This is a genomic window from Vibrio sp. H11, from assembly GCF_004804295.1.
Taxonomy (GTDB): Bacteria; Pseudomonadota; Gammaproteobacteria; order Enterobacterales; family Vibrionaceae; genus Vibrio; species Vibrio ostreae.
On sequence record NZ_SSHN01000007.1, the window covers coordinates 173014 to 230208 of the forward strand.

Below are 57195 nucleotides of genomic sequence, written 5' to 3' on the forward strand. Positions count from 1 at the left end.
TGTTCCGTATCCAAACCGGCTCCTTATTCATGTGCCTTTTGGTGTAATGCTATGTGACAACGGCGCTGGCCAAAGACAACGACCTCAGTTGCCTCAAACAGCGTATGCCTGAATAGCTAAATTAAGTAACGCTTGGCTACCACTTGTCAAGTGCTGCGCGCCAATCCCGCCCTATATCCCTGTTTTAGAACAAATGCACTGCATTAGTACAGTCGGACTGCCCGTCATATCTGGTATCACTTGTCTGTCCAGCATGATTCTGTTCTGCTCTAGAAAACGCACCGACATGGTGCACTTGCATACCGAACAGCACTCATTTGGATCAAAACAGTTCAGCGTCCGGTAAAACCGCGCACAGTATCAACATCCAGAACTTGCCGTTATCCCTTATCATTAAAGGGATGAACTGGAAACGAAAAATAATTTTTCAAAATCCAACCACTTGGTCAGGTTTTTGCTTTATCTCAACTTGGATGAGGTGCACATAGAGCAATCTCGCTCGTGACACTGCGCGTCTGCACCCATACTAAAACCAAAAGAGGATTTATTGCAGATCGTCTCTATCAATCCTAATCTTCCAGAAGAGAGCAATAAAGTGATTGAGAGCACCGAACAGAAGATCAAATCCGGAGAAATCGTTCCGTTTACCGGCCCAATAAAGGACAAACAGGGCAAAGAGGTAATCGCAGCGGGTCATTGGTTGACTGACCAAGAACTGGCCGCAGTCAACTGGTACGTTGAAGGTATCGACGCCAAGATTCCAAATTAATTCAACTCAGGCTCGCGTTTCCGGTGGGATTCGGTTCGCGAGCTGTTTTTTGGTTATTAAGTTGACCATTTGGACAAGTTTTAGCAACACAGAGGAAGTTATGTTAGAGCTCATGATTAACAGCGAAGTCGTCAAAGTAGCGTCGGTACAAGCCGATACCATGCTGCTGAATTACCTGCGCGAAGAAAAGCAAATGACAGGCTCTAAAGAGGGTTGTGCCAGCGGCGATTGCGGCGCTTGCACCGTGGTGATGGTGGATCTCGATGACAATCAGAGAATGCGCTATCGCCAGATCAACGCCTGTATTACCCCCATTCATGCACTGCACGGTAAACAAATCATCACCGTGGAGCACCTGAAACAACACGACCAACTGCATCCGGTTCAGCAAATGGTGGTCGATCGTCACGGCTCACAATGCGGTTTTTGCACGCCTGGTATCGTGATGTCGCTGTATGCGCTCTCTAAACAGGATCAGCCGCCGCACAATCCGAGTGATTATCTCGCCGGTAACCTGTGCCGCTGCACCGGCTACGGCCCGCTGATTGATGCCGCCAACGCCATTGCCGAGTCTCACATTGACGATCCGCTCAGTCATAACGATGCTGCGGTAAGAACCTGGCTCCACTCAGTCGAATCCGGTAGCGAAGCGTTAAAACTGGCCAGTGAAACGGGTTACGCCCGTCCGAAAAACCGGACCGAGCTGGCCGCGGCTATCGCTGCCATGCCGGACGCCAAACTGATTGCCGGTGGCACTGACCTCGCACTGGAAGTCACCCAGCAACACCATCAGCTCAAGCAACTGATCGATCTGTCACAGGTTGATGACCTGCTGACCATCACCCCGACTGACACCGGCTGGCGTATCGGTGCCGCTGTACCGATGAACCAAGTACATGCCTTTTTCAAGCAGCACTACCCGAGTGCCGATGAGGTGATTGAACGTCTCGGCAGCCTGACGATACGTAACCGTGCCACTTTGGGTGGCAGCCTGGGCCACGCGTCCCCGATTGGTGATATCGCCCCGCTGCTGATCAGCCTGCATGGCGAGATTGAAGTCGATGACGGCAAGCACCAAACCCGCTTTGCACCGGAGGCGTACATCACCGGCTATCGTCAGACCGCATTGAAAGCCAACCAATGGATCAGCGCCATTCACCTGCCCCATATGGCCGACAACGAGCGTCATGCGATCTACAAAATCAGCAAACGCTATGAAGACGATATCGCCACCGTCACGCTCGGTCTTAACATGACGTTTGATGAGCAACAAACCGTGACCGGGTGCATCATTTCCGCCGGCGGCGTTGCCGCCAAATCGGTGCGCCTGAGTGAGCTGGAAGCGCTGTTTATTGGTCACCCGCTTTCCCAGTCAGTGGTAAAGAAAGCCCAGGACAAAGTGCCTGAGGTGATTCAACCACTCAGCGACGTGCGCGGCAGCGCGGCGTACCGGGTAAAACTGGTACAAAACCTGCTGCAACGTTTTTATCTCGAGTCCCGACATATCGAAACAAGGCTGGTGCAAGATGCGTAAATTAACTTCTGTTACCACCAACCACACGGCCAGTCCGTCCGTGAAAGCCGATCCGTCAGCGAAAGTCAGTCCAACGGCGACGGTTAGTCAACCGGTAAAACCGGTCAGCCAGGATGCAACTGCCAGCCATTCGGTGGTTGGTCACTCATACAAACACGAGAGCGCGAAGAAACAGGTGGCTGGTGAAGCCCTGTTCGTCGATGACTACGTCATACCGCGTGGCTGTCTGCATGCTGCCGTGGTGACCAGTACCATTGCCAAGGGTAAAGTGAAACAGTTGGATCTCTCCGCCGTCTCAGCCGCACCGGGTGTGGTTAAGGTCTTGACCGATGAGAGTATTCCCGGTGAGAAAGACATCGGCACGATTTTAAAAGGCGATCCGCTGCTGACCATTCATAACGAAGTGCGTTATTTTGGTCAGCCGCTGGCCTTGGTACTGGCCACCAGTCATGAACTGGCGTGGCGGGCGGCGCGTTTAGCGCAAATAGAGTACGAAAAAAGTGACACCGTCACCCTAACCCATGCTCAGGCATGCCAAAACCCACCGCTGTTACCAACCCACCAGATGGGTCAGGTGGTCGCCCAGGATGTGTTTAATCAGGCGCCAGTGCATCTCAGTGGCGATATTCACGTTGGCGGCCAGGAACACTTCTATCTCGAAGGTCAGGTCAGTCTGGCTGAACTGACCGAAGATGGCGGGATTTTCCTGCGCACTTCTACCCAAAATCCCACCGAAGTGCAGAAACTGATCGCCGAAGTACTCGCCATCGATTTTAACCGCGTTACGATCGATATGCGCCGCATGGGCGGCGGTTTTGGCGGTAAAGAGAGCCAGGCGGCGCAATGGGCTTGTCTGGCGGCGCTTGGCGCCCATCACACCAAACGAGCAGTGAAAATTCGTCTGCCGCGCAGCATTGATATGACCGCAACCGGAAAACGCCATCCGTTTTATAACCGCTACCAGTTAGCAGCGGATGCGGAAGGCAGACTCATCGCCGCTAATATGGAAGTGAATGGCCTGTGCGGCCACTCCGCCGATCTCTCGGATGCGATTGTCGACCGGGCGATGTTTCACGCCGATAACGCCTACGCCCTTGGTAAGGCTTGTGTCATTGGCCACCGCCTGCAAACCGACATGGTCTCGCATACGGCTTTTCGTGGCTTTGGCGGCCCGCAAGGTATGATGGTAGTAGAAAAAGCATTGCAGGCGCTGGCGCTCAGAGTCGGCAAAGATGCGCTCGATGTGCGCTATACCAACCTTTACAGTGCCGCTCAGCACACCACACCTTACGGTATGGACGTTGAGCAGCATGCCGAGATGCGTGACATCATGCAGCAGCTGGAAAGCAGCAGTGACTACCGCAAACGCCGTGCGGCGATTACGCAGTGGAACCAGACCCATCCGGTGCTGAAAAAAGGCCTGGCACTGACGCCGGTCAAGTTTGGTATCTCGTTTACCGCAACGCACCTTAACCAGGCCGGTGCGCTGATCCATGTTTACACCGACGGCACGCTGCAGGTTTCTCACGGCGGTACCGAAATGGGTCAGGGTCTGCATACCAAAGTCCAACAAATTGTGGCGCAGACCTTCGGAATTGAGATAGACAACGTACTGGTGACATCGACCCGGACCGATAAAGTACCGAATACTTCACCAACCGCCGCTTCATCAGGAGCCGACCTGAACGGCATGGCCGCGCACAATGCCGCCATGATCATTAAACAGCGTCTGCTCGAGTTTGCCTGTCAGCATTTTCAGGTCGAACATGCCGACATCATCCAAGGCAAACTGATCGGTATCGAATCGTCACCATTATATGAGCACCCTATTGCCTGGGCAGAGCTGATTCAGATGGCGTACCTGAACCGCGTGTCGCTATCTGCGACCGGATTCTATCAGACACCGAAAATCGGCTATGACCGCAAAACTGCCTCCGGCCGACCATTTTTCTATTTCGCGCTCGGCGCCGCCTGCTCTGAAGTGACTATCGATACCTTAACCGGTGAAATGCGCGTTGATCGCGTCGATATCCTGCACGATGTCGGCAACAGCCTTAACCCGGCTATCGATCGTGGCCAGATTGAAGGCGCGTTTATTCAGGGCCTCGGATGGCTGACCACCGAAGAGCTGGTCTGGGGTGAAGACGGCCGTCTGCTCAGCAACAGTCCGATGAATTACAAGATCCCGACCATCGGTGATTACCCGAAACAGATGCACATCGATCTGTATGACAAAGCGAACCCGGAGCACAGTATTTATCGCTCCAAGGCTGTGGGCGAACCGCCGTTTATGCATGCCATCAGTGTGTGGTGCGCGGTTTACGATGCGGTTGCGTCACTGAGCGGCTATCGCTGTGCGCCACTGCTGCACGCTCCGGCAACCGGTGAAGCGATTCTCACTGCCTGTGAGCATCAACTGCAGTGGCTGAATGAACACAGCGCAGCGGAGGACAGTGCCGATGTCGCCAACGAATAACACGTTCTTATCCAGCCCAGACCTCAACTGGCTGAGTGCCTGTCAGCAACTTGAACAGCAGGGCGAAGCGTATTGCATCGCGACCGTAGTCGCCTATGTCGGTTCAGTACCAAGAGCCAGCGGTGCCAAAATGGTGATTACCCGCCACAGCCAGTTTGACACTTTAGGTGGCGGTAATCTGGAATATCAGGTGATTGCGAAAGCGCGTGACAGCCTGAGCACGCATCGCAGCGAACTGATGATCGAGCGCTTTAGCCTTGCCGCGGACCTTAGTCAGTGCTGCGGCGGTGCGGTGCAGGTGATGTTTGAGTTCTTCCACACCTGTACACCGCAAGTGGTGATTTTTGGTGCCGGCCATGTGTGCCAGGCGCTGACCAGCGTACTGGCAGAGTTACCGTGTCACGTAAAAGTGATCGACAGCCGCAGCGAGTGGCTTGAACCACTGCAAAACAAAGGTATTCAAACTGAACTTGCACCGGCTCCGATTGAATGTATCGCGACCCTGCGCGACAACGCTTATGTGCTGATCATGACTCAGGATCACGCACTGGATTATGACCTGACGCTGCGCGCGCTCGAGCAGCAGCGCTTTGCCTATGTCGGCCTGATTGGATCGCAGGGCAAACGTCAGCGTTTTGAATTTCGCCTCAAAGAGAATCTCAGTCACCCGCAGCTGATTGAGCAGCTTACCTGCCCGATTGGTGTTCCGGATGTGCAGGGCAAACTGCCGATGCAGGTCGCGGTCTCGGTGGCGGCGCAGCTGATACAGAAATTTGCACAACACACCGCCACTGAGCCAGCGGGCGAAGCGCAGTGGAAGCAAGTCAATAACGCCCGTCAGCAACTAAAGGAGAAGCATAAATGAGTTCAGAAGTGCCGTCTATCGGTTTAAACGGACCTATCGATCTGGACGACCAGCAACTGGCCAGGATTTGTACCAGCCAACGCTGGCAGCAGTATATGAAACAAGCGATGCCGGTGGCCGGTGGCCAGGATTTACTCCGGGCAGCAGAACACGCCTTCGGGCAACTGGAAGAAGCAGACTGGCTGGAAGCGTTTGCCGGCCACCCGATGATCGGCGATCTCGCCAGCCTGGAGAAGAAATACGCGCAGGGCAAAGCACTGAGCGAACAGGAGCAAGGTCAGGTCAAACAAGCCTCAGCCGAGGTATTGCAGGAATTGCTGACGCTCAATCAGCACTATCGCGACAAGTTTGGCTTTATCTTCATCGTGTGTGCCAGCAACAAGAGCGCCGACGAGATGCTGGGCCTGCTCAAAGCACGCATTGACCGTTCGCGCGCGCAAGAGTTGCAACAGGCAGCCACAGAACAACAAAAAATCAGTCATATCAGAATGGAAGTATATTTATGAAGCAACTCAGTTGTCATGTGCTTGATACCGCTAACGGCAGGCCAGCTGCGGGTATTGCCGTCAAACTTTTTACTTTGCAGAGCCCATCAGGCAACGATTCATTCCACCTGGAGTGTCTTGCTGAAGGTGTCACCGACCAGGATGGTCGCGCCAGATTCGGTGATGTCAGCCTGATAGCACAAAATTACACCCTGCGTTTTATGGTTGCGCCTTACTGCCAAGAACAATTCGGTCAGGCTTTCTTCCCGTTCATCGACGTCAATTTCACGGTCAGTGATGAACGCAACCACCATATCCCTCTGCTGCTGTCACCCTTCTCTTATTCCAGCTATCGAGGAAGTTAATATGTCGATTGCGGTACATCGCGGCCGTTTGCTGCACTTTCCAGAGGTGACATTGTCACCAAAAGATCATTACCATTACTGGGAAGATGGCGTTCTGGTGGTAGAAAACGGCCGGATTCGACATGTCGGTGACGCGGCGCAGTTTTTCTCTGTTTCCGCCAATAAAGCCTTGTTGATTCAGGGCAACGTGACTGAGCATCGCGGCCTGTTAATTCCGGGCATGATCGATGCGCACGTGCATTACCCGCAGGTCGAAATGATTGCCAGTTATGGCAAGCAACTGCTGGACTGGCTCAACAGCTACACTTTCCCGGCAGAGCTGCGCTACAGTGACGCGCTCTATGCCACAGTGCAGGCTGACTTTTTTTTGCAGCAGCTGTTTGCGCACGGCACCACCACAGCCAGCGTATTTGCCACCGTGCACCCACAGTCAGTGGATGCCTTTTTTGATGCGGCACAGAAATATGATGCGCGCATGGTGTGCGGCAAGGTTCTGATGGATCGCTTCAGCCCGGACGAACTGCAGGACACGCCGGACTCAGGCTACCGCGACAGCAAGGCTCTGATTGAACGCTGGCACAAACAAGGCCGCGCTTTATATGCGATTACACCACGTTTTGCACCGACCAGCAGCCCGGAACAACTCGCCAAAGCAGGTCAGCTGGCCAAAGAGCACCCGGACACCTTTATTCAGACGCACCTGAGTGAGAATCTCAATGAGGTCGCCTGGGTCAAAGATCTGTACCCGGACAGTGACGATTATCTCGATGTCTATCAGCGCAATAACTTGGTGCGGGAACGGGCTTTGTTCGGTCATGCAATCCATCTTAGTGCGCGCGAGCAACAAGCCCTGGCCAAAAGCGGCGCAGCGGTAGCGTTCTGCCCGTCATCAAATCTGTTTCTCGGCAGCGGGTTACTGCCTTATGAGCAGCTCAAACAGGCGCATATTCCGGTTGCCATCGCCAGTGATGTCGGCGCAGGCACCAGCCTGAGTCTGCTGAAAAACCAGAGTGATGCTTACAAGATTTGTCAGCTGCAAGGCTATAGCCTGGATGCGTTTGAATCTTTATACCTCTGTACACAGGGAGCCGCCGCGGCCATGGGGCTCGAACACCTGATTGGCAACTTTAATATCGGCACTGAAGCCGATTTTGTCGAACTCGATCTTGCTGCATTCCCGATGCTCAAGCAGCGTTTTCTGCGTTGCAATGATTTAGCCGAGCAGCTTTTCGCCCTGATGACCCTGGGCGACGAGCGTACGATCGAGCGAACTTATGTTCATGGAAAATTAGTCTATCAAAAGGATATATAACTTATGTGGCCTCAACTGTACGAATGGTTAGCACTGTTTATCAAATGGTTTCATGTCATCTGCGGTATCGCATGGATTGGCGCCAGCTTTTATTTCACCTGGCTGGATAACAGCCTGGAAACCCCACCCAAATGGAAAAAAGACAAAGGCATCAAAGGTGACCTGTGGGCCGTACACGGTGGCGGCTTTTATGAAGTAGCTAAGTACCAGGTCGGCCCGGAAAAAATGCCGGAAAAACTGCACTGGTTTAAATGGGAAGCCTATACCACCTGGCTGACCGGCTCAGCCCTGCTTATCTGGATGTATTACTTCAACGCTCAGGCCTATCTGATTGACCCGCGTGTGATGGAGCTGACCTCGCTGCAGGCGGTCGGTCTGGGTGTCGGCGGCGTTATGCTTGGTGTGGTGGTGTATGAAATTCTGATGCGCTCACCACTGAGCCGCAACACCGTCTTGTTTAGTGGCGCAGTTGTACTATTCGGCGCCCTGTTCTTCTATGGCTTTACTCATCTGTTCAGCGGCCGCGGTGCCTTTATTCATATGGGCGCGCTAATTGGCTCGATCATGGTCAACAATGTGTTCCATAAGATCATTCCTGGTCAGCGTAAAATGGTGGCCCAGGTGGCTGCCGGTGAGCCGGTCGATCCGGCGCCGGGCCTGGAAGGCAAGCGCCGCTCGATTCACAACAACTACTTCACCCTGCCGGTGATCTTTCTGATGATCAGTAATCACTACCCGATGATTTACCAGCACGCCAACAGCTGGCTGATCGGTCTGCTGATCATGGTGATCAGTGCCTACATTCGTCACTACTTTAACCTGAAACATACCGGCCAGCAAAAGCCAGCGGTCATGTTTATCGGCGCCGCTGCCATGTTCCTGCTGGCTGTGGCGATCAGCTGGCAAACGACAGCGCAGATGCAAGCCAAGAAAGAGCTGGCGCAGCACAATGCCGCCCAGCCTGCCGCCGCTCAACCAACAGCTCAGTTAGTCGGTCTGAATGAAGATCAGCATATCGCGCAGCAGATCATCAAAGATCGTTGTAGCCAGTGTCATAGTTCCGCACCGACCGACGACGTGTTCAAGGTTGCACCAAGCGGAGCGGTGTTCGATAACTGGCAGGATATTGAACGTTGGAAAGCACGCATTCTGGCCCGCGCGGTGGAAAGTGCCGACATGCCGTTCCTGAATAAAACAGACATGACAGACACCGAACGTCAGTTGTTAAAGCAGGCATTAACTCAAACCCATTAACCGCGGTTAATTAAATCTGAGCTTATAATAAAAGTTGCGTTCCCCCCAACGCACTCAAGCCACCAGTGGCTCCGCTGGTGGCTTTTTTATCTTCAGTCGCCTATTCCGGCATGGTTTTTTTAACCCTTTGTAAAGTAATGTAAAAGCCCGAACCACTTCATGATTAGACGCTCCAATGCTGCGTCAATTCAATCACCAAGAGGTTACCAATGAAATACAGATCACTCTCGCTGGCAGTAAGTTGCACACTGCTTACTTCTTACTCGTTCGCCCAGCCAGGGCCATCCGGCGATCACGATATGGGGCGACCACCTTCCTTTGCAGAACTAGACAACAATGGTGATGGCATACTGACCCAGGATGAACTGCAAGGGCCGATGCAGCGTGATTTCTCACAAATGGACAGTAATGGCGATGGCGAAGTGACTGAACCGGAACTTGACAGCTTTATGCGCAGCCACAAGCCACCGCAAAAACCACAGGACTGATTTAATATCGGCTCTGAGGTATTGATTCTCAGGAGCCTCAAATCACCGCACCTTAAGGCCTAATTTAAGGGGACAGTAAAAAGCCCGGCTCAACGGGCCGGGCTTGAATTACAAAATTGAGTCAGGACAAACCGAAACGCTATCAGACAAAGCTTTTCAGCATCTCGATAAAACAGTGTAAGCCCACTGCGACATCTGACGGGGTCACCTGCTCGCGCGGGTTGTGGCTGATGCCCTTCTCGCAGCGGATAAACAGCATGCCGACATCGGTCATGGTGGCCATTGCCAGTGCATCATGACCGGCGCCACTGGGCAAAAAACGCGGTTTCGTCTGAGTGACCGTTTCCACCACTGAGGCCCACTTTTGCTGCAGTGATTCATGACACGGCACGGCTGCCGCTTGATAGATGTTCTGCGAACTGAATTTCAGGCCGCGTTTATCGGCGATCTTATTCAGCAGAGCCAGAAGCTGGGTGGTACACGCTTCCAGCGTGTCCTGCGATAAGCTGCGAATATCAATGGTAAAGCGGGTTTCACCCGGAATCACATTGACTGCGCCTGGCAGTACTTCACACTTACCGACCGTCGCTACAATGCCTTTATCGGCGGCAAATTTCTCGATGTAAGTGATCATCTCAGCGGTCCCGCACAGGGCATCATTGCGCAGATTGACCGGAACCGTACCGGCATGACCGGCCATCCCTTTGACACCACACTCAAAACGTTTTGCCCCGGCAATACCGGTAACAACACCGACCGCGAGATCTTCGGCTTCCAGCACCGGGCCCTGCTCAATATGCGCTTCCAGGTAAGCCAGCGTCTCTTCAGCGCGGCGCGCATCGCGACCCGCTTGTTCCGGATCCAGACCAAATGTACGCATCGCCTCCGCCATACTGATGCCGTCAGCATCTTTCACATCCAGCCAGGCCGGATTAAAACAGCCCGCTACACCACTTGAACCAATCAGCGTGGTATTAAAACGGGTGCCTTCTTCGTCAGCAAAAGCGACCACATCAATATGAAACGGAAACTCCTGCTCAGACAAAGCCGCCAGGGCTTCAATTGCCATGATGACACCCAGATTGCCATCATACTTACCGGCATTACGCACCGTATCACTGTGCGAACCCAGAATCAGGGTTGGCTGAGTCGGGTTCAACGACACCTTACGTCCCCACTGGTTACCGACACTGTCTTGCCAGGTTTCGAGACCGGCTTGCTGCATCCACACAGCCAGTTGATCATGGGCCAGACGGTGCTCAGGCGTGAGGTAAGCCCGGGTCACTTGCCCGGGCGTTTCGGTAAACGAGCCAAGCACGTCGGCTTGTTCCATCAAGCGCTTTGCACGATCTTCCATTGTGATTCCATTCATCGTAGCCATTGGCGCTCCTTAACCGTTTGCTTAACCAAAGTATTCCATTGCTGCCACCACTGCCTGTCCAGGCACGATTGCTGCTTTGTGCTTGATAAGAACCGCTTCCAGAGCAGCCAGAGTAGACAACACACATTCCTGACGCGCGTTGTAACCCATGGTACCGATACGCCAGATCTTACCGTGCAGCGGACCAAACGAGGTACCGATCTCGATACCAAAACGGTTCAGTAGTTCCATACGGACGGCATCGCCGTTGACGCTGGCCGGGATATAGACACCAACGACGTTATTCATCTTGTAAGCCTGGTTACCAAACAGTTCCAGACCCATCGCACGCAGACCAACCGCCAGTGCATCACCGGCTTGCTTATGACGAGCGACAACATTATCAACCCCTTCTTCCAGGAAGATGCGCGCGCATTCACGTGCTGCATACAGCATGCTGGTCGCTTCGGTGTGGTGGTTAAGCCGTTCCGGTCCCCAGTAATCCATGATCATCGCCAGATCAAAGTAATTCGACTGGATCATCGCATCTTCACCCTGCGTGTGGTGATCGGCGCGGATACCGGCCTCTACGTGTTTGCGACGGTTGATCACTTCTGCACAGCGATCGCTCAGCGTGATGGGTGCCGAACCTGAAGGGCCGCCCAGACATTTCTGCAGACCGGCAGAAACCGCATCCAGATGCCACTCATCAACTTTCAGATCGTTACCTGCGATTGACGCTGTAGCGTCACAATAAAACAACACCCCATAACGCTGACAGATGTCGCCCATCTCAGCCAGAGGCTGATTCATTGTGGTTGAGGTATCGCCCTGTACGGTTGCCAGCATTTTAGGCTGGAAGGATTTGATCGCGGCTTCCACTTTATCCGCCGGGCACACTTCACCCCATTCGATATCGATGGTTTTTACCACAGCACCGACACGCTGCGCGATTTCACACAACAGGTGGCCAAAACGGCCAATCACAGGGATCAGGACTTTGTCACCAGGTTGCAGAACAGAAACCAGTACCGCTTCAATACCGGAACGCGCCGTGCCATCCACCAGCATGGTTTGCTTATTGTCAGTCTGGAATACACCACGGTACAGTGACTGTACCTGGTTCATGTAACCAGTCATCACCGGATCGTACTGACCAATCAGTGACTGAGAGATAGCCTGATGAACACGTGGATAAGCATTGATCGGACCCGGGCCCATCAACAGACGTTGTGGCGGGTTCAGGGTTTCAAATAGTTCGTTTTGGGCTTTCATCTCATTCTCCAAGTATACTGCGTCCATCACTACGAGGATCGCTGGTTGCGCACGCTTTTCCTTCGCTATTCAATACGATAGCGCCAGCATGTCCCATTAATTCGTTCACATCGGCAACGTAAGTCACATCGTGACCGCGTTGCATCAGTTGCTCGCCGTATGCGTCATACAGCGAACGTTCAAGTCGTAAGTTGTTGGTACTGTTTCCCCAGGTACGTCCCAGCAGCCAGCGCGGTTTCGCCACCGCATCAGCCAGCGTGTCACCCTGATAATGGTAACGGCTGAACAGACAAGCCTGAGTCTGTGGCTGCCCTTCTCCGCCCATGGTGCCGTAACTCATGCGGCTGCCATCATTAAGCTCGGCATAGGCCGGGTTAAGGGTATGGAACGGTTTTTTGCCCGCAGCCAGTACGTTGTGATGGCTGGCATCGAGCGAGAAACTCTTACCGCGACAATTCCACAAAATACCGGTCTCAGGCAGGAGCAAACCGGAACCAAACTCCCAGTACACACTCTGGATAAAGCTCACCATGGTGCCGTACTGATCCGAGGCGCCCATCCAGATGGTGTCACCCGGTTTCGCCTGGTGTGGCCAGGGCAGCGCTTTTTGCAACGACACATTGCTAACACATTCATCAATCACAGATTCAGTCAGCCACTCCTGCAGCGGCTGAGTAAGATTCTCTTCGTCGCACACTTCACGGTCACGGATGATGAAGGCCTGTTTGGTGGCTTCAACCAGCAGGTGGATGTGGTCAATTTCACTTTCCGCCTGCGCTGCCAGACGATCATAAATCGCCAGGATCAGCAGTGATGCCACGCCCTGAGTCGGCGCACCAAAGTTATACAAACGCCCTTTAGATGTTTGTACGCTGAGTGGTGCCAACACGCGAGCCTGATGGGCATGAAAATCTTTCAGGCCCAGCGGGCTGCCGGCCTGTTGCAGCTCTTTCGCTGCCAATTCGGCAATCTCACCACGGTAGAAATCATCCAGGCCAGACTCGGCAAGACGGGTCAGGGTGTTGGCCAGCGCTTCGTTAATCAGCGTATCGCCCACCTGCAGTGTTTTGCCCTGTTTAAGGAAACGCTCAGCAAACGCTGGTAAAGAAGCCAGCCGCTGGTAAGTTTTTTCACTGGCATTGACCAGACTTTGTGTCACTTCAATGCCCGAGCGCGCAGCGTCAATCGCAGGTTGTAACAGTTGGATCAGCGGCAGATTGGTGGCATCCATTTCCAGCGCTTTTTGCCAGGCTGCAACCGTACCGGCCATGGTAATTGAGGCATCAGCCCCCGCTTCCGGCAGCTCACTGCCTTTGGCACGGAATGCGTCCACGTCGATATTGAGCGCCGCAGCGCCGCAGCCGTCGATGGCAACCGGAGTCTGGCCTTTCTTGGCAATCAGCCAGAAGCTGTCGCCGCCAATCCCATTCATATGCGGGTACTGCACAGAAATCATCGCTGCCGCAGCCACCATGGCTTCACTGGCGGTACCGCCTGCATCGAGAATTTGCTGGCCTACCTGGGCGGCCTTATAGTGAGGGGCAGTAAACGCCGTTTGATGCTTCATTCACGTTCTCCTTGGCTCAGTTTATCACCCGTTGCCAGCAGATCTTCTTCCTGATCAGGCTGTCCCATCAGGGAAACGCCGCACGGGCCCTCTAATAATTCGTTCATCGGCAGATGAAGCTGAGGCAGACCGGATAAACCGGCAATACTGGTCAGCCCCATTAACTGACTACGGTAGACCGCCAGTTCATCGGCCGGCATGGTCAGAGACGGCGGACCGGATGGTGTGGTCGGAATCGCCCACAGACACTGATTTTGCTGCAGATGGCAGACTAATTTTTGCATCAGTCCGGTTTGTTCTTCTCTGGCGTGATGATATTGCTCACGAGTAATGGTGCGGGCCCACGCCACGCGCTCGCCAATCGCAGGATCGATACTGTTAACGTGTTCACTCAGCCATACATCGTGTTCACGGATAATGTCGAAGCCCTGAATCGTGCGGAACAAAAGGCTCAGTTCGGTCAGACTCCAGCCCAGATCGGCAAGGAAATCGCCTTCCAACAGCGTGAAATCATTTTGCTCACACCACTGTTGCAAACGTACCAGACGCGGCTCAGACATGATCGCCTTACACTGACCATCCAGATAAAGGGTTTTGCACTCTACACCCGACTTGTCGCGACCGGAAAGTATCGACCAAACCTGACGCATCAGCCCGAGATCACGGGTAAAAATACCCGCTGTATCAAAACTTTTTGCCAGTTCAAACGCATGCGACAGATCCAGGCTGCCCAGGGTCGGACGCAGACCGTACAGACCACAGTAACTGGCCGGTACGCGAACCGAACCACCGGTATCCGTGCCGATAGAAAACTCACAGTCACCGTTGGCTACCGCCACGGCACTGCCGCTCGAAGATCCACCCGGAATGCAATCCGCTGCCGCCGGGTTAACCGGTGTACCGTAATGGACGTTCTGGCCGTTGAGGCTATAAGCCAGTTCGTCAGTTTGCACGCGTCCGCTGCACTCGGCACCCGCTTCGAGCAACGCACTAATCAGAGGTGAAGTATCAGTGGCTTTCTCATGGGTGGTCAGCCAGGTCGGGTTGCCCGCTCCGGTCACGAAACCGGCTACATCGAACAGATCTTTGAACACAAAATGTGTACCCGACAGTACACCCTGCGCAGTGGCAGGCAAAAATTGCGGGCCTTGTTGGCAGTAAACTCGAGCATCCCTACTCATAGCATTTCCTTTGTCGCATTCGTTTTAGTTCGTTCAGCGCCACGCTTTCAGAGTGTGGCGGCTTTTATCAGTTGGTTGCCGCTTTTAAGGTTTCATTCTGGCGCGCATAACGGTTAGCCAGCACGGCACAGTAGAAGATCTGAATCGGGTGATACAGCATGATTGGCAACAGAATCATACCCAGGGTCGGATCGGCACCGAAAATAACTTTTGCCATCGGGATACCCGCCGCCAGTGTTTTCTTGGTGCCACAGAACACCGCCGCCACTTCATCCGGCAGTGCAAATTTAACCCGGCGAGCTCCCCACTGAATCAGGTGCACCATGATGACCAGAGTGACCACACAAATCGCGATAGACGTCGCCAGCAGACCAACGGAGAATTCGCTCCACACACCGTTAACCACTGAATCACAGAACGCGTTGTAAACGATCAGCAGGATGACGTATTTGTCTACTTTGTTAACCACTGACTTATGACGGTCCACGAAAGAAACCAGGTAAGGACGCAGCAACTGACCGACTATCATCGGAACCAGTAGCAGCTTAGCAATCGAAGTGACCGAATCCATCAGATCCAGTTGTACTCCTTCAAAGCCCATAAACAGTTGGATCAACAGCGGCGTAATAAATACACCCAGCACGCTTGACAGAGAAGCGTTAAAAATCGCCCCCGGTACGTTACCTTTGCCCACACTGGTCATCGCAACCGAAGAAGAAATCGTACTTGGCAGCACCAGCAGGTAACAGAAACCAAACGCCAGAGCCGATGGCATGTAAGCCAGGAACGCTTCGCCAAAAATCACCCACAGCAGCGGGTAAATCACAAACGTGGCCATTTGAATATAAATATGCAGGCGCCAGTTGGTCACACCCGCTTTAATCGCTTTTGGTGACAGGCCCAGACCGTGCAGGAAGAAGACAATGGCGACACCAATACCCGTGATTTGATCCAGATGAATCACACCACCGGAACGACCGATTTCAGACGTCATGGAAGCCAGCACGATGGCGGCGACCATGCCGACCAAAAACCACTCTTTTTTAAGTTTTGCTAATACATTCATATCGTAAGTTTTGCTCTTGGTTGCTTTATTAATATCGAAGACCAACTCGCAACTATTCCACTTCACTAAGCAGCGAATAGCTGTGAGAAATATTCCGGCTTAATTGAGCCGCATTCTGACCAAGGTGTCGGTACACCTTGTTGACCAGGTATGATATTAAGCTCATAGGCACCGCATAGCTATCTAAAGGTGCCTGATTATTCATATAACACAGCAGAAAATGCGTTACTTCAGACGCGTATTTCTGACCCGATTGATCGGTGATCAATAAACAGGGTTTGCCATTCAAATGCTGAATTATCTTTTCAAACTGGCTGATACGGCGGCGAATACCAATCACAATCACAAAATCGTCGTCACCTATCGAAACCAGATCTTCGCCCAGCGTTTGTCCCGGCAGAGGCAGCAGTTCGACGTCACTGCGGCACTGCATCAGTTGCTGGCGAAAATGCATCGCTAACGGATAACTGTTGCGATAACCGATGATCTTAACGCGTTTTGCCCGCGCTATCGCATCAATCAAACCAGTCACATCAATCGCAGCCAACTGGGCCCAGAGCTGCTCCAGGGCACGCATATCATTCTGAATGCCCGGATCATCGATGTTAGAGGTCAGAACCGGGATACCTTTATCGCGTTCCTGCATCAGCTCCTGACGGAGCGCGAGATGATCGTCATAACCTAACTGTCTGATAAAACGACTCACGCTGGTTTTAGACACCGAACAGGACTCGGCAATTTCAGCGGTCGACAGCATGAGGATCTTCTCCGGATTGAGCTGCAGATAGTCTGCCACCCTGCGGCTGCTCTCCGTTAAACGCGAATACTGCTGCGTAATACGTTCGCTCAGTGAGTTGTGATTGGTCATTCGCACTCCCTAGTTTCGATTAGCCGTTGTTAGCGAACTGCCGACAAAAAGCTTTGCAGCTCTGGCGTCTGTGGCGCAGCAAACACTTCTTCGCTGGGACCGGTTTCCCACACTTTACCCTGGTTCATAAACACCACGCGGTCGCCCACATCGCGGGCAAAGTTCATCTCATGGGTAACCAGAATCAGAGTCATGCCTTCCGCTTTTAACTGCTCCAGCACTTTAAGCACTTCACCCACCAGTTCCGGATCCAGCGCCGAGGTGATTTCATCACACAGCAGGACTTTCGGATTCATCGCCAGTGAGCGGGCAATCGCGACGCGCTGCTGCTGACCACCGGACAGATTGCTCGGATACGCCTCAAACTTATCTGCCAGCCCGACTTTAGCCAGTAGTTCACGCGCCTGGGCTTCACACTCTTTGCTGTCTTTTTTCAGCACCAGTTTGGGTGCCAGCATCACATTCTCGCCTACGGTCATGTGCGGGAACAGGTTAAAGCTCTGAAACACCATACCAACGCTGCGGCTCAGCAGACGCAGTTTGTATTCATCGTTTTCCACCGCCTGACTGTCAACGATGATGGCACCTTCCTGATAATCTTCCAGGCCATTCATACAACGCAGTAAGGTACTTTTCCCTGAACCACTGCGACCGATGATCGAGACAACTTCACCACGTTTGATTTTCAGGTCGACGCCTTTCAGGACGTGGTTTTCACCATAATATTTATGAACTTGTTCAACACTAACGAGTGACATGATTGCGAGTCTCCAGGTATCGGGCTAACACAGAAAGCGGAAAGCAAATAGCAAAGTACAGTACAGCAACCAGCGCAAACACCTTGAACGGCTGGAAGGTCGCGTTGTTTAACATGGTGCCGGCTTTAGTCAGCTCGACAAACCCAATGATGGACGCCAGTGCCGTGCCTTTAACAATCTGCACGGAAAAGCCCACTGTTGGTGCAATGGCCATACGGGCCGCTTGCGGGGCAATAACATGACGCATGGTCTGAAGATAGGTCATCCCCAGCGTGCGACACGCTTCCCACTGCCCTTTTGGCAACGACTCAATACAACCGCGCCAGATATCATGGAAAAATGCACTACTAAATAGTGTCAGAGACAAAATCGCCGCCGTCCACGGGCTGACTTCAATGCCAACCAGCGATAAACCAAAGAAGGCCAGAAATAACTGCATCAGCAGCGGTGTGCCCTGAAACAGTTCCACATACAGTTTGACGATAGCTGTCATCACCGGACTGCGGGTACTGCGTAATAAAGTAATGATAAGACCCAGCAGTCCGCCACCGACAAAAGCAATCAGGGATAAAGCAACCGTCCAGCGCGCGGCCATCAGCAGGCTGCGAAAAATATCCCAATCGGTAAATTGCATCATATTCCGGCTCTCCTACAACGATGGGTTCTTGAACGTTTTGCGTTTGACTAACGCAAACATCTGTCGCATCACAATCGCCAGTACCAGATAAATCGCCGCGGTCAGCATGTACGATTCAAAACTCAGGAAACTGCGTGATTGCACAAAGTTAGCGGCAAAGGTTAAATCTTCGACCGAAATTTGCGAGACCACCGCGGAGCCGAGCATCACAATAATGCACTGGCTGACAATCGCCGGGTAAACGCGCTGATACGCCGGTGGAAGCACGATACGGGTAAAGATCTGCATTCGGGTCAGACCCAGTGTTTTGCCGGCTTCCCACTGTCCTTTCGGTGTGGCTTCAATACCGGCACGAATGATCTCCGCTGAATACGCCCCCAGGTTGATGACCATGGCAATCAAACCGGCTTGCCAGGCACTGAGCTTGATGCCCAGCGCAGGCAGGCCGAAAAAGATAAAAAACAGTTGCACAATAAACGGGGTGTTGCGAATCACCTCGATATAACACGTGCAGACAAACTTAAGCCATTTCACCTGGCTGGTTTTGGCACCGGCGCAAACAGTGCCAAGCAGTAACCCGCCAAGGGTTGAGATGACCGTCAGTTCAACGGTCGTTCCAAGCCCTGCCACAAACTGTGGCAGGTAAGGAGTCAAACCGCTAAAATCCAACTGATAACTCATGCTTCGTCCTTAAAGTTCTTGGTTCGAAACCGCTTATGCGCCCAGGTCCGCAGGAAATGGTGCTTTGAGCCATTTTTGCGAGAAACCTTCCAGGACACCCTCTTCTTTTGCTTGTGAAATCAGACGATTGACTTCTTTCAGCAGAGACTCTTCACCTTTCATCACGCCGACAAAACATGGCGAGTTTTTCAGCAAGAACTTGGTCTTCGGTGCTTTGGCCGGATAGCGGGTTGCAATTTCAGTCACCACCAGGTTGCCGGTTGCGATCAGGCTAACCTGACCCGACAAGAACGACGACAAGGTTGCGTTGTTGTCTTCAAAACGTTTAATCACAGTATCAGCCGGTGCAATCTTGCTCAGCTCAAGATCCTCAACCGAGCCGCGTGTCACACCAATCGTTTTACCGCTCAGATCCTTCGCATCACCGACCGCTTCATCTTCAGAGCCGAATACACCCAGATAGAAAGGTGCATACGCTTCACTGAAATCGATCACTTTGGCACGTTCCGGGTTTTTACCCATGCTGGAAATCACCAGATCCACCTTACCGGTTTGTAAGTAAGGAATACGGTTAGCACTGGTTACCGGCACCAACTCCAGTTTCACGTCCAGTTTGTCCGCCAGATAACCCGCCATATCAATGTCGTAACCTTGCGGTTTCAGGTCGATACCAATTGAACCAAACGGAGGGAAATCCTGAGGAACCGCCACTTTAAGTACACCTTTCTGATGAACCGAATCCAGTTGGTCAGCCTTCGCTGCCGTTGCGCCAACCAGTAAGCTGGCAGATGCGAGTACACTCGCCATAAGGCCAAATAATTTCATCGTTAATCTCCTTTTAAAATGAAACGCTTGAAACATCTGACTTACACTTTGCAACGATCGCGCCAACTTTAATTAAAAATATAATCGCATTAATAACAAGAAGTTAGATATCAATGCGATTTTTACAACTGACTTCATACTGAAACTAGTGGAACTTTTGGTGCACAACCGATCACTTGTGGTGCAATCGTTTCAGCCTTTACTGCCTACGGTTAAAAAACACCGGGTAAATTCGGGTCACCATCCTGATGACCCGTCTAACCACGATTTGCCTATGCCTTTTCATCACGCAGGCGCAACGCTGCAACCGATGATGAGTTGTCCATCATGTAACGGTAAGCAAACGCCGATACCAGACCACCAATGAAAAGTGCATAGTTGGCGAGTTCAGCCACGACGAACGTTGCCACAATCGCAATCAGGCTGGCAAAAACCAGGGCATAAATACTGTTCATGTTGAAACCATTACGGTACCAGTACAGACCCTCTTTTGACTCGGTGTACAGTGACGGTACATCGATATGACCTTTCTTAATGATGTAGTAATCGACGATGATAATGCCGTACAGAGGACCAATCATCGCTGCCAGTACATCCACCGTGTAATGAATGACTTCCGGGTTGTTGAACAGGTTCCAAGGTGTCAGCAGCACTGAACCGAACGCCGCGATAAAACCACCCATTTTGAAGCTGATTTTTTGTGGTGATACGTTAGAGAAGTCAAACGCAGGCGCCACAAAGTTCGCAACAATGTTGATACCAACGGTCGCGAAGATAAACGTCATCGCACCAAGCACGGTAATCATGCCGGAATCAAGACGTTTTACCGTTTCAACCGGGTCAGTAATCATTTCACCAAATACCGGAATTGAAGCTGATACAATCACCACGCTGAACACAGAGAACAACAGGAAATTCAGCGGCAGACCCAGCAGGTTACCCAGTTTCAGTTTTTGGTAACTGCCACAGTAACGTGAGAAGTCACTAAAGTTCAGCGTCGGACCAGCAAAGTAACCCGCAACCAGAGCAATCGCGATCACCATTTGCGTTACGACTTCCCAGCCCTGCAGGTTTTGTGAGCTCAGATTAAAGCTGATGTTATCCCAGCCCGCCAGATCAACCATGTAAACACACAGCGCGAACATCGCCACGTAAATGGCCGGACCAGACCAGTCAATGACCTTACGAATCATATCCATGCCGAACATGAACACGATACCCTGCAGGATCCACATCGAGACAAAGCCAACCCAACCCAGGTAAGACAGGCCCAGGAAGCTTGCATCCGCCAGACTTTCCATGCCCGGAAAAAAGTACAGCAGCAAAATAATAAATGAGCTGGAAGCCAGGTAAGTTTGAATACCGTACCAAACCACCGCAATCAGACCGCGGATCACAGCTGGAATATTGGCACCAAAGACACCAAAAGACATACGCGCGATAACCGGGAATGGTGCACCAGCTTGCTGACCCGGTTTACCCATCAGGTTGGCAAACACCAGCACAATGGAAATCCCCACTAACAAACTGATGAAAACCTGGATACCGTTCAGGCCTAACGCAAACAGACTGGCCGCAAAGACGTAACCTCCGACGCTGTGTACGTCTGACATCCAGAACGCGAAAATGCTGTACCAACCCCACTTCTGTTCTTTCTCAGGGAGCAAATCAGCATTGGCTAATTTGTCGCTAATTGGCAATTCCTTTTTCATAGTATAACTTCCTTGCACTTATATTGTATACAATCACAAATACAAGTAGCGTGCCAATTTGTTAAAACCCCGTTTTTATTGACTTCAGCCTCATTAAGCCGGTGAGAACTTACTAGGTGGCGCACCATCATAGTTCATGGCGCAACAAGATAGTGCACAGTTTGCGGTGATTTTGGTGAATAAAATCACCAAGCCCCGCGGTTTATAACTTGCTTCATTCGATTAACATGGTATACATATTGCAGCCGTAAGTTGTATACAACTATTTAGAGAATGCTCATGTCTAACGACGAAAAAATTTATCAAAAGATGCTTAAAGCCATCGTTGAACATCAACTTCCGCCTGGTGAAAGGTTACCTGAAGATAAACTTTCAGAAGTGTTTGGCGTCAGCCGCACCGGCATTCGTAAAGTACTTCAGCGCCTCGCACTGGAACGTTTCGTGGTGATTCAGCCCAATAAAGGCGCGCAAGTGAATCGTCCCAGCCGCCAGGAAGCAGAGGAAGTACTCGATAGCCGTATTCTCCTTGAACCATTATTAATGCAAGACGTCAGCGAAAACTGGAACCTTAAAGTGTCTAAGCATTTTCGTGACATCGTTGCTCAGGAAAAGCAGGCTGAACGCGACAATAACCTGACCCGTTCCATTCAGTTGACCGCCCAATTCCACTATGAACTGGCCCGAATCGGTAACAATCGGGTGCTGGCAGAATTTATAGAACAACTCTGCTATCGCTCCTCTTTAGTTATCGCTGCCTACGGTACCCGGGAGAGTGTGAGCTGTGACTGTGGTGATCACATCGAACTGATTGATCTGCTCGATCAACGCAAAGTCGCGCAAGCCCAGCAATGGATGCGCCATCACCTGCAACATATTAAGCAGTCGATTTCACTGACAGGAAAACAAGAAGCGCAAATCGATTTCAATTCACTTTTTGCCCAAATGGATTAATGGATGAAAATTCAGTTAATAAACCCAAATACCTGCCAGGGTATGACTGACAAAATTGCCGTGTCAGCCCAAACTATCTGCTTACCTGATACAGAGATTATTGCCCGATCGCCTGCTCATGGCCCGGAAAGTATTGAGTGTGCGGTGGATGAAACCATCGCAGCAGCCGCCATGCTGGATGTGATTGCCCAAGGTGAAGCGGAAGGTGTTAATGCGCATATCGTGGCTTGTTTTGGTGATCCGGCCATCGATGCGGCGCGCGAACTGGCAAAAGCGCCTGTGATTGGTATTGCGGGTGCAGCATTCCAGCTGGCCAGCCTGGTTTCGCATAAATTTGGCGTGGTAACAACTATGTCCCGCACCCTGCCTGCCGCTCATCACCTGTTACACCGTTACGGCTACCACCATCTGTGCACCGGCGTACGTGCAACCGATATTGCAGTACTTGATCTGGAACACATTCAAGCCGACGTATACAAACAACTGGTTGATGAATGCCGCGCCGCTATCGAACAAGATGGCGCTGAAGCGATTGTGCTCGGTTGTGCCGGTATGTCGGATCTGGCCAATGAAATTTCTTCCGAGCTGCAGGTGCCGGTCATTGATGGCGTTGTGGCGGCGGTTAAACTGGCTGAATCTCTGCACGCCCTGAACCTGACTACATCCAAAAGCGGCCAGTACGCGACCCCGTTTGGTAAAGCATTCCACGGCCGTTATCAACACTGGAGCCGTTAATTCTGTTTTAAGGAACCCGATATGGAAGTCTCAAATCCACGCGATTACATTGGCTACGGACGTAACAACGTTCCGGATGCAAAATGGCCGGGCGGCGCGAAAATCGCCCTGCAATTTGTGATGAACTATGAAGAAGGCGGTGAAAACTGTGTTCTGCACGGCGATGAGCACGCTGAAACCTTTTTGTCGGAAATTGCCGGCGCTGCACCGTATCCGACCCGTCATATGAGTATGGAATCCCTGTATGAGTATGGTTCACGAGTGGGTGTCTGGCGTATTCTGAACGAATTTAACAAACGTGACCTACCGCTCACCGTATTTGGCGTTGCGACCGCGTTACAGCGTAACCCTGAAGTCACCAAAGCGATCATCGAACAAGGTCATGAAATTGCCTGTCACGGCCTGAAATGGATCCATTATCAGGATATGTCACCAGAGCAAGAGCGTGCCCATATGGTAGAAGCACTGGATATTATCGAGAACTTAACCGGTAAACGCCCGATTGGCTGGTATACCGGCCGCGATTCTCCCAATACCCGTGAGCTGGTTGCCGAGCAAGACGGTCTGCTGTACGACTCCGATTACTACGGTGACGACCTGCCTTTCTGGATGCCGGTTAACGATGTGAAAAATCCGGGGCAACAGCGCCCTCATCTGGTGATCCCATACACACTGGATACCAATGACATGCGTTTTGCCTCACCTTACGGCTTCAGCCACGGTGAAGAATTCTTCCAGTACCTGAAAGAGAACTTTGACTGCCTGTATGAAGAAGGTCAGGACAAGCCGAAAATGATGAATATCGGCCTGCACTGTCGCATCATAGGTAAACCAAGCCGCTTTATGGCACTGAAAAAGTTCCTTGATTACGTGCAATCGCACGAAGGCGTCTGGATCACAACTCGCGAGCAGATTGCCCGCCACTGGATTGAACATCATCCACCAAAATAGGCGGCTGGCACAATTAAGCCAGCAGCAACGACGCAAAACAGTGACTGATTAACAGCATATTTGCCACTGATTGAACTGACTAGTTACAAGCCGTCGGGGTTCCTTCTAGCCCGGCGGCTTTTTTATGGTTCGCCGCGCAACAAGCAAAGTAGCCTCGCTGCATTGTCAGACACAACACCTCAGAAAAAAGCGCCTTTCCTAACAAAAAACACCGTCTCTCAAGCCAACATCCGTTTTCGCACGCCGATATGTCCTGGTTTGCCTATGCACCAAAGTTAACCTTTTTGCACCATCAGGGGACAGCGTACGCTTTAATTTTTCAGGCGTAGTTTCATAACCCAATGAAATAACTTGACTATTTAGTCAGGAAATTAGTGGCACACTGTTTGCTCTATTGTCTGTATCAGAATGTTAACAATAATGTATACAAGGAAGTCAGTATGTCTCAACCACACAACCATGACCTCGTTTATGGCTTGGACGACAAGCCAGCACCGGGGGCTGCGTTCTATGCGGGACTGCAACACGTGCTCGCCAGTTTCGTTGGCATCATCACGCCAACGCTGATCATTGGCGGTGTGCTCGGATTAGGAGACCATGTGCCTTATCTGATCAGCATGGCATTAATTGTATCCGGTATCGGTACCTTTATTCAGGCACGTCGCATCGGGCCTATCGGTGCCGGTATGGTGTGTGTGCAGGGAACCAGCTTTGCGTTTCTCAGCTCAGTACTGGCTGCCGGATTCATCGCCAAGTCTAATGGCGGCGGTCCTGAAGATATTCTTGCCATGATTTTTGGGGTCTGTTTTGTTGGTGCCTTCATCGAAATTATTCTCTCGCAGTTTATTGGCAAACTAGGCAAAATCATCACCCCAATCGTCACCGGTATTGTCGTCACAACGATTGGTATCTCATTGATTAAAGTCGGTATGACGGACTTAGCCGGTGGCGTTAAAGCTCCCGACTTTGCTCAGTGGCACAACCTGGCGTTGGGCGCTGTCGTCCTCGTGACCATTATTGCCCTGAACCGCTCCCGCAACCTGATGGTACGTCTGTCATCAATTCTGATTGGTATGGTAGTGGGCTACATCGTCGCGGCCGGTATGGGTATGGTGCATATAGAGAATGCGTTTAACCAACCACTGGTGAGCATTCCGGTGCCGTTCAAATATGGGTTTGACTTTGACTGGTACGCCTTTTTGCCAATCGCGGTGATTTACGCTATTACCGCGATTGAATCAACCGGAGACATCACGGCAAACTGCATCATTACCAAGCTGCCTCTTTCCGGGCCTAAGTATCTGAACCGGATTAAATCCGGGATCCTTGGTGATGGAGTGAACTCTATGATTGCCGCCGTGTTCAACACTTTTCCTAATACCACTTTCAGCCAGAACAACAGTGTGATTCACCTGACGGGCATTGCCAGCCGACATGTCGGCTACTTTGTGGCGCTGATTCTGTGCGTGCTGGGATTGTTTCCTATCATCGGCGGGATCCTGACCACCATTCCTAAACCTGTGATTGGCGGTGCGACTCTGGTGATGTTTGGTACTGTGGCCGCAGCTGGTATCAAAATCATTGCCAACGAGCATCTGGATCGTCGTAACCTGATGATTCTGGCCGTCTCTTTTGGTATTGGCCTCGGCGTTATGCTGGTTCCGGAAGTGATGCAAGAGATGCCAAAACTACTGCAAAGCGTGTTTGGTTCACCCGTCACGACCAGTGGTATTGCAGCCATCATCATGACACTGGTGCTGCCGGAGGGCAAAGATCAGACAACCGCCAATCAACATCCAGCGGCGACAGTCAGCACGCCTCATCGGGAAAAACAAAGCATTGCATAAACACAGCAAGACTCGCGCTTATGCTTCCCCTGCCGCAACAAACAAAGGATGACCTCGGGCATCCTTTGTTTCCTATCTGCGCTGATTTTATATCAGCGCTCACTTCGCTTGTAACCGAACATTTTCCTTCTTCAGATTCCGTCACAACCAGGGTGTGCCTTTTTTGCTATTATTCGCTTTGATGCATTATCATCAGCAGGGTTCAGGATAAACCGCCAGGTCGGCCACACTCCCATTGAGCCCTGTCTGAGTACCGCTCAGCCCTGTTGCGCTTTTGCGGCTGGTTATCACTCAGTGACCGCCATATTTAATCCGTTTCTATGTCTTATCCGGTCAGTATTTCATGAAGTTATTCAGACAGTTAAGCTGGTTTTTCCGCCAGCATAAGTTTACTTACTCTATTGCCTTGCTGATGCTCTTTATCGTGGCCGTTCTCAATATGGCCATTCCATGGTTTATCGGCAACGCAATAGACAAACTATTGGCAACCAGAGATTTTTCACAAACAGAATTCTACCTGTTCGCTTTGCTCGGCGTCAGTATCCTGGTCTACCTGCTGCGCTATGGCTGGCGTCGTATGCTGTTTGGTACGTCTTATCAGCTTGGTAATATTTTGCGCGAGCGTTTTTACCAGCGTTTACTGCGCCAGGGACAAGCTTTTTACAACCTGCATTCCACCGGCGATCTGATGGCAAGAGCTACCAATGATATTGATGCGGTTGAAATGGCCGCCGGTGAAGGGATACTTTCAGGGTTCGACGGTCTGATGACTTTCATCCTGGTGCTAATCATGATGTTTGTCTTCATTGACTGGCAACTGGCTATCCTGGCCATTATTCCGTTTCCCTTTATGGGTTACGGTTTTTACCGCTTGTCGAATCGGATCCACCATCAGTTCAAGCAGACTCTCGATTCATTCTCAACCCTGAACGATCAGGCACAGCAGTCGGTTTCCGGCATCCGGATGATCAAATCCATGGGACGCGAATCTATCGAGAACGATAAATTCGCCAGTATTGCCGAGCAGGCCGCACAAACGACCTATAAAGTGCAGCGCTCTGAAGCCCTGTTTGATCCGATTATTCAGCTCAGCCTCGGCTCTGCACTGTTAATTGCGCTGTTGGTCGGCGGCTGGCAAATCAGTCAGGAACGTCTCAGCGTGGGTCAGTTGACCAGCTTTACCCTTTATCTGTCCGAGCTGATTTGGCCGATGTACGCCTTTGGATGGCTGATGAATATTCTACAACGTGGTAACGCCGCCGTCGGCCGACTGGAAGCGTTACTTAATCTGCCTGATTCCATCAGCGATCAGGGCAAGCAGGATGCCGCAGGGTATGATATTCACGTCGATCAGATGACCTTTCAATATCCGGATACGACTCAGCCTGCACTGCACAATATCTGTCTGCAAGTGAAGGAGAATCAGGTACTGGGCATTGCCGGTTCGACCGGGTCAGGCAAATCGACCCTGTTACAGTTGCTGATGCGCTACTGGGAAGCAGGTGAGGGAAGACTGGCAGTCGGACACACAGCGATTCATTCAATTCCCCTCACCCAATTGCGCAGCCTCTATGCTTACGTCCCTCAGGATGCTTTCCTGTTCAGTATGAGCATCATGGAGAATATTCGTATTGGCCGCTCTGACGCCAGCGATGAAGACGTGTATCAGGCCGCGCGCCTGGCCGCCATTCACGATGATATTCTGCAATTTCCCGACGGCTACCAGACTCTGGTCGGCGAACGCGGTGTCACCCTTTCCGGTGGTCAGCGTCAGCGTTTGTCCATCGCACGCGCGCTGATCAGCAACGCGCCGATTCTGGTACTGGATGATGCACTGTCAGCCGTCGATATCAAGACTGAAAAGGTCATTATTGAGCACCTGCAGCAGCGCCGTGAGCAGACGTTAATCATCGTCAGCCATCGCCTTTCTGCTATCGAGCAAGCTGACCAAATTGTCGTTATGGCGCATGGCGAAATTGTCGAACACGGCAATCATCACAGCCTGCTTGAACAGGATGGCTGGTACGCTCGGATGGCGGCCTATCAACAGATGGAACAAGCGCTGGAGAATGATCTGAAATGAGCACAGACAGTAAAAAATCCGTCACCAGTTCCGGCTCTCTGCGTATGCTGATGAGTTATGTTTTTGCAGAAAAAACACTGTTTATCAAAACTTTACTTCTGGTGGTACTCGCTACGGCTTTCGACGTACTCGGCCCGATGCTGAGTAAAGTCTTCATCGATGAATTTGTTATGCCTAACCACTATCCTACCGGACCTGTGGCTGGCGTCATTGCCCTGTTTATTTTCTCGGTTCTGGCCAGCACCTATCTGAAATACAAACAGACGCTGCGTTTTCTCGATATTGCCCTCAATGCGGTACTCGATATTCGCAAACGTCTGTTCAAACATGTGCTGACGCTGCCGGTAGCGTTTTTTGACTATGCCCGCACCGGCCAACTGGTCAGCCGGATCACCAATGACACCGAATCGCTCAAAGATATCTATGTGCAGTTTCTGTCGAGCATTCTCGGTAACTTAATCATGCTGCTCGGCATCCTGACCGCGATGGCGATTCTGGACGTTGACCTGATGCTGGTCGCCCTGACGCTGATACCGGCCGTTGTGACCCTAATTTACTTGTATCAGAAGTTTAGTGTGAAAGCGGTGACCGACAGCCGTCAGCTGCGCTCGGACATCAACGCCAATATGAACGAGTCCATCAGCGGTATGGCGGTGATTCAGTCCACCAACCAGCAAGGGGCGAAATATCAGCAGTTTCATGCCATCAATAATGCGTATTACACCACTCGTCTGAAAACGGTCACCGTCGGCTCACTGCTGTTGCGTCCGGCGATCAACCTGCTGAGCATTCTGATCCTCGGCGGCGTGGTGTGGTTCTTTGGGCTCAAAGTCGTAGAAGGTGTGGCTGAAGTCGGCGTCCTGTACGCCTATCTCAACTATCTTGGCCGTTTTACCGAACCACTGGTGGAAATTACCCAACGTTTCAGCCTCTATCAGCAAGCCATTGTCGCAGGTGATCGGGTCTATGAATTGCTGCAGCAACCGCCACACGCTCATCAACAGGCCCATCTTGATGCAATACCAAAAGGTGACCTGAGTGTAGACCAACTGGTGTTCAGTTATCAGCAGGATAAACCTGTGCTGCATGATGTAAACTTCACGATTAAATCGGGCGAGTTTTATGCCATTGTCGGCCATACCGGCAGCGGTAAATCGACATTGCTCAATTTGCTGCTCAGCTTTTATCAGCCACAATCAGGTTCGATTCGGATTGACGGCCACGAGCTGGAAGAGTATCACCAGCACGCGTTGCGCCAGGGTATCGGCTTCATTCCGCAAGAACCGTTCGTGCTGGCGACGACTGTGTTCGATAACATTGATATGGGTCGCGGTCTGTCTCAGCAGGCCGTCGAGCGCGCGGCACAACAAGCTCACTTACATGATGTAATCATTGAAATGCAGGATGGTTACCAAACTCAGCTCGGTGAGGGCGGATTAAGACTCTCCACCGGTCAGCGTCAGCAGCTGATCATCGCCCGCGCTCTGGCCGGCTCGCCGAAAATCCTGCTGCTGGATGAAGCGACAGCCAACATCGACAGTGAAACCGAGCAAGTAGTACAAAGAGCGCTCAATGAACTGCGCGGACAGGTCAGCATGATTGTGGTCGCGCACCGTCTGTCTACCATTCATCACGCCGACAGCATCATGGTGCTGGATAAAGGTCACCTGATAGAGCAAGGTAATCATCAGCAACTGATGCATATTGAACACGGCCGTTACCGTGCGATGTACCAGTTACAGCAACAGGAACAGCGTGTGGCACAGGCCGAACAAGCGACTTGCCCTGGCTGAATGATGTATGGATGACCGGCAAAACCGAACAGCGGCAACGAACAAATGTCCCGGCTTTACACTGTAAAAGCCGGTCACTCGCAACCCTCAGAGGCTCGGTCAGCCGCAACTCCCTCAGCAAGCCCTTGCCTGTACAATAATACCGCATTCAAGGGCTGTCCCCATTGCGGCCGTGCCAGTTTTTGATACAGTCTGTCGACCAAATCCATGACTCAGTGTATCCAAACAATGGAAGAAATTTATTTCGCAGGCGGCTGTCTGTGGGGCGTGCAGGAATTTATTCGTCACCTGCCGGGCGTCATTCATACCGAAGCCGGTCGTGCTAATGGCACCGCCAGCGATACTGCCGGCGAGTATGACGGTTATTCAGAGTGCGTGCGCACCCAATTCGACCCGTCCCAAGTATCAGTCACGCAGCTGATGGGCTATTTCTTTGAAATCATTGACCCTTATAGTGTCAATAAACAAGGTATCGATGTCGGTGAAAAGTATCGTACCGGCGTATACAGTGTCAATCCGCAGCATTTAGAGCTGGCGGCAGAGTTCATCGCAGCACGGGAGGATGCCGATAAGATTATGGTGGAAATTCTGCCACTGACCAATTTCGTCAAGAGCGATGAGGAACATCAGGATCGTCTCACCTTGCATCCTGGTGACTACTGCCATATTCCGCTCGATCTGCTGCATAAATACCGAAAAGCGGATTAAGCAATAAAAGCTTATTAAATCAGTAACATTTGTGTAAGAGAGCAAGGATAAATTGGAAACCGCTTAAGCATTCGTCTTGTTTACGCATACTCCATTAAAGGTCCATGTCCTTTTCCACACCACTATATTCGGTACACGCCAGTTTTCACTGGCGTTTTTTTTGCCGTTTTCTGTTCGCGGAAAACAGTCCTCTCTGCACACATACCGAACGTATGAAAGGTCAATTGACTGGCAAAAATGACCACAGCAGATAACACGCGCTGAACAGCACCAAAGCAATCCAGGCCGCTGCTTTCATCAAACGAATTGACCGTACAATATCCTCAGCTTCAATGGCCCGTTTGGCATCACCTATCCAAGGTTTAGCGACCCATTCACCAAAATATTGATTCGGGCCACCAAGACGAATACCAAGCGCACCGGCAACCGCTGCTTCCGACCAGGCGCAGTTCGGGCTTTTATGTTGATAACGGTCACGCCAGCCAATGACAAACGCCGCTTTATAATCCTGTTTCTGTAACCAGGCCGCAGCGCTGAACAACAGCCAGGTTAGTCGGGCAGGAATGAAATTGGCCACATCGTCAATCCGGGCCGACACGCAGCCCAATTCACGATAACGCTCATTTCTATACCCGACCATGGAATCCAGCGTATTCACTGCTTTGTAAGCCATTGCCAGCGGTACGCCGCCGATAAACAGGTAAAACAGCGGTGCGATAATACCGTCTACCGTATTTTCCGCGACGGTTTCTACTGTGGCCCGGGTAATTTGTTCGTTATCCAGCGAACGCGTATCACGCCCCACAATATAAGAAAGCTTTATTCTTGCTTCAGCGATATCACCGCGCCGTAACGGTTCGAGCACATCCAGTGCGCAGTCCTGCAAACACTTGCCAGCTAATACCGTAAACGCCAGCCACAATTGCAGCACGCTGCCCGCTAACCAGTGAATTTGAAACACTGCCCAGATGGCGAACCAGGTGACCGCAGCACTGGCTCCGACTACCATAATCCACAGCAGTCCACCCGCTATATAGAGTTGCGCCGGGCTGGTAAACCAACGCCGCAGCATTTTCTCACTGCGACTGATGGTGTTGCCAATCCAGCGGATGGGATGCGGCCAGTTGACAGGATCGCCCAGCAGCACATCCAGAACAAAGGCGCCAATACAGACCGCCAGCGAAATCATTGCTTGCGACCCCGCGCGATCCACTGTTTGAGAATATCGGGCGACTGGGCAAAATGCAGATGCAAATACATGGCTAATGTATTGCCTTGCTGATAACCGCCATGCCATTCAGATAAGATTTCACCCTCGCGACGTTTACTCAGTACAAACGCTGTTGGCAAGTCCGATTCAAAGTCGGAGTAATGAAACTCGTGACCGCGTAACTCCTGCCCGGCTTTACATAGTAAAGTATCCGTTTTCGCCGCAGCGCAGCAGTACCCGAAGCGCTGCAACCTCGCCGTCATATGGCTGTGACCATCCAGTACGCCAGCCATCGCGTGCACGTTGTCTTCTTTGTCACGTAAGCTGCTGCCCAGATACATCAGGCCGCCACATTCGGCATAAATGGCCACGTTGGCCTGATGGGCACGTAAAATAGATTCACGCATCGACACGTTGGCAGCCAGCGTTTCGGCATACAACTCCGGATACCCGCCGCCCAGATAAACCATGTCGCACTCAGGCAATTGCGCATCATGCATCGGGCTGAAATAACACAGCGTGGCCCCGGTTTGTGCCAGCAGATCCAAATTGGATTGATAATAGAAGTTGAACGCCTGATCGCGCGCAATAGCGATAGTCAGCCCCGCACCAATCCCTGCCACACTAGCCAGCACACCGGGCTCTGTGCCCGCCTCATCCGACTGCGCTGTGGCCGCGGTTTGCGCCACTTCCAGCAACGCATCCATGTCGATGTACTCTTCCACCGCCGCTGCCAGCCGGTTCCACATCTCCGTCATGTCCGGTGATTCGTGTACCGTGACCAGGCCAAGGTGACGTGAAGGCAGTTCGACTTCCGCCAGTTTCGGCAAACGGCCCAATACACGCACATTACAATAAGTCTCCACCGCATTTTTCAGCAATTGGTAGTGGTTTTCGGTATTGACCTGGTTAAAGATGACGCCAGCAATATTGATGTCCTCAGCAAACAACTCAAAGCCTTTGACAATCGCCGCAGCCGAAGTCGACATAGCTTTACCGTCCAGCACCAGGATTACCGGACAGCCCAGAGTACGCGCCATACCGGCACTGCTGCAGTAATAAGGATCAGTGCCAAAGCCATCATAAAAGCCCATAACACCTTCGATAACAGCAATGTCTTTATCCACCGTTTGCTGCTGATAAAGAGCCCGCAATTCGCGTGGCGGCAGCATAAATTCATCCAGGTTGTGAGATTGCGTTCCCACCACTTTACTGTGCCACGCAGTATCAATGTAATCGGGTCCGACCTTAAACGGCTGGACTTTCAGTCCGCGCAGACATAACGCTTTGAGGATACCGAGTGTGGTGGTTGTTTTGCCGCTGCCGCTGTTGGTTCCGGCAATTAAAATTGCTGTCATAATTATGTTCCAGGATCATTACTTGTCCGCTAACGCCTTGTCGTATCAGCGATAAAGCCATCAGAAAGTGGCTAAACTACAGAGTTCAGGTAACGAGTTCAATCTTAAATACTGTACCGCAGGCGAAACTGCATCACATCAATACCATTGTTCATCTCTGGTCCGCTATATCACGCTTTAAGCCGATAAATTCTTTTCTTCCGTCAGTGGCAGTTGTACGCTACGCCGCTCAGGATTGAGCCGTTGGTGGAATCCCGGTTGTGCTATCCGGTACAGCTCCACATCCATGACAACGGATAAGATAAAGATTGAAGGTAAGTATGGCGAAAAGCGGACAACATGGTGGTAACGTACTGCAAATGGCAGAACAATTTAATCTCGACCCGACGAAGGTGATTGATTTTAGCGCAAATATCAATCCGCTCGGTATACCGCCGCAGGTTCGTGACGCGATTGTCAGCCAGTTGGATTGCCTGCAGCATTATCCGGACATCGAATACCTCAAGCTACACCAGTCACTCGCAACCCACCATGACTGCCCTGCTCACTGGGTGCTACCCGGTAACGGTGCGACCGAACTGATCTTTCTCTGGGCCCAATATGTCAAGCCTAAAACAGCGCTGCTGATTGAACCCAGCTTCGCCGAATATCGCCGCGCCCTGAGCCGGGTTGGCTGTGCGATCGACAATTATGTCTTACGTGAAGAGGACGGTTTTGCCGTCACTGAGCGCGTGCTGGATGCGCTGCACGGCGAACTGGACTGCCTGTTCATTTGCACGCCGAATAATCCGACCGGGCTGATGCCCGATCGTGAGTTATTAAGCGCGATTGTTGACCGCTGCCGGCAGCTCAATATACGCCTGTTCGTTGACGAGTCGTTTATTGATTTCATGCCAAATCAACCAAGCCTGAGCCAGTGTCTGGCAGATAATCCGCACCTGTACGTGCTGCGCTCGCTAACCAAATTTTATGCGCTGCCAGGCCTGCGGCTTGGCTATCTGCTTTCTGCCGATCAAACTTTGCTGGCTGAAATCAGGGACGAACGCGAACCGTGGACCATAAACGCTTTGGCTGCTCTGGCCGGCGAGATCTTGTTTGAAGATGACACCTATTGCCAGGCTACCTATCAATGGCTGGCACGAGAGCAGAAATACCTGCAAACGGAACTGGCCCGGTTTAAGCCGCTGCAACTGTTTGCGCCCAGTGCCAACTACCTGTTTTTCAAACATCTAAACCCTACTTCGTCACTGCAGCACGACCTGATGCGCCACGGCATTCTGATTCGCAGTTGCGCCAACTATATTGGCCTGAGTGATGCTTTTTATCGCGTTGCGATTAAATCCCATGCAGATAACCAGCGTCTGATTCACGCGCTGCAGAAGGTATTATCCCATGGCTGAAGCCCGTTGCCCGGCGTCGTGCGGTGAATTTATTCAAGGCTGGATTGGTGGCAGCGAAAAACTGATTTCCTGCCCGATTGACTGGTTTAGTACCGTGAGCGTCACTCAAGGCAATGCCGCCAGCAGCCGTCAGCGCCCGCGGATGAGGCAAGCGCTTGAGCTCGCCCTGCAATCTCTTGATATTCCGGCCAGTGAGAGTGATGGCCTTAAAATCGAATTCGACTCCACCATTCCGGTCGCTAAAGGCATGGCAAGCAGTACGGCGGATATTGCCGCCACCATCGCCGCCACCTATCGTCATTATCGCCAAGCCATATCCGAATCCGAACTGGCCGCGCTGTGCGTGCAAATCGAGCCCAGCGACAGCACCATGTTCAGCCGCTTCACCCTGTTTGATCATCACCGCGGAGCCGTGACTGAACAGTTCGATACGGTAAACAATCTTGATGTTCTGGTGCTGGAAAGCACACATCAGTTGTGTACCGCCAGCTATCACCGAATCGCGCGCCAGAACCAGCTGCAACGCTCCGGCGCTCAGCTACAACACTCGGTCGTGCAATTTGCACAAGCACTGCGCTCGCAGGATCTCTATCAACTTGGCCACGCCGCGACCACCAGCGCGATAGAAAGCCAACATATCATTGCCAAACCACAATTTTCTGCGCTATTACAACTGGTGGAAAAACATGATCTGTACGGGATCAACATTGCCCACAGTGGCACCACCGTCGGTCTGCTGTGCCATCGCTCAACGCACAATGTCGAGGCCGTGTGCGCCGAACTGAAAAACATGCCGGTGAACCGCGCCTATCCTCACACCCATTTGTGTAAAGTAATTGCCGGTGGAATCCGCTGATTTGCAGTTCAATACCCCCTCTTTTGCAGCGGTTTATATGAAATTCTGTTCTTTCTTTGCTAGCTTGATTAAGAGTCAACCACCGCAATTCTGCGCTTAAGGATTAAGGTAATATGAATCAGGTAGACATGCAGCAAACCGGGTTTGAAACCGTATTCAGACATTCCAAAGATGGCCTTGCCATCTTTAAAGACGGCGTCTTCGTCGATTGTAATCAATCCATGCTGGAGTTGGTGGGCTTACAAACAAAAGAACAATTTCTTGGCCTGACTCCATTCGACTTCTCACCGGAATATCAATTTGATGGCCGAACTTCGGTAGAAAAAGGCATGGAATACATCAACCGCTGTTACGAGGAAGGTAGTGTACGTTTTGAATGGATACACCAAAAATTAACTGGCGAGCCATTTTGGTGTGAAGTCATAATCACCAAAATGGTATTGAATGGTGATGTGGTTGTCCATGCTAACTGGCGCAATATCACTGAGAAAAAAGATCTTGAATTAAAACTGGCGGAACAGAAAAAAACCTTTGAAACCCTGTTTAATGAATCCTTGGATGGTCTGAGCATTTTCGACGCCAACCAGCACTATATCGACTGTAATCAAGCCATTCTCGACATGCTCGGTTTTACCAGGAAGGAAGAGGTCATTGGCCTGCACCCGACAGACATCTCACCAGAATTTCAGGCCAACGGTCGCTCCTCAAAAACGATGGCAGACGCAAAGATACAAAATTTAATGAACGAAGGCAGCGATAGGTTTGAGTGGATACACCGCAAAGTTGACGGCACGCTGTTTTGGACAGAAGTCATCATCACCAAAGTGAGATTAAATGCCTCAGACGCAGTTTACGCCGTTGTTCGGGATATTTCTGAAAAAAAACAGTTAGAACTGCAGCTTTATGAACGCAATGCCGAACTAGACCAATCCAATAACGAACTTGCACAGATGCTCAAAGACCTGCAGCAAACACAAGATCAACTGATTGAGTCCGAGAAGCTGGCCAGTTTAGGCGTTCTGGTGGCTGGAGTGTCACATGAAATCAATACGCCGGTCAGTGTGGGACTAATGGGAATTACCCAGCTAATGGAAGAAAATGAAGCCATACGCAAGCGGTATCAAAACGGCGAACTGGATGAATCTGTCTTTGAGGAGTTTCTTGCCACCAGTAGCGATCTGTCTAAAATCGTGCATAAAAACCTGGACCGCACCGCACAACTTATTCGCGGATTCAAACAAATTGCCGTTGATCAGACCAGCCAGGAAGAACGTAGCATCAACCTCAAGCAGTATCTGGAAGAAATTGTCTTCAGCCTCAGTTCCGTTACGCGCAAGGCGAATGCGACCATCACTATCGACTGTGATCCGCACTTTAATGTCATTACCCATCCCGGCCTTATTTCTCAGGTACTCACCAACCTGATTGTCAACTCGATACAACATGGGTTTATTGGCAGAGATCACGGCAAGATTGCGATAACGGTCCGTGATAACGGCGACAACACTTTTGTGCTGACATACCAAGACGACGGCAAAGGGATCAGCAAACAAAACTTATCTAAAATTTTTGATCCATTCTTCACGACCAGTGGCGGCACGGGGCTCGGGGCTCGGGCTTAATGTTACCTACAATATCGTCAAAAACGCACTGCATGGCTCTATCGAGTGCTGCAGTCAGGAAAATGAAGGCGTCAAGTTTACCATTCACTTTAAAGTCAAAGAAAGAGTGTAGGGCCGGCCCCAAAGCGTGGTCGGCGAAAGCAAGCAACACTACTAACATCAAACGTATGTAGCAACGTAGACATCCAAATAATCATTGATATCATAGTCACGAATCACTTCTTCTTCCGGTGCTTCACCGGGTTGCCCGGTACGCAACACCAGGCGCGTTGAGGTATTACGCTCTCGAATCCACTTAACCAGCTCCAGTCCGGCATGATCACTCTCCATCACCACATCCACCAGAGCAAGGGCAATATCGGAATGCTGCTCAAACAAATGCTTCGCTTCTTGCGCCGAGCGCGCTTTCAGAAACTCCAGAGGCCGGCTATCGACTAATACCCGCTTTAACACCATTTCAGATACGGTGATAACGTCATCCTCATCATCAATCAACGCCACTTTCCAGGGCAACTGCGTAGCTTCCTGTCTTGCATTACTTATCTGAGTCGATGAATCATCAGCAAGGGCTTTTTTCGAGAACAATGGATTCGGCATAACGTGCACCTGAAACGTCAATTACAACCAGCTAAAACTTCCTAAATTATAGTTTGCCCAAGAAAAAGCGTCTAACTATCGCCACTACACTAAATACGCACCTGTTGTACCAGGCAACGATGCTAGCTCTAGATGAATAGCTTGGTGACATCAGTTCAAGCGACTGATCACGATGTGAAAAAGCCAGAAGTCGTTGATTTCCTGCGCAATGATATCGTAGTAGCAATGAAGGTACGCCCTAGTAATACGTATACTTAATTGGGCCAGGGCGTGACGTCACCGTGGGGTGATCGGTACCGCGTGTCAATCAACAGCATCGGTTTTTATGCCAGTCAGCCAGAACGAAAAACGAACAGATGAGGATACACATAGGAGTGTATATTGTCACAATTGAAAGGTATAAATTGTAAAGAAGGAAAAGCTTGGAGCGGGCAGCGGGAATCGAACCCGCATCATCAGCTTGGAAGGCTGAGGTAATAGCCATTATACGATGCCCGCGCATCGAAGTGATGGAGTTACTATGCCACAACCATGGAAAAAGAAAACCGTTTTTTATCAAATCCAGACTGTTTGCATAGTTAATAATCAATTAAACATCAATTGGTTAGCTTTTAGACGTACCGCACAGTTTTTCTAAGATTACTGATTTAAAGCTTAGTTACCGGTTTAGAACTTAATCACCGCTATACAGATGAGTCGCCACTTTTCTTTGCCACTCCAGAGAGCGGTTCCGTAACGCTGAAGGCAAACGTGTTCGCTCATCGTCACCCTAATATTTCATCTGCATACCCTTCCGGCTTCCTGACTCCCCAGATATTTTCATCGCTAACAAATAGGGCTACTCTAGATTTACCCATTGACTGCCTGACTGATTATGCAACCTTTACCTGTTCTGCCTGACGATTACTATCTGACTAACTTCCATAAGCTGCTCTCACATGCGCTGGAGTGGTATGCGGACTTACTGCGACCGGCAGAGCTTGAATGGTGTCACGACTTTCACCGTCTGAGCCACGACGCACAGTGCATGCTGGTTCGCCTGCTATCTCGAAAGGGGCAGTGGTTTCGCAGCGATAAGCTCAACTATGCAGAAATAAGTCACCAGGCAAATGCACTGAATGAACTTGCCCGGGCAGGTTTTATCAGCCTCAATCCTGAGCTAGATGCCGTGGTGGTCGCCCGGGAGCTCCTCACTAAAGCGGACATTGTGACGCTCTATCCACAGCTGGGCAGATCATTACGCAAGCCGCAGCTTATCGAAGCCTTGAAGGTAGCGCCGATCGAAAATGTACCAGAACTGAGCTTTGACATTATCCATCTCAATCAGAGTGACATTATTGAGCTGTTGTTGATCTTGTTTTTCGCCAATACACGACAAACCTTCGCGCAATTTGTCCTCGATGACCTGGGTTTAAACAACTTTGAGAGTTATCCGCTGAGTAAAGAACGTCGCTTCTTTCAAACCCGTCAGCAGGTAGACCACCTGTTCGTATTGCGCCGTATCCAGGCACATTACGATGCACACCCCAAGCCCGATGAAACGATGTTAGACAAGCTGTTATCGCAACTTCCTCAACCTGGTATACATGCTTATATCGAGCGGCGCAGACAGCACCAGTTAAACCAGATCGCACGCGACTATGAACGTCAGCAATGTCTGGATAAAGCACTCGCCATTTACCAGCAAACCGAAGTGATTCCATCACGTGAGCGTCAGGCTCGTATCTATGAAAAACTTGAGCAAACGCAGCCAATGCGCGACGTTGTTGAAACCATGTTTGCACAACCGCTCAATTACTCTGAATACGAAATCGCTCTAAAACTGCACAAACGCCTGCTGCGCCTCGAAGGCCATAAAGTGGCGCGGGAAAGTAAACCTGTCTACCCTACCCGCCAGTTACAACTCGACCTGACACAGCAACGGGTCGAATTAGCGGTCAAGCAACAATTAGAGAGTGAAGGTTATCAGGTTTATTATCTGGAGAACCAGTTTCTGAATACGCTGTTTGGCCTCACGTTCTGGGACGCGATATTTGCTCCTGTAGAGGGCGCTTTCATCAACCGTTATCAATATCGCCCGCTCGATCTCTATCACAGCGATTTTGTCAGCAAACGTAAATTCTGGATAGAACAGGCCATCACCCGCCTGCGTAATGAAGGCGTCATGCCATTGTGGGCGCTTTGGCAAACTAAATTCTCGCTGGCTAACCCATTTGTGTTTTGGGCCGGATGGGATAAGACCTTGTTTGAACTTACTGATCAGTGTATTGAACCTGACATCCTGGCCGGATTATTCGAGATAATGCTCAGTGATTTAAAACTCTATCGCAATGGCATGCCCGACTTGATTGCCTTTAAAGAAGGTCAGTTTGAATGGATTGAAGTGAAAGGCCCGGGCGACAAATTGCAGGACAATCAATGGCGCTGGATGGCCCGGTTTGAGCAACTCAAAGTGCCGTTTTCTGTCTGCTACGTAAATCACTAAATGCAGAAAAAAATGGTGATCTTTGTCGCTTTTTGCTTTAATTACTGCACGATTAATCAATAAGTTAGCCGAATGAAATTAAGAAAATTATTCGTCGTTGCGTTGGTGCCTTTGTTCTACGGCTGTGCAGTGTTGGCCGGTTTTAACTTCGATCAGATGTTTGGTGATGAAGAGGTCCGCGCTCGACAAGCGCCGATTGAATCAGCCCAGGCGCATTTCTTTCTCGATCAGGTCAAACCGATCATTGATAAACGCTGTGTGGTTTGTCATGCCTGTTACGATGCTCCCTGTCAGCTTAAAATGTCTTCTGTCGAAGGTATCGACCGTGGTGGCAGTAAAGACATGGTTTACCATGGTACCCGTCTGACGGCAGCGACACCGACCCGTTTGTTTGAGGATGCCCAACTGACCGAAGAATGGCGCGACTTCAACTTTCATCCGGTGCTTAATGAGCGCATCCAGTCACCTGAGGCCAACATTCAGGCCGGTCTGATGGCTCGTATGCTCAAGCAAAAAGAGCTGCATCCGTTACCTCAGCAGGATCAATTGGAAGGCTTCGATTTCTCAATTGATCGTGAGCAACAATGTGTCACACTTGAAGAGCACGAGGCTTACCAGAAAGATTATCCGAACTGGGGAATGCCGTTTGGTATGCCAAACCTGGAGTCCTCGGAATACAATACTCTGATGACCTGGCTGAAAAATGGCGGCGTGATGAATGAACATATCCCGCTGACGATGGAACAACAGGCATTGGTCAATCATTACGAAAGTCTGTTTAATCAAGATTTGCTTAAGAACCGTGTTGTCGGTCGTTACATTTACGAACACCTGTTCCTGTCACACCTTTATTTTTCCGACATCACCAAACCAGGCGAAACCCCTCGCTTCTTTAATCTGGTCCGCTCTGCAACACCACCCGGACAACCGGTTAAACGTATCAGTACGCGGCGCCCATATGACGATCCGGGAGTTGACCGTGTTTACTACCGCCTGATCCCAGAGCAAGGCACCACGGTGGATAAAACCCACATGCCGTACGCACTGAACATGGAACGCATGAAACACTGGCGTGAATGGTTTATCGATGCGGATTATAAAGTCACCGCGTTGCCAAGCTACGATCCTTCTGTGGCTGCCAACCCGATGACTTCATTTATCGAATTGCCGGTAAAAGCACGCTTTAAGTTCATGCTCGATAATGCACAGAACACCATTATGTCCTTCATCAAAGGCCCGGTGTGTCGTGGTCAGTTGGCGCTTAACGTGATTAATGATCGTTTCTGGGTCTTCTTCCTTGACCCGGACAAAGCAGACATGCCGGAGGTCAATGAGTTTTACCGCGATCAGGCTGAAAACCTCAAGCTGCCGGCAGAACTGGAAAGTAATACTCTGCCGCTCAGTAACTGGATCCGTTTCTCTAACCAGCAAGCCCATTATCTGGAAGCCAAATCCGAGTTTACCAACCGCTGGTTTAAAGACGGTAAACACCTGACGACCGATGTGATCTGGGATGGTAACGGCACGAACCCGAACGCAGCACTGACCATTATGCGTCATTTTGACAGTGCGTCGGTTGTACAGGGCCTGGTTGGCGAAAAACCCAAAACAGCCTGGGTGATTGACTACGCTCTGCTGGAACGTATCCACTACCTGCTGGTGGCAGGGTTTGACGTTTACGGTAACTTCGGACATCAGTTGATGACCCGTATGTTTATGGACTTCCTGCGTATGGAAGGCGAAAGTAACTTTGTCGCCCTGCTACCGCGCAGCATGCGTCACAAAGAGATGTCGAGCTGGTATGCGGACCAGAGCAAACAATTCTCAAACTTCCTGCTGCGTAACGTGAAACCGTTCGACCAGCCGACTCAGGTACAGTACAAGACCACTGACTACAAATCAGAGCTGTATGACAAGCTAATTGACAAAGTGCAGCCGGTACTGAGCCATCGTTACGATATTGTTGATACCGGATTTACATCTGCGCATGAAAAAGCGCTGGCCAGCATCAGTCATATCAAGGGAGAAGGTCTGCGTTCGATGCCGCAAATCATCATGGCGATGATTGATACTGACAACGGCCCGTCGCAACTTTTCACGATTCTGCACAAAAACGCGCACAGCAATATCTCTAGTTTATTTGACGAAGAGAACAATCGGGACTACAAAAATGATGATCTCACGATCGTACGCGGTGTGATCGGAAGCTATCCGGCTGCGTACCTAAGTCTCAAAGAAAGCGAGATTCCGGAACTTGTGCAGCGCCTACAGACACTAAATAGTGAAGACGACTACATCAAGCTTCTGGATCGGTTTGCAGTTCGTCGTAGTTCGCCACGCTTCTGGCCGTTCAGCGATAGAGTTCATGCCTGGTACAAACAACACCAGCCTATCGAATTCGGCCTGCTGGACTACAATAGATTTGAGAACCGATGATGAATCTCAACTCACGTTTAACTAACAGGAGGTGCGAGATGAACATTCGAGACAGTATTGATGCGCTGGAGCAGCAAATCTACGTGGCATGCTCTGAAGGGGATTTTGATACCGTCAATATGCTGGAACAAAAGCTCGAACGCCTGCGTGGCAAAGTAGAGCATCCATTTGACGAAGATCCCTATTCGCTTGAAGGCCGCACCTTTATGGATGATGACTGGCGTTAACTTTGCTGGGGCTTATTATCTCAATCAGCGGATATTCAGCTCACCAGCCTGTCTGGTAAGCATTCAGAGTAAAAATCCAGGTGTAGCGATACACCTGGATTTTTTTATGCGCCTGAACTGTGCATCCATGGTTTGGATAGACCGGAACTTATGTTTAACTGCTGTCGGCTAACTTATGTTTAACGGCTTTCGGCTATTGGCGGCGTTGGGATGACTAAAGTTATTCGCAGTATAACCCTGCGTTAACCCGCTCCCAGCACAGTCTGAACGTAACGGTTACGGCCCTGGCTTTTGGCCTGATACAGCGCCTGATCCGCTCCTTGATAGACTCCGGTCAGGGTTTCACTGCCATTAGGCGTCACAGTCACTACGCCCTGAGATAAGGTGACATGGCTGGCCACCGGGCTGAAATTATGTGGATAGTGAATATGTTCAATCGCGTCCTGCACCCTTTCCGCCGCAACGCGTGCGCTTTCCTGGTCGGTGTTGCTCAACATGATCACAAACTCTTCCCCGCCATAACGGCCAACGAATTCACCACTGCGACAGAACAGCTTGTTGGCTGCCTGAGCCAACGTGTGTAAACAGCGGTCGCCTTCAATGTGACCGTAGTTGTCATTAAACAATTTGAAGTGATCGACATCGAACAAAATCAACGACAGTGGCATATTATGACGCCCGTGCCAGGTCAGCATTTCACCCAGTTTTTCATCCATAAAACGGCGGTTAAACACTTTGGTCAGGCCATCTTCGTTGGCCTGATGCTGTAATTGCAGGTTCAGCTCTTCGAGCTTGGCTGACGTTCGTTTTAATTCCCGGCGCATACTGGCAATGCGCTGCATCGCCAGTAGTTTGGAGCTTAACACCAATTTATCAACGGGTTTGATAAGATAGTCATCGCCACCGGAGTCGATTCCTTTAGCGATCATGGAGGGTTCGTCATGACTACTGAGGAAAATAATCGGTACCCAATCCTGTTGATAGCGTTTCCGCAGCTCCTGAGCCACTTCAAATCCATCAATGTCCGGCATAGTGACATCGAGTAAGACCAGCTCGGGATCAAAACGCGCAAAAACCTCCATCGCTTCACGGCCGCTGGATGCAACTTCGACAGAGTGGCCCAGTTGCTTGAGGCGAATCGCGAGCTGCATGCGTTCTAACTGCACATCATCTACCAGTAGAATTCTCATCGATGAACCCGTGCTCACCATATTAACCTCTGTGCAATACCATTCAATGCTTAGCTATAACATAACTTTGTCACGCTTTCACTGCTTTATTTAGAGACTTGTATTGACATTTCGCCATAAGTTTTTAGCATTGCGGTTTTCATCAATGAGAACTTTTTCATGTCAGACACTACACAAACAGAAGCCCCACAAGTGGATCTGGATTCCATTTCTCCAGAATTGCGCCAGGTACTGGAATTTGATCAGGTACCAGAAGGTATGTTCCACATGGTGACTTCTATTCACGAAGTTTCCGAAGAAGCGGTGCGTGAAGCTTGGGATAGTCTGCCAGGCAGCGCGCAGAATATTCTCGATAACTTTGAACAGTTCCACGCGCTTATCTCTGTAAGCCAGGCATTTGCCGGCATCAACGTAATGGAAGAGTTCCCGACTCTGAACCTGCCTAAAGATATGACCGAGCAGGACAAGGAAGAGTACCGTGCCCAGTTGCTTGACCAGGTACTGCATAACTGTGTGAAAGACATGGTTAAACAGATCAAAAAAGCACGCCGCGATCCAATCCTGAAACGCGACTTCAAAGAAGTATTCGACAAGTAAATTCAGCGTTTTCAGATGTAAATCGTTCCAAGCCCGCCACTGAGCGGGCTTTTTCATTGCATCGCTCTCTTTTTCATTGCAACACTATTTAGCGCTCGCCCTGCAAAACGGTGTCTGGCAGGCCGGCGAAATTTAGATTGTCAGCTCTCAAAAGCAGATCTGTTTGTTCGATCCAGATCAAAACTCTTTATTCTCAGGCTAGCATTCACCACAGAGCATGCTTTGCTAGCGATAAAGGTGAAAAAGTCGCAACGTACATGGAGAGCACATTGATGGAACCTATCCCGGGCTCAGCTCCTCAATCCCATAATAAGGTCCTCGATCTCATCGTAGTCGGAGGCGGTATTAATGGTGCAGGTATCGCTGCCGATGCTGCGGGGCGCGGGCTGAACGTGGGTCTTTACGATGCACAGGATTTTGCCGGCGCAACCTCATCAGCCAGTTCGAAGCTGATTCACGGCGGTCTGCGTTATCTTGAACAGTATGAGTTTCGCTTAGTGAGTGAGGCCCTTAGCGAGCGTGAAATTCTTTTAAAAAAAGCGCCGCACCTCATTAAGTCGATGCGCTTGCGCTTACCCCTGCGTCCGTCTCTTCGGCCTTCCTGGTTGCTGCGTGCCGGGCTGTTTTTGTATGACAGCCTCAGCCGCCGCAGTTCTTTGCCAGGTAGCCACAAAGTGCGTTTACCGGCCGGTACCGTCACCAAACCGGAACTCACAACCGGATTTGAATATTCCGACTGCTGGGCGGACGATGCGCGCCTGGTACTGGCCAATGTTATGCAAGCCAAAGAAATGGGCAGTGAAGTGATCAACTATTGCCGGGTCGTCGGTGCGAAACGTAACGGCTCCATATGGGAAGTTGAACTGTTCGATGAACGTCATCAGCGTTCATTTAACCGCGAGTGCCGGGTATTGGTGAATGCAACCGGCCCTTGGGTACGCAGCTTTTTTCATGATCACCTGCACCTCAGTTCCCCTTACGGTATCCGACTGGTGAAAGGGTCGCATATTATTGTCCCCAAGATTCACTCCGAACCCTACGCCTACGTGCTGCAAAACCTCGACAAGCGACTGGTTGTGGTGGTCCCTTATCTCGACAAATATTCGATGATTGGCACGACCGACGTGGAATACCAGGGCGATCCGCGTCAGGTCAGGATTTCCGACGATGAGAAGCAGTACCTGATCGACGTCGTGAACCAGCACTTTGTTAAAAGCATCTGCAAAAACGATATCATTCATGAATTTAGCGGTGTGCGTCCCCTGCTGGATGATGAGGCTGTCACACCACAACGCATCACCCGTGACTACACTCTGGCATTTGATAACAAGGACAACCAGGCCCCGCTCTTATCTGTTTTTGGTGGCAAGCTAACCACTTACCGTAAACTGGCCGAAATCGCGATGCATCAACTTCAACCCTGTTTCCCACACATGAAACCGGACTGGACCAGTCAGGCGCCACTGCCTGGTGGAGAAGAGTTTAATTTCCATCGCCTGCTGAGAGAATGCAAACAACGCTATCCGTTTATCGGTGAAAGTTTACTGGAACGTTGGCTCAACGCTTACGGCAGCCGTATCCGTAGTTTACTCGCCGGAGTCTGTCAGCCAGAAGATCTGGGCCAGGCTTTCAGCCCGTCCCTGTATCAGATAGAAGTCGATTATCTGGCGGAACATGAATGGGTGTTCAGCGCAGAAGACCTTTTCTGGCGCCGCACCAAGCTCGGGTTGGATCATGATGAACAAACCATTGAGCTGGTTGAACGTTACCTGAAAAAGCGCCGTCATCGGTTAAGAACCAATCTCAAGGCCGTCAGTTAAATCTGGCTCTGAAGTGTCCCACCTTTAAGCCTTTCCACCAAGCTTCAGAAACAAAAGACCTCACTGTCGAAGAAAACAGTCACTGTTGAAGCAAACAGTCACTGTTGAAGTAAACAAGCAGTGAAGTCTTTCGCTTTTTAGGGCGATACAAATTCAGCCCTCCAGGCCTGCACCGCTATCGTATTACTTTAGCGACACGGCAGCTGGCCACATATCAGGCTTTACTCGCCGCCAGAGTGCGGTTTTGGCACAGTTTGGCCAACTTGCCACACAACACAATAATCACAGCGCCCAGCAGCACAGGTGTAATCAGGAATGACCAACTTTGACCTGTCAGCATGATCAACAGCGGATTCGCTCCAGCAGGCGGATGCGTGGTTTTGGTCACCAGCATCGCAGAGATGGCCAGCCCGGTTGCACACGCCAAGCTCCAGGGCTCAACCGGTACAAAATGCACAAACACTAAGCCAATCGTTGCCGTGATCAGGTGGCCGATAATGACGTTTTTTGGTTGCGCTAACGGACTGTCCGGTACCCCAAATACCAACACTGCCGTTGCACCAAATGGTGCCATTAGCCACAGACCATGACCACTCCATGCATCTGCATAGGATAAGACTCCAATCGCGAATGTCGCCGCGATACCAGCCAATAACGCTGATTTTATATGATTCATTTTTTGCTTCCTTTAGGTAGACCACTCTGTCTGCCAGCAAGAGTAGACAAAGTGGTCTACCTGTGTCAAGATACTTTTATCCACAAATTTGGTGCTGATTAATCAGGACATTAAAAGGAAATCTCCGATGAATGATAAACGAGAGTTGTTAATTGAAACCGCTCTGACCCTGTTTTACCGCCACGGGATCCGCGCGGTAGGCATCAATGAAGTGCTCAAACAGTCCGGTATCGCCAAAAAAACGCTTTATCACCATTTCGCTGGTAAAGAAGAACTGATCGCAGCCGCACTGGAGCATCGTGACACGTTATTTTTTGACTGGTTAAGCGCAGAAATGGCACAGTACTCACCGGGGCTGCCTGCCATCAGAGGATTATTCACTGCCTTGGATCGCTGGTTACATGGCGAGGTTGAGCAGCTGAGTCCCTTCCGTGGCTGCTTTTTTATCAATACCGTAGTGGAGTATGGGCAGGAAGCTGAAGGGCTCAGAGAAACTTGCCAGCAGCATAAACAGAAAGTTCGCACCCTGATTCAATCCTGCCTTACACAACAACAGCAAGCGCAGCCAGGTCTGCTCGATACTCTGTGTCTGTTGAAAGAAGGCGCGATAGTGACTGCTCAGGTCAATAACGACAGCAACGCCGCCCGTGCCTGCCTGCCGTTATTAGAAAGTCTGCTGAGTGAAGCCTGAATCTTGAACAAGCAGTAAAGATCCGCCTTCCAGCAGGCGGTTAAGCCCGGCCTCAGTGACAGATTTCGTAGGTGGTCATCGCTTTGATCGGGACCCGAAAGCTGGAGATGTGCGACAAAACATAAGAGTGGTGATGGCGAATCAGCTCTGCCGAAGCATGCGGTTTATCGTGCGTAGTATGGGCATCGGTGGCCACAATGATCGAGTAACCCAAAGCTGCCGCACGTCTGGCACTGGTATCGACACAAAAATCAGAAGCGTAGCCGCACACAATCAACTCATCCACATCCTGCTCTTCGAGCAGAACCCGCAGATCGGTATGGTGAAATGAATCTGGCGTGGTTTTACGCACAAACAGATCGCCGTCTTCGGTCTGGATATCATGCTGGAGTTGCCAGCCTTCACTGTCATACTTCAACTGGGCATACTCCGGCTCTTCGTGCTGAACAAAGATAACCGGGTAACCTTTCGTTCTGGCCCAGGAACTCAAAGTATTAATATTACGCACCACCTCTTTCGCGGCATACGGCTTGGGCTCCTGCTCAAACAGAGACTCCTGAACATCAATAATCAATAGCGCTTTGTTTTTCATTTTCCACCCCCTGTCACGGGCATTCCCCTCGCCTTCATGTTGGCAAGTAATACAAACTTCCATCTCAAGCATACGCTACGCAGAGGATTTCTTCACGGCTGAGTTTTATTCCAGTCATACTCCATCTGGTGCGCCGTTTGCTCTGCCAGTGCCAGCGATGCCAGTTTCGATACCAGATACAAACTCATATCAATGCCAGCAGATATGCCCCCCGACGTGGTAATCCGCTCATCAGCAACAACCCAGCGGCACTTTTGTTTGACATCCAGTTGCGGAAACCTCGCTTTAAGATCAGCGATGTCTTCCCAATGGGTGGTGACCGGATGGTCAGTCAGAACTCCCGCCTGAGCGAGCAGAAATGCGCCGGTACACACGGAGGCCACCTGGCTGGCCTGTGCAGAGACGCGTCGAATCCAGTCGATCACTGCCGGCTTTTCCAGTTCAAAAGTGTGCACCCCACCGACCACGATCAATAAATCAATCTGCGGATGATCAGCAAAACTGAAATGAGGGTTAACCAGAAAGTTGCCGCGCGCATTCACTAGCGCATCATTCTGAGCCACAAAAAAAATATTCCAGTCATTCCTGGCCAAGCGTTTAGCCGTGCTGAAAACTTCAAACGGGCCGGAGAAGTCCAATACTTCGGCCTCATCATAGATGTAGATACCAATATTCATTCTGACAGCCTGCTTAAAGGAGAATTTCGGTGGTCACTTGCGTTTTGACCGAGTTGGCAATGAAACAGTTCTCGTGAGATTGATGATGCATTTTTTCCAGCATCTCGATACTGGGTTGTGATTGACCGGAAAAGACAATTTTGGGCCTCAGCACCACTTTGGTCAGAGCTTCCCGACCCTGCTCGTTTTTTTCCAGTGTCCCGACTGCATTATCCTGATACGACTCGACCACAAAGCGCTTTTTTGCCGCAATCGACAAAAAGACCAGCATATGACAACTGGATAACGCCGCAATCATCGCTTCTTCCGGGTCAACGTTGGCGGCAACCGAATAAGGCAGCGGCACCACATCCGGTGACGCGGAAGCGGCGACCTTGGCTCCCCCGTCAAACTGCCATTCATGGCCGCGACTGTATTTATTATCACTAAAAATTTCATCAGCTTGACGCTGCCACGTAACCGTAGCGGTGTGTTGAGACATGAATACTCCAAAATAATGATGATATGCAACCTTTCCATCGTCGCACTCTGTTCACCATATACCCATTCCGGTGAAATGTTAAATAAATTCAGGCCGATAAAATACCGGTTTGAAAGAGACGCAGATATTCTGCCAGAGCCAGCTTGTCTGCGCGGGTATCGACCCAATCCGGATTGATCGAGCGCCAGAATACCTCATCCGCTTCATGACAACCTATTTCGCCCTGCCAGGCAGGAATGACATAGTAGTGCAGTAATTGCAGTTCGTTGGTTGGATGGTACAGGGAACAGAGATAGACAGACTCCATTGGCGTTATCGCCAACTCCTCCAGCAACTCTCGGGCCAGCGCCTCTTGCTGGCTTTCCCCCGCCTCAATGTGTCCGCCTGGTATTGCCACCAGGTTAGGGTCACAGGTTTTTTCTGCCGAACGTTTTTCCAGCAGCACCTGATTGTCTTTCACGACCAGAAAAGAGACGCATTGAAACACTTCCATGACTTTGTCCGTCCCATAATCAATAGAGAATATACAGATCTGGCTCACGCCATCCCGGGTTGAAAACGAGTCCATCCAAACAGGAGCATGCCAGCAAATGACGCCCAGACGAATGTCGCCAGACTGAGCGTCCAAAACAGGTTGTAACGATAACTGAAGTAATAAGCCGACAACAAGTATGCGGCGTAAGGGATGAGAGAATATAATCCAAACAGTATAGTAACGCGCAGATCATCCATACTGCGCTCTGTGCCAACAATATAATGGGCAATCAGAGCAAAGGTCGGAAACAGCGGTACCAGGCCGGAAATAAAAAAACTTTTACTTTTCGACAACAGAGCAATCAACAGAACAGCAAATGCTCCCAATAAGCACTTAACGAACAACGCCAACATCCTACATCCTTTTACCCAACTGAGTTACCGTCAATATAAAAGGTACTGACACAATCACCATCCCCAATTCTCATCAGGTGAGAAAATATTGCCTAAATCCGGAGCCGGCGAAGATACGTCAAAACGTCAGTACTTCCACTGTCCGCGCTCATCAACCACGAGTTTGCCCTTGTGCTTCACTCGCAGAACTCCAGAATCAAAAACCTGGTATTCGTACCCTTTATTCTGAAAATGATAGCCCAGGAAACGGCACGGTGTTTTCTTGTCACCACACAGCAGATGCATCGTCTCTCCCGTAAGCTCAATTTCTTCAGCGCTGCGTTTAGAACGGCCATGATAAGTGACATTGTCACAGGTCACTTGTCCTTCTCCACAATGGGAAGTAATCGTCACGACGTAATTTGTCGTGGTCAAAGTACCGGCCAAAGACGGCAATGAGATTGAAAGCAACAGCGCTCCCACCATGCCGGCACACTTACCTAAACGGGCTTTTCGCGCCATATCCGCCACCTAATTCTCACTTAATTTGCCACCGGAGCAATACCACTCTGGCCGGTGGTTATTTCAGCCATTCCAACGCCTGTTGGTAATCTTCAAAAAATTTCACTTCACCGGACATAAACCAGCCCGCCAGTTTGGCAGCTTTTTCCTGCCAGCCAGGCCTGCCGTACAGCGCGATCTTATCAAAATCAGCGCCATGGTTGAGGCCCAGCTTAAAATCATCCCAGGCGGCTCTCAGCTCCCAACCATCCAACTCAGTGGCATCGAGCAATACTCTGACTTTCGGTTCATTGACCTTAATCAGCGCGGCTTCTAACATCGGGGTCATTGCCTGGTAATCACGGTGTGTTAATGTGCCAAACGCTTTGATGGTGACAAAAAATTCGTCATCCACGCGATCCAACCCAATTGAAATACCGTGTCTTTGAACATTCATAACGCCCTCCCGCCGTGAAAAAATCAGCATTATTTGGCCAGCTCCACCCAGGTTCCCTGAGTTAACAGCTCTAAGTCTTTAGAGTGTAGTTCAAACAATGAATTAGGCGTGCCCGCTGCAGCCCAGATGGCTTCGTAACATTGCAGGGAAGGATCCAGAATCGTGGTCACTTTAGCGTGGTGGGCAACAGGCGGTACACCGCCGATGGCATAGCCGACCTTTTCGCGCACAAAATCGGCATCCGCTTTTCCCAGTTTGATACCGGTCGCCTGTTCTACTTTCTTGGTGCACACCATATTGGCGCCTGAAGCAACAATCAGAACCGGATCTCCGGTTTGCTTGTCTTTAAAAATAAGAGATTTGGCGATCTGCCCAATTGAGCAACCAACCGCTTCTGCAGCCTCGGCAGCGGTACGCGTGGAAGCCGGCATCTGTTTCACTACAAACTGCTGCCCGTGCTGAGACAGAAAATCCTGTACTCGCTGTGACGAGGCCTTTAACTCGAGACTCATAACCCTTTCCTTGTTGATATGAACCTACACAACATAACGCGGGAATAAGTCGCGGGCAAGCCGTGAGCCATGTTAGTTTTTCGTCAAACGATACAATGCTTTGTTCCTGATATCAGGAACTTGGCCAACAGATCGTTTCAGTCTATGACGGACAAAGCATGACCGCCATTATGCTAAGGTACAGGAACCCAGGGCTTAAGTTCCACCACATTGCCCTCAGGATCGTGCAGATAGATCGAGCGCCCGTAACCCTGAGCGCCATAGCGCTTGGCAAAATCAGAATGCTGCACACCATGGTTGTCTAAATACGCCACCAGCTCTTTTTCATTACGCGGCGTAATCTGCAGACAAAAATGGTCCATATTGCGTCCGTCTTGTTGCGGTGGTTTACCGCCCTCTTTTCCTAATGGACTGTCGACCGTCACAATGTCAATTAACGCGTTTCCGGCGCGCAGTTGAGTCAGCCCCTCAGGCAACTCACGCTCAACCGGACAACCAAGCACATCACGATAAAAATTCAGCATCTGCTCCAGCTGTGTGGTTCGTAGCACGACATGATCAAGCCCTTGTATCTCTATCATGGTCAATTCTCCGTTCCGTTCTCAGTGTTATTGTACGTATACCTGCGGCACACCTAGCTGTATTGCAATCAAGTATTAGGTCAAAGTGAACAAGCAATCGTTCAAAAAAACAAGCAACAGATTAAGTAAAGCAAAGAAAATTCATTCGCCAAACTGGCCGAAATCACTACAATATCAGCTCACCGAAACAAGCTCCGCCTATCGAGCATTTATTCACGGCTGGTAAGACTCATTAGTCACTTACGATGAAACAAATAATTCACTTACGATGAAATTAAGTAAACGCCTCAAACGACTGGAAAGCCAGGTACACCATCACTACGACCACATCTGGGATTGCTGCTGCGACCATGGTCTACTCGGTGCCGCGCTGCTTGAGCGCCAGGCGGGCGGACAAATACACTTTGTTGATATCGTGCCGGACTTGATGACGTCATTACAGCAGCGCCTGACTACTTATTTTGGTCAAGAGTGGCCTTGTCAATGGCAGACCTACTGTATGGACGTTGCGCGGATTCCGGTAGCCGACATGCCCGGCTCACACCTGGTCATCATTGCCGGTGTCGGCGGTGACCTGATGTCAGATTTGATTGCAGCCATCTGCAGTGCCAATCCAAACACGCCGCTTGAGTTTCTGTTGTGTCCGGTTCACCACACGTACACGCTCAGAGAACAGCTACGCCATCTTAAATGTCATGTCATTAAAGAAACTCTGGTTGAGGACAACCAACGCTTTTACGAAATATTGCACCTGACGACGCACCATCAGCACGGCAATCAACCCCTGGTCAGTCTGACCGGAGACAGCTTATGGCGCACTGAGTGTGAATCCAGCCGACAGCTTGCCCACCGTTATCAACAAAAATTACTGACCCATTACGGGCGCATGCAACAAAGTAATCCGCAAAAAGTCGCGCCTATTTTAACCGCCTATCAATCGGTTGAAATTGCATGAGCGAACTCAACCGACTTGCCTGTATTTGGCTCATTGCTCTAGCACAAGGGTCATAAATTTGCTGTTGGGATCCGGTTGGTAATCGCCGAAAGGCTCACAATCAACAAAGCCATGTTTGGCGTACAAACCATGCGCTGCGCTAAAAAATGCTTGAGTGCCGGTTTCCAGGCTGAGCTGTTTAAAGCCTCTGGATTTCGCATCGGCTATAAGATGATTGAGGAGCTTCGTCGCTACCCCTTTGTTGCGCGCAGCACCGGAAGTACGCATCGATTTAATTTCGCCATGATCACAACTTAATGATTTGAGTGCCACACAACCAAGTACACTATTGCCTTCCGCTGCTGACCAGAAAGTAATGGAAGGGTGTTGTAACGCTTTGACATCGAGTGCATGGACACTTTCCGCCGGTGAGGTGGCATGCATATCGGCTAAATGCTCTTCCAGCAAACGAATGATGCCTGAGCCTTGTAAATCATCGATTTTTATTTCCACTATCACTTCCTTACAACTCTGGGCTTCGGATCGGATTACTTGCCCGGTTATCGGTGACTCACAACGTTTGGTCTATTCAGATGCCTGTGCCTGATATTAACGCATGTTCCTATATGCGCTATATATCGAAACATGCTGCTACCAGAACCTGTTATTTGATCAGTTGTAAAATGGGCTTAAAACTATCGTTGCGACAATCTTTCACCAGCTCGTACAAACACATTTCCACAGACGTTTTATGCGCACCAAGCGCGCACATCTTTTCGATACCTAACTGACGGTTAGCCTGACTGCGTGAAGAGATACAGTCTTGCACTACTTCTACCTGATAACCGCTTTGCAGTAAACCGGCCACTGTCTGATACACACAGATATGACTCTCGATGCCACACACCAGCCAGTATGATACCCCCGCGTGCATAATCGCTTCTGCAAACGGAGCTTCAGTGCCTGCACAAAAATGGAATTTTTGAATCGGATGCTGACCCGGCGCCAATAACTCACGAATTTCCGCAACGGTTTCGCCGAGTTTATCGGGGTTCTGCTCCAGCCATATCACGGGCAGCCCCAGAATTTGCGCCCCTTTAATCAATTTGGCTGTTGCGTCCAGTACCGCTTGGCTATCGTCAACCAGTCGCGCCAGCCTGCCTTGAACATCAACCACGATCAAACCGGTATTTTCTTTGACTAGCATGATTTAACTACCTACTGAAACATTCATCCAACACTGATTCCCTTATGGCTGGGTCACAAGTCCAGGATATCCGTAAGACAATGCACCACCGGTCCGGCATAAGTGCTGGTAAATGGCTGATGACCCGGGTTGTACCAGATGGTCTGCAAACCAGCTTCAGCGGCGGGTAAAATATCATTTTCCAGCGTATCACCGACCATGGTGACAGCAGCGGGAACCGCGTTCAAACGCTCGATAATCATGTGGTAGAACAGCGGCGTTCCTTTCGAAACGCCGAGAGTCTGTTTACAGAAATAGCCCTGGATATAATCATCCAGACCAACACGTAAAAATGCATTTCGAACATCTGCTTCAACCGAGTTCTCTGCGTTGGTGGCAATATAGATCTCCGCGCGCTGACTCAGACGGCGCAACGTTTCCAACGCATGCGGCGTTGCTTCTACTTGTGGCCAATCACACATTTTTCCCGGCAGTGAGGGGTTATCAATCATCAGAGTATCCCCCCAGTCAAACAGATAAATTCTACTCATCACTTTACCCTTGTCGCTTCTTACTCTGTGCTCTTTTTACTCTTTTCCCTTCATCTTGCAAGCCTGCCCTCTGGACACCTAAAACGGTTAGCTAAAGGCAGCCCGGCTAAAAGACTTCACCGCCCTGTTCAAGATACTCAATCTCTTCCGTGGTCGAAATCCGGCCAAGAATAGAGTTACGGTGTGGATAGCGACCGAAGCGGTCAATCACAACTTTATGTCTCACTTCAAAGTCCAGATTGCCTTGCTGACCGAGTTCAGAGTACAGATCGACCGCAGCAGCATGTATCAGGCGCGATTCACTATGCATAAACGGCATATAGAGAAAAACCTGCTCATCCCTGGTGAGCTGCTTATTGTAGCCTTTTTCTATCGCAAATTGAGACAATGCCAGAGCCAGCGGATCGTTAACAAAAGCTTCTCGCCTTCCCCGGAAGATATTTCGAGAAAACTGATCCAGTACGATCACTTCAGCCAGCGCGCCCTGCGGGCACTGGCGCCAATGGAATAACTCACCTTTCACAGCCTGCTCATGAAGCGGTAAAAAGCGGTCTCGGATTTGATCATCCAGTGCTGTATCTTTCTGCCACCACATTTCCGGCGTGATTTCATGAAACCAGAATGTCAGAACACTTTGATACATATCGAACTCCTTTAGTCACAACTGAAAGTATAGAACGTGTACAACTGTTCGCATTCACATGCTAATCACGTCTGTTAAGAGAAAAATTAAGAATCATAATCTGCTGTGGTCCTGCATCACCACCCAGATAAAGTTCACCTGTGTCACGAAATCCACCCAGCTCGTAACATCTTTTCGCCGCCGGATTTTTGCAGTTCACCGTGAGATAGATGGTATCGTACTGTGGATAATGCGCCGGTAAATAAACCGAGAGTAGTTGGACGGCCTGTTTGCCAAACCCCTGGCCCTGAAACAGTTCCGACACAAAGAATGCGCGTAATCCCAGACTGCCTGGCGCGGCAAACTGATACTGGGCGCTGTAGGTGGTATCAATCAGGAAGAAACCCACCACAGTGTCATTGAACAACATGACATGAGGATGAATGAAGTTATCAATATTCACCATGATATCTTCGATACACCCCACAAACTTGATCTGCTCGGGTGCCACCTGCAATTCGGCCACCTCAGCGAGGTGTTTCGGTTGCATCGGATGAAGGTTTAACACGTCTGATTACCGCCTACTTAACGTATGTTTATATAAACACTGTAGCCTAAACAATCAGTTAACATAACCCCACTATCCCATCAATGCGTTGAGCTGCGGGGTCACTTCACATAAATAACATTCTTTTCCAATCCGGTTGACGGTCGCCAAAACCGCACCCGAGTTCATTACCGCGCGGGCAAAAGCGTGCCGTGCTAAGGCGCTGAAAGTGCCTGATAACATAACGAGTATCAAAGCCACGCCAGGTATCAAAGCCAATGTACTCACTCACCGACCAGACATTAACCTCAGTTGATTGGAGCTGTTCTGATTCTTAAAGTGAACGCTTCTCCATGAGTAAACTAATACCCATAGAGATTCTCTGTTTTTAGTTCATTGAATTAGGGCTAGACTGTGGTTATGCCCGACCAAGCGGGTCTTAGAGGCGGTTGAACTTTCGGGCTTGTACAGAGTCCGAATAATTATCCCGAAAATTCAACCGCTTTTATAATGTCCAATAAACTAAGGAATCATCATGATTGAACAAGGACAAAACCTTCCTCAAGCCACTCTGAGCGAGCTGACTAAAGACGGAATGGTGAATCACGACGTCACAGAACTGTTTGCCGGCAAAAAAGTTGTGCTGTTTGCAGTACCAGGTGCCTTCACTCCGACCTGCTCTGAATCTCACCTGCCTGGTTACGTCGTACTGGCTGACAAACTGAAAGAAAAAGGCGTTGATCTGATCGCTTGTGTTGCCGTTAACGATGCGTTCGTTATGAAAGCATGGGGCGAGGCGCAAAATGCATCTGAGCTACTGATGCTGGCTGATGGCGATGCAAGCTTTACTAAAGCTCTGGGTCTGGAAATGGATACTGGCGCGTTCGGCGGTGTTCGTTCACAGCGTTACGCGATGATTGTGGAAAACGGTGTGGTCACGACTCTGAATGTTGAGCCACCTAAGTCGTTTGAAGTC

Annotated in this window: 58 protein-coding genes and 1 tRNA gene (2 of these 59 cut by a window edge); 27 read left to right on the forward strand and 32 right to left on the reverse strand. The window is 50.5% G+C overall.

Going from position 1 to position 57195, the window contains the following annotated elements; all coding sequences use genetic code 11:
• Positions 1–14 carry the beginning of a TetR/AcrR family transcriptional regulator gene (locus E6C74_RS12850; RefSeq protein ID WP_136485798.1) on the reverse strand. The gene continues 628 nt to the left of window position 1, outside the view, so only the first 14 of its 642 coding nucleotides appear in the window; it begins with the start codon at positions 12–14; its stop codon lies off the left edge, out of view.
• Positions 15–547: 533 nt separating this feature from the next.
• Here E6C74_RS12850 and E6C74_RS12855 point away from each other — a divergent pair.
• The 9 genes from E6C74_RS12855 to E6C74_RS12895 all read left to right on the forward strand — a co-directional run bounded on the left by E6C74_RS12855 (position 548) and on the right by E6C74_RS12895 (position 9548).
• Positions 548–769, forward strand: coding sequence for a hypothetical protein (locus E6C74_RS12855; protein ID WP_240798184.1), 222 nt, complete (start codon positions 548–550; stop codon positions 767–769).
• Between the two features lie 100 nt (positions 770–869).
• Positions 870–2303, forward strand: coding sequence for a xanthine dehydrogenase small subunit (xdhA, locus tag E6C74_RS12860; RefSeq protein WP_136485800.1), 1434 nt, complete (start codon positions 870–872; stop codon positions 2301–2303).
• Positions 2296–4779 (forward strand): xanthine dehydrogenase molybdopterin binding subunit, encoded by a 2484-nt coding sequence (xdhB, locus tag E6C74_RS12865; RefSeq protein ID WP_136485802.1) that lies wholly within the window; start codon positions 2296–2298, stop codon positions 4777–4779. Before xdhA ends, xdhB begins: the two co-directional genes overlap by 8 nt.
• Positions 4763–5644 carry a xanthine dehydrogenase accessory protein XdhC gene (xdhC, locus tag E6C74_RS12870; RefSeq protein ID WP_136485804.1) on the forward strand — a complete coding sequence of 294 codons (882 nt, stop codon included), beginning with the start codon at positions 4763–4765 and terminating at the stop codon, positions 5642–5644. Before xdhB ends, xdhC begins: the two co-directional genes overlap by 17 nt.
• Positions 5641–6150, forward strand: a complete 510-nt coding sequence (locus E6C74_RS12875) for a 2-oxo-4-hydroxy-4-carboxy-5-ureidoimidazoline decarboxylase (RefSeq protein ID WP_136485806.1) — start codon at positions 5641–5643, stop codon at positions 6148–6150. The genes xdhC and E6C74_RS12875 overlap by 4 nt, the downstream gene beginning before the upstream one ends.
• Positions 6147–6494 carry a hydroxyisourate hydrolase gene (gene uraH / locus E6C74_RS12880; protein WP_136485808.1) on the forward strand — a complete coding sequence of 116 codons (348 nt, stop codon included), beginning with the start codon at positions 6147–6149 and terminating at the stop codon, positions 6492–6494. The genes E6C74_RS12875 and uraH overlap by 4 nt, the downstream gene beginning before the upstream one ends.
• A 1-nt stretch (position 6495) precedes the next feature.
• On the forward strand, positions 6496–7806 hold the full coding sequence (guaD, locus tag E6C74_RS12885) for a guanine deaminase (RefSeq protein WP_136485810.1): 1311 nt from the start codon (positions 6496–6498) through the stop codon (positions 7804–7806).
• 3 nt (positions 7807–7809) lie between these two features.
• Positions 7810–9060 carry a urate hydroxylase PuuD gene (locus E6C74_RS12890; RefSeq protein WP_240798185.1) on the forward strand — a complete coding sequence of 417 codons (1251 nt, stop codon included), beginning with the start codon at positions 7810–7812 and terminating at the stop codon, positions 9058–9060.
• A gap of 209 nt (positions 9061–9269) precedes the next feature.
• A complete protein-coding gene (locus tag E6C74_RS12895; RefSeq protein WP_136485813.1) occupies positions 9270–9548 on the forward strand; it encodes an EF-hand domain-containing protein in 279 nt (92 codons plus the stop codon).
• Positions 9549–9690: 142 nt separating this feature from the next.
• Here the strand turns inward: E6C74_RS12895 and E6C74_RS12900 are convergent, their stop codons facing one another.
• The 11 genes from E6C74_RS12900 to E6C74_RS12950 form a co-directional block, all read right to left on the reverse strand.
• Positions 9691–10905 (reverse strand): allantoate amidohydrolase, encoded by a 1215-nt coding sequence (locus E6C74_RS12900; protein ID WP_240798186.1) that lies wholly within the window; start codon positions 10903–10905, stop codon positions 9691–9693.
• A 45-nt stretch (positions 10906–10950) separates the two neighbouring features.
• On the reverse strand, positions 10951–12183 hold the full coding sequence (locus E6C74_RS12905; RefSeq protein WP_136485818.1) for an alanine--glyoxylate aminotransferase family protein: 1233 nt from the start codon (positions 12181–12183) through the stop codon (positions 10951–10953).
• A gap of 1 nt (position 12184) precedes the next feature.
• Entirely contained in the window at positions 12185–13750 is a 1566-nt protein-coding gene (locus E6C74_RS12910) for a gamma-glutamyltransferase family protein (RefSeq protein WP_136485820.1), read from the reverse strand.
• The gene (locus E6C74_RS12915; protein WP_136485822.1) at positions 13747–14931 is read right to left on the reverse strand and encodes an amidase; all 1185 of its coding nucleotides are present in this window, start codon (positions 14929–14931) and stop codon (positions 13747–13749) included. Before E6C74_RS12915 ends, E6C74_RS12910 begins: the two co-directional genes overlap by 4 nt.
• A gap of 67 nt (positions 14932–14998) precedes the next feature.
• Positions 14999–15997, reverse strand: a complete 999-nt coding sequence (locus tag E6C74_RS12920; RefSeq protein WP_136485824.1) for a bile acid:sodium symporter family protein — start codon at positions 15995–15997, stop codon at positions 14999–15001.
• A gap of 52 nt (positions 15998–16049) precedes the next feature.
• Positions 16050–16865 (reverse strand): MurR/RpiR family transcriptional regulator, encoded by an 816-nt coding sequence (locus E6C74_RS12925; RefSeq protein ID WP_136485826.1) that lies wholly within the window; start codon positions 16863–16865, stop codon positions 16050–16052.
• A 29-nt stretch (positions 16866–16894) separates the two neighbouring features.
• The gene (locus tag E6C74_RS12930) at positions 16895–17623 is read right to left on the reverse strand and encodes an amino acid ABC transporter ATP-binding protein (RefSeq protein WP_136485828.1); all 729 of its coding nucleotides are present in this window, start codon (positions 17621–17623) and stop codon (positions 16895–16897) included.
• Positions 17610–18260, reverse strand: coding sequence for an amino acid ABC transporter permease (locus E6C74_RS12935; RefSeq protein ID WP_136485830.1), 651 nt, complete (start codon positions 18258–18260; stop codon positions 17610–17612). Before E6C74_RS12935 ends, E6C74_RS12930 begins: the two co-directional genes overlap by 14 nt.
• A gap of 12 nt (positions 18261–18272) precedes the next feature.
• Positions 18273–18941: an amino acid ABC transporter permease gene (locus tag E6C74_RS12940; protein ID WP_136485832.1), complete on the reverse strand. Its 669-nt coding sequence runs from the start codon at positions 18939–18941 to the stop codon at positions 18273–18275.
• A gap of 33 nt (positions 18942–18974) precedes the next feature.
• Positions 18975–19766, reverse strand: coding sequence for a transporter substrate-binding domain-containing protein (locus tag E6C74_RS12945; protein ID WP_136485834.1), 792 nt, complete (start codon positions 19764–19766; stop codon positions 18975–18977).
• 272 nt (positions 19767–20038) lie between these two features.
• The gene (locus E6C74_RS12950) at positions 20039–21478 is read right to left on the reverse strand and encodes an NCS1 family nucleobase:cation symporter-1 (protein ID WP_136485837.1); all 1440 of its coding nucleotides are present in this window, start codon (positions 21476–21478) and stop codon (positions 20039–20041) included.
• A 279-nt stretch (positions 21479–21757) separates the two neighbouring features.
• Here E6C74_RS12950 and E6C74_RS12955 point away from each other — a divergent pair, with 279 nt between their 5' ends.
• From E6C74_RS12955 to E6C74_RS12985, 7 genes are all read left to right on the forward strand, one after another.
• Complete coding sequence (locus tag E6C74_RS12955) at positions 21758–22429, forward strand: GntR family transcriptional regulator (RefSeq protein ID WP_136485839.1); 672 nt, start codon at positions 21758–21760, stop codon at positions 22427–22429.
• A 3-nt stretch (positions 22430–22432) separates the two neighbouring features.
• A complete protein-coding gene (locus tag E6C74_RS12960) occupies positions 22433–23164 on the forward strand; it encodes an aspartate/glutamate racemase family protein (RefSeq protein WP_136485841.1) in 732 nt (243 codons plus the stop codon).
• Between the two features lie 21 nt (positions 23165–23185).
• Entirely contained in the window at positions 23186–24115 is a 930-nt protein-coding gene (gene puuE, locus E6C74_RS12965; protein ID WP_136485843.1) for an allantoinase PuuE, read from the forward strand.
• Between the two features lie 440 nt (positions 24116–24555).
• On the forward strand, positions 24556–25962 hold the full coding sequence (locus E6C74_RS12970) for a nucleobase:cation symporter-2 family protein (RefSeq protein WP_136485845.1): 1407 nt from the start codon (positions 24556–24558) through the stop codon (positions 25960–25962).
• Positions 25963–26305: 343 nt separating this feature from the next.
• On the forward strand, positions 26306–28045 hold the full coding sequence (locus E6C74_RS12975; protein WP_136485847.1) for an ABC transporter transmembrane domain-containing protein: 1740 nt from the start codon (positions 26306–26308) through the stop codon (positions 28043–28045).
• Positions 28042–29838, forward strand: a complete 1797-nt coding sequence (locus tag E6C74_RS12980) for an ATP-binding cassette domain-containing protein (RefSeq protein ID WP_136485849.1) — start codon at positions 28042–28044, stop codon at positions 29836–29838. The genes E6C74_RS12975 and E6C74_RS12980 overlap by 4 nt, the downstream gene beginning before the upstream one ends.
• A gap of 228 nt (positions 29839–30066) precedes the next feature.
• Positions 30067–30546, forward strand: a complete 480-nt coding sequence (locus tag E6C74_RS12985) for a peptide-methionine (S)-S-oxide reductase (protein ID WP_136485851.1) — start codon at positions 30067–30069, stop codon at positions 30544–30546.
• A gap of 220 nt (positions 30547–30766) precedes the next feature.
• Here the strand turns inward: E6C74_RS12985 and cbiB are convergent, their stop codons facing one another.
• Both cbiB and E6C74_RS12995 read right to left on the reverse strand, forming a co-directional pair.
• A complete protein-coding gene (cbiB, locus tag E6C74_RS12990) occupies positions 30767–31735 on the reverse strand; it encodes an adenosylcobinamide-phosphate synthase CbiB (protein ID WP_136485853.1) in 969 nt (322 codons plus the stop codon).
• Positions 31732–33114 carry a cobyrinate a,c-diamide synthase gene (locus tag E6C74_RS12995; protein WP_136485856.1) on the reverse strand — a complete coding sequence of 461 codons (1383 nt, stop codon included), beginning with the start codon at positions 33112–33114 and terminating at the stop codon, positions 31732–31734. The genes cbiB and E6C74_RS12995 overlap by 4 nt, the downstream gene beginning before the upstream one ends.
• Before the next feature lie 320 nt (positions 33115–33434).
• On the opposite strand from E6C74_RS12995, the gene cobD reads away from it, so the two are divergent.
• The 3 genes from cobD (at position 33435) to E6C74_RS13010 (ending at position 36992) form a co-directional block, all read left to right on the forward strand.
• The gene (gene cobD, locus E6C74_RS13000; RefSeq protein ID WP_136485858.1) at positions 33435–34514 is read left to right on the forward strand and encodes a threonine-phosphate decarboxylase CobD; all 1080 of its coding nucleotides are present in this window, start codon (positions 33435–33437) and stop codon (positions 34512–34514) included.
• Positions 34507–35370, forward strand: coding sequence for a GHMP kinase (locus E6C74_RS13005; RefSeq protein ID WP_136485860.1), 864 nt, complete (start codon positions 34507–34509; stop codon positions 35368–35370). The genes cobD and E6C74_RS13005 overlap by 8 nt, the downstream gene beginning before the upstream one ends.
• A 113-nt stretch (positions 35371–35483) precedes the next feature.
• Complete coding sequence (locus E6C74_RS13010; RefSeq protein WP_136485862.1) at positions 35484–36992, forward strand: PAS domain-containing sensor histidine kinase; 1509 nt, start codon at positions 35484–35486, stop codon at positions 36990–36992.
• Between the two features lie 159 nt (positions 36993–37151).
• On the opposite strand, the gene E6C74_RS13015 is transcribed toward E6C74_RS13010, so the two are convergent.
• Together E6C74_RS13015 and E6C74_RS13020 are read right to left on the reverse strand one after the other, a co-directional pair.
• The gene (locus E6C74_RS13015) at positions 37152–37589 is read right to left on the reverse strand and encodes a response regulator (protein ID WP_136485864.1); all 438 of its coding nucleotides are present in this window, start codon (positions 37587–37589) and stop codon (positions 37152–37154) included.
• A gap of 423 nt (positions 37590–38012) precedes the next feature.
• Positions 38013–38087 (reverse strand) — tRNA-Gly (locus E6C74_RS13020).
• Between the two features lie 376 nt (positions 38088–38463).
• On the opposite strand from E6C74_RS13020, the gene E6C74_RS13025 reads away from it, so the two are divergent.
• The 3 genes from E6C74_RS13025 to E6C74_RS13035 all read left to right on the forward strand — a co-directional run bounded on the left by E6C74_RS13025 (position 38464) and on the right by E6C74_RS13035 (position 42737).
• A complete protein-coding gene (locus E6C74_RS13025; RefSeq protein WP_136485866.1) occupies positions 38464–40074 on the forward strand; it encodes a VRR-NUC domain-containing protein in 1611 nt (536 codons plus the stop codon).
• Between the two features lie 72 nt (positions 40075–40146).
• Complete coding sequence (locus E6C74_RS13030; RefSeq protein WP_136485868.1) at positions 40147–42510, forward strand: fatty acid cis/trans isomerase; 2364 nt, start codon at positions 40147–40149, stop codon at positions 42508–42510.
• Positions 42511–42548: 38 nt separating this feature from the next.
• Entirely contained in the window at positions 42549–42737 is a 189-nt protein-coding gene (locus tag E6C74_RS13035) for a hypothetical protein (RefSeq protein ID WP_136485871.1), read from the forward strand.
• A 242-nt stretch (positions 42738–42979) separates the two neighbouring features.
• Here E6C74_RS13035 and E6C74_RS13040 read toward each other — a convergent pair whose 3' ends face one another.
• Positions 42980–43948 (reverse strand): diguanylate cyclase, encoded by a 969-nt coding sequence (locus E6C74_RS13040; RefSeq protein WP_136485873.1) that lies wholly within the window; start codon positions 43946–43948, stop codon positions 42980–42982.
• Positions 43949–44086: 138 nt separating this feature from the next.
• Here E6C74_RS13040 and E6C74_RS13045 point away from each other — a divergent pair, with 138 nt between their 5' ends.
• On the forward strand, positions 44087–44524 hold the full coding sequence (locus E6C74_RS13045; RefSeq protein WP_136485875.1) for a DUF3069 domain-containing protein: 438 nt from the start codon (positions 44087–44089) through the stop codon (positions 44522–44524).
• 272 nt (positions 44525–44796) lie between these two features.
• Positions 44797–46344 carry a glycerol-3-phosphate dehydrogenase gene (glpD, locus tag E6C74_RS13050; protein ID WP_136485962.1) on the forward strand — a complete coding sequence of 516 codons (1548 nt, stop codon included), beginning with the start codon at positions 44797–44799 and terminating at the stop codon, positions 46342–46344.
• Between the two features lie 214 nt (positions 46345–46558).
• Here the strand turns inward: glpD and E6C74_RS13055 are convergent, their stop codons facing one another.
• The gene (locus E6C74_RS13055) at positions 46559–47020 is read right to left on the reverse strand and encodes an HPP family protein (RefSeq protein ID WP_136485877.1); all 462 of its coding nucleotides are present in this window, start codon (positions 47018–47020) and stop codon (positions 46559–46561) included.
• 127 nt (positions 47021–47147) lie between these two features.
• Between E6C74_RS13055 and E6C74_RS13060 the strand changes: the two genes are divergently transcribed.
• Positions 47148–47711: a TetR/AcrR family transcriptional regulator gene (locus E6C74_RS13060; RefSeq protein ID WP_136485879.1), complete on the forward strand. Its 564-nt coding sequence runs from the start codon at positions 47148–47150 to the stop codon at positions 47709–47711.
• 52 nt (positions 47712–47763) lie between these two features.
• Here the strand turns inward: E6C74_RS13060 and E6C74_RS13065 are convergent, their stop codons facing one another.
• The 9 genes from E6C74_RS13065 to E6C74_RS13105 form a co-directional block, all read right to left on the reverse strand.
• Complete coding sequence (locus tag E6C74_RS13065) at positions 47764–48303, reverse strand: cysteine hydrolase family protein (RefSeq protein WP_136485881.1); 540 nt, start codon at positions 48301–48303, stop codon at positions 47764–47766.
• 92 nt (positions 48304–48395) lie between these two features.
• Positions 48396–48980, reverse strand: a complete 585-nt coding sequence (locus E6C74_RS13070) for a DJ-1/PfpI family protein (RefSeq protein ID WP_136485883.1) — start codon at positions 48978–48980, stop codon at positions 48396–48398.
• A gap of 13 nt (positions 48981–48993) precedes the next feature.
• On the reverse strand, positions 48994–49461 hold the full coding sequence (locus E6C74_RS13075; protein ID WP_136485886.1) for an OsmC family protein: 468 nt from the start codon (positions 49459–49461) through the stop codon (positions 48994–48996).
• A gap of 88 nt (positions 49462–49549) precedes the next feature.
• Positions 49550–49954 (reverse strand): NUDIX domain-containing protein, encoded by a 405-nt coding sequence (locus E6C74_RS13080; protein WP_136485888.1) that lies wholly within the window; start codon positions 49952–49954, stop codon positions 49550–49552.
• A gap of 44 nt (positions 49955–49998) precedes the next feature.
• Positions 49999–50349, reverse strand: a complete 351-nt coding sequence (locus tag E6C74_RS13085) for a GlpM family protein (RefSeq protein WP_136485890.1) — start codon at positions 50347–50349, stop codon at positions 49999–50001.
• Between the two features lie 126 nt (positions 50350–50475).
• Positions 50476–50850, reverse strand: a complete 375-nt coding sequence (locus E6C74_RS13090; protein WP_240798187.1) for a hypothetical protein — start codon at positions 50848–50850, stop codon at positions 50476–50478.
• 58 nt (positions 50851–50908) lie between these two features.
• Positions 50909–51286 carry an STAS/SEC14 domain-containing protein gene (locus tag E6C74_RS13095; RefSeq protein WP_136485892.1) on the reverse strand — a complete coding sequence of 126 codons (378 nt, stop codon included), beginning with the start codon at positions 51284–51286 and terminating at the stop codon, positions 50909–50911.
• 29 nt (positions 51287–51315) lie between these two features.
• Complete coding sequence (locus tag E6C74_RS13100) at positions 51316–51798, reverse strand: YbaK/EbsC family protein (protein WP_136485894.1); 483 nt, start codon at positions 51796–51798, stop codon at positions 51316–51318.
• A 173-nt stretch (positions 51799–51971) separates the two neighbouring features.
• Positions 51972–52379, reverse strand: a complete 408-nt coding sequence (locus E6C74_RS13105; protein ID WP_136485896.1) for a VOC family protein — start codon at positions 52377–52379, stop codon at positions 51972–51974.
• A gap of 268 nt (positions 52380–52647) precedes the next feature.
• Between E6C74_RS13105 and E6C74_RS13110 the strand changes: the two genes are divergently transcribed.
• Positions 52648–53334 carry a tRNA (adenine(22)-N(1))-methyltransferase TrmK gene (locus E6C74_RS13110; RefSeq protein ID WP_136485899.1) on the forward strand — a complete coding sequence of 229 codons (687 nt, stop codon included), beginning with the start codon at positions 52648–52650 and terminating at the stop codon, positions 53332–53334.
• 30 nt (positions 53335–53364) lie between these two features.
• On the opposite strand, the gene E6C74_RS13115 is transcribed toward E6C74_RS13110, so the two are convergent.
• From E6C74_RS13115 to E6C74_RS13135, 5 genes are all read right to left on the reverse strand, one after another.
• Positions 53365–53826, reverse strand: coding sequence for a GNAT family N-acetyltransferase (locus tag E6C74_RS13115; protein ID WP_136485901.1), 462 nt, complete (start codon positions 53824–53826; stop codon positions 53365–53367).
• A 151-nt stretch (positions 53827–53977) separates the two neighbouring features.
• Complete coding sequence (locus E6C74_RS13120) at positions 53978–54520, reverse strand: hydrolase (RefSeq protein ID WP_136485903.1); 543 nt, start codon at positions 54518–54520, stop codon at positions 53978–53980.
• 53 nt (positions 54521–54573) lie between these two features.
• Complete coding sequence (locus E6C74_RS13125) at positions 54574–55050, reverse strand: HAD family hydrolase (protein ID WP_136485905.1); 477 nt, start codon at positions 55048–55050, stop codon at positions 54574–54576.
• Positions 55051–55156: 106 nt separating this feature from the next.
• A complete protein-coding gene (locus E6C74_RS13130; protein ID WP_136485907.1) occupies positions 55157–55693 on the reverse strand; it encodes a DUF924 family protein in 537 nt (178 codons plus the stop codon).
• Positions 55694–55754: 61 nt separating this feature from the next.
• Positions 55755–56240, reverse strand: coding sequence for a GNAT family protein (locus E6C74_RS13135; RefSeq protein WP_136485909.1), 486 nt, complete (start codon positions 56238–56240; stop codon positions 55755–55757).
• A gap of 514 nt (positions 56241–56754) precedes the next feature.
• Between E6C74_RS13135 and E6C74_RS13140 the strand changes: the two genes are divergently transcribed.
• Positions 56755–57195 carry the 5' portion of a peroxiredoxin gene (locus E6C74_RS13140; RefSeq protein WP_136485911.1) on the forward strand. 33 nt of this gene lie beyond the right edge of the window, so the window shows 441 of its 474 coding nt (coding positions 1–441); the start codon lies at positions 56755–56757; the stop codon falls past the right edge of the window.

What these genes read in the sequence shown, in the direction of transcription:
- xdhA (WP_136485800.1), top strand. Translation starts at nt 870, where the DNA reads ATGTTAGAGCTCATGATTAACAGCGAAGTCGTCAAAGTAGCGTCGGTA.
- xdhB (WP_136485802.1), top strand. Translation starts at nt 2,296, where the DNA reads ATGCGTAAATTAACTTCTGTTACCACCAACCACACGGCCAGTCCGTCC.
- xdhC (WP_136485804.1), top strand. Translation starts at nt 4,763, where the DNA reads ATGTCGCCAACGAATAACACGTTCTTATCCAGCCCAGACCTCAACTGG.
- E6C74_RS12875 (WP_136485806.1), top strand. Translation starts at nt 5,641, where the DNA reads ATGAGTTCAGAAGTGCCGTCTATCGGTTTAAACGGACCTATCGATCTG.
- uraH (WP_136485808.1), top strand. Translation starts at nt 6,147, where the DNA reads ATGAAGCAACTCAGTTGTCATGTGCTTGATACCGCTAACGGCAGGCCA.
- guaD (WP_136485810.1), top strand. Translation starts at nt 6,496, where the DNA reads ATGTCGATTGCGGTACATCGCGGCCGTTTGCTGCACTTTCCAGAGGTG.
- E6C74_RS12890 (WP_240798185.1), top strand. Translation starts at nt 7,810, where the DNA reads ATGTGGCCTCAACTGTACGAATGGTTAGCACTGTTTATCAAATGGTTT.
- E6C74_RS12895 (WP_136485813.1), top strand. Translation starts at nt 9,270, where the DNA reads ATGAAATACAGATCACTCTCGCTGGCAGTAAGTTGCACACTGCTTACT.
- E6C74_RS12900 (WP_240798186.1), bottom strand. Translation starts at nt 10,905, where the DNA reads ATGGAAGATCGTGCAAAGCGCTTGATGGAACAAGCCGACGTGCTTGGC.
- E6C74_RS12905 (WP_136485818.1), bottom strand. Translation starts at nt 12,183, where the DNA reads ATGAAAGCCCAAAACGAACTATTTGAAACCCTGAACCCGCCACAACGT.
- E6C74_RS12910 (WP_136485820.1), bottom strand. Translation starts at nt 13,750, where the DNA reads ATGAAGCATCAAACGGCGTTTACTGCCCCTCACTATAAGGCCGCCCAG.
- E6C74_RS12915 (WP_136485822.1), bottom strand. Translation starts at nt 14,931, where the DNA reads ATGAGTAGGGATGCTCGAGTTTACTGCCAACAAGGCCCGCAATTTTTG.
- E6C74_RS12920 (WP_136485824.1), bottom strand. Translation starts at nt 15,997, where the DNA reads ATGAATGTATTAGCAAAACTTAAAAAAGAGTGGTTTTTGGTCGGCATG.
- E6C74_RS12925 (WP_136485826.1), bottom strand. Translation starts at nt 16,865, where the DNA reads ATGACCAATCACAACTCACTGAGCGAACGTATTACGCAGCAGTATTCG.
- E6C74_RS12930 (WP_136485828.1), bottom strand. Translation starts at nt 17,623, where the DNA reads ATGTCACTCGTTAGTGTTGAACAAGTTCATAAATATTATGGTGAAAAC.
- E6C74_RS12935 (WP_136485830.1), bottom strand. Translation starts at nt 18,260, where the DNA reads ATGATGCAATTTACCGATTGGGATATTTTTCGCAGCCTGCTGATGGCC.
- E6C74_RS12940 (WP_136485832.1), bottom strand. Translation starts at nt 18,941, where the DNA reads ATGAGTTATCAGTTGGATTTTAGCGGTTTGACTCCTTACCTGCCACAG.
- E6C74_RS12945 (WP_136485834.1), bottom strand. Translation starts at nt 19,766, where the DNA reads ATGAAATTATTTGGCCTTATGGCGAGTGTACTCGCATCTGCCAGCTTA.
- E6C74_RS12950 (WP_136485837.1), bottom strand. Translation starts at nt 21,478, where the DNA reads ATGAAAAAGGAATTGCCAATTAGCGACAAATTAGCCAATGCTGATTTG.
- E6C74_RS12955 (WP_136485839.1), top strand. Translation starts at nt 21,758, where the DNA reads ATGTCTAACGACGAAAAAATTTATCAAAAGATGCTTAAAGCCATCGTT.
- E6C74_RS12960 (WP_136485841.1), top strand. Translation starts at nt 22,433, where the DNA reads ATGAAAATTCAGTTAATAAACCCAAATACCTGCCAGGGTATGACTGAC.
- puuE (WP_136485843.1), top strand. Translation starts at nt 23,186, where the DNA reads ATGGAAGTCTCAAATCCACGCGATTACATTGGCTACGGACGTAACAAC.
- E6C74_RS12970 (WP_136485845.1), top strand. Translation starts at nt 24,556, where the DNA reads ATGTCTCAACCACACAACCATGACCTCGTTTATGGCTTGGACGACAAG.
- E6C74_RS12975 (WP_136485847.1), top strand. Translation starts at nt 26,306, where the DNA reads ATGAAGTTATTCAGACAGTTAAGCTGGTTTTTCCGCCAGCATAAGTTT.
- E6C74_RS12980 (WP_136485849.1), top strand. Translation starts at nt 28,042, where the DNA reads ATGAGCACAGACAGTAAAAAATCCGTCACCAGTTCCGGCTCTCTGCGT.
- E6C74_RS12985 (WP_136485851.1), top strand. Translation starts at nt 30,067, where the DNA reads ATGGAAGAAATTTATTTCGCAGGCGGCTGTCTGTGGGGCGTGCAGGAA.
- cbiB (WP_136485853.1), bottom strand. Translation starts at nt 31,735, where the DNA reads ATGATTTCGCTGGCGGTCTGTATTGGCGCCTTTGTTCTGGATGTGCTG.
- E6C74_RS12995 (WP_136485856.1), bottom strand. Translation starts at nt 33,114, where the DNA reads ATGACAGCAATTTTAATTGCCGGAACCAACAGCGGCAGCGGCAAAACA.
- cobD (WP_136485858.1), top strand. Translation starts at nt 33,435, where the DNA reads ATGGCGAAAAGCGGACAACATGGTGGTAACGTACTGCAAATGGCAGAA.
- E6C74_RS13005 (WP_136485860.1), top strand. Translation starts at nt 34,507, where the DNA reads ATGGCTGAAGCCCGTTGCCCGGCGTCGTGCGGTGAATTTATTCAAGGC.
- E6C74_RS13010 (WP_136485862.1), top strand. Translation starts at nt 35,484, where the DNA reads ATGAATCAGGTAGACATGCAGCAAACCGGGTTTGAAACCGTATTCAGA.
- E6C74_RS13015 (WP_136485864.1), bottom strand. Translation starts at nt 37,589, where the DNA reads ATGCCGAATCCATTGTTCTCGAAAAAAGCCCTTGCTGATGATTCATCG.
- E6C74_RS13025 (WP_136485866.1), top strand. Translation starts at nt 38,464, where the DNA reads ATGCAACCTTTACCTGTTCTGCCTGACGATTACTATCTGACTAACTTC.
- E6C74_RS13030 (WP_136485868.1), top strand. Translation starts at nt 40,147, where the DNA reads ATGAAATTAAGAAAATTATTCGTCGTTGCGTTGGTGCCTTTGTTCTAC.
- E6C74_RS13035 (WP_136485871.1), top strand. Translation starts at nt 42,549, where the DNA reads ATGAACATTCGAGACAGTATTGATGCGCTGGAGCAGCAAATCTACGTG.
- E6C74_RS13040 (WP_136485873.1), bottom strand. Translation starts at nt 43,948, where the DNA reads ATGGTGAGCACGGGTTCATCGATGAGAATTCTACTGGTAGATGATGTG.
- E6C74_RS13045 (WP_136485875.1), top strand. Translation starts at nt 44,087, where the DNA reads ATGTCAGACACTACACAAACAGAAGCCCCACAAGTGGATCTGGATTCC.
- glpD (WP_136485962.1), top strand. Translation starts at nt 44,797, where the DNA reads ATGGAACCTATCCCGGGCTCAGCTCCTCAATCCCATAATAAGGTCCTC.
- E6C74_RS13055 (WP_136485877.1), bottom strand. Translation starts at nt 47,020, where the DNA reads ATGAATCATATAAAATCAGCGTTATTGGCTGGTATCGCGGCGACATTC.
- E6C74_RS13060 (WP_136485879.1), top strand. Translation starts at nt 47,148, where the DNA reads ATGAATGATAAACGAGAGTTGTTAATTGAAACCGCTCTGACCCTGTTT.
- E6C74_RS13065 (WP_136485881.1), bottom strand. Translation starts at nt 48,303, where the DNA reads ATGAAAAACAAAGCGCTATTGATTATTGATGTTCAGGAGTCTCTGTTT.
- E6C74_RS13070 (WP_136485883.1), bottom strand. Translation starts at nt 48,980, where the DNA reads ATGAATATTGGTATCTACATCTATGATGAGGCCGAAGTATTGGACTTC.
- E6C74_RS13075 (WP_136485886.1), bottom strand. Translation starts at nt 49,461, where the DNA reads ATGTCTCAACACACCGCTACGGTTACGTGGCAGCGTCAAGCTGATGAA.
- E6C74_RS13080 (WP_136485888.1), bottom strand. Translation starts at nt 49,954, where the DNA reads ATGGAAGTGTTTCAATGCGTCTCTTTTCTGGTCGTGAAAGACAATCAG.
- E6C74_RS13085 (WP_136485890.1), bottom strand. Translation starts at nt 50,349, where the DNA reads ATGTTGGCGTTGTTCGTTAAGTGCTTATTGGGAGCATTTGCTGTTCTG.
- E6C74_RS13090 (WP_240798187.1), bottom strand. Translation starts at nt 50,850, where the DNA reads ATGGCGCGAAAAGCCCGTTTAGGTAAGTGTGCCGGCATGGTGGGAGCG.
- E6C74_RS13095 (WP_136485892.1), bottom strand. Translation starts at nt 51,286, where the DNA reads ATGAATGTTCAAAGACACGGTATTTCAATTGGGTTGGATCGCGTGGAT.
- E6C74_RS13100 (WP_136485894.1), bottom strand. Translation starts at nt 51,798, where the DNA reads ATGAGTCTCGAGTTAAAGGCCTCGTCACAGCGAGTACAGGATTTTCTG.
- E6C74_RS13105 (WP_136485896.1), bottom strand. Translation starts at nt 52,379, where the DNA reads ATGATAGAGATACAAGGGCTTGATCATGTCGTGCTACGAACCACACAG.
- E6C74_RS13110 (WP_136485899.1), top strand. Translation starts at nt 52,648, where the DNA reads ATGAAATTAAGTAAACGCCTCAAACGACTGGAAAGCCAGGTACACCAT.
- E6C74_RS13120 (WP_136485903.1), bottom strand. Translation starts at nt 54,520, where the DNA reads ATGCTAGTCAAAGAAAATACCGGTTTGATCGTGGTTGATGTTCAAGGC.
- E6C74_RS13125 (WP_136485905.1), bottom strand. Translation starts at nt 55,050, where the DNA reads ATGAGTAGAATTTATCTGTTTGACTGGGGGGATACTCTGATGATTGAT.
- E6C74_RS13130 (WP_136485907.1), bottom strand. Translation starts at nt 55,693, where the DNA reads ATGTATCAAAGTGTTCTGACATTCTGGTTTCATGAAATCACGCCGGAA.